The organism is Chryseobacterium geocarposphaerae, assembly GCF_002797535.1.
In the GTDB taxonomy this organism is placed as follows: Bacteria; Bacteroidota; Bacteroidia; order Flavobacteriales; family Weeksellaceae; genus Chryseobacterium; species Chryseobacterium geocarposphaerae.
On the sequence record NZ_PGFD01000002.1, the window covers coordinates 1 to 57671 of the forward strand.

At 35.3% G+C, this 57671-nt stretch carries 55 protein-coding genes, 2 tRNA genes and 2 pseudogenes (1 of these 59 running past the window's edge); 8 read left to right on the forward strand and 51 right to left on the reverse strand.

Going from position 1 to position 57671, the window contains the following annotated elements; all coding sequences use genetic code 11:
• Positions 1 to 586 precede the first annotated feature (586 nt).
• From CLV73_RS11480 to CLV73_RS11515, 8 genes are all read right to left on the reverse strand, one after another.
• The gene (locus tag CLV73_RS11480) at positions 587 to 913 is read right to left on the reverse strand and encodes a VanZ family protein (protein ID WP_100377846.1); all 327 of its coding nucleotides are present in this window, start codon (positions 911 to 913) and stop codon (positions 587 to 589) included.
• Between the two features lie 25 nt (positions 914 to 938).
• A complete protein-coding gene (gcvH, locus tag CLV73_RS11485) occupies positions 939 to 1316 on the reverse strand; it encodes a glycine cleavage system protein GcvH (RefSeq protein ID WP_100377051.1) in 378 nt (125 codons plus the stop codon).
• Between the two features lie 122 nt (positions 1317 to 1438).
• Positions 1439 to 2314, reverse strand: coding sequence for a CPBP family intramembrane glutamic endopeptidase (locus CLV73_RS11490; RefSeq protein WP_100377052.1), 876 nt, complete (start codon positions 2312 to 2314; stop codon positions 1439 to 1441).
• 169 nt (positions 2315 to 2483) lie between these two features.
• Positions 2484 to 9527 (reverse strand): T9SS outer membrane translocon Sov/SprA, encoded by a 7044-nt coding sequence (gene sov / locus CLV73_RS11495; RefSeq protein WP_100377053.1) that lies wholly within the window; start codon positions 9525 to 9527, stop codon positions 2484 to 2486.
• Positions 9528 to 9533: 6 nt separating this feature from the next.
• Complete coding sequence (gene ruvA / locus CLV73_RS11500) at positions 9534 to 10118, reverse strand: Holliday junction branch migration protein RuvA (RefSeq protein ID WP_100377054.1); 585 nt, start codon at positions 10116 to 10118, stop codon at positions 9534 to 9536.
• A gap of 175 nt (positions 10119 to 10293) precedes the next feature.
• A complete protein-coding gene (locus tag CLV73_RS11505) occupies positions 10294 to 12588 on the reverse strand; it encodes an NADP-dependent malic enzyme (protein WP_100377055.1) in 2295 nt (764 codons plus the stop codon).
• A gap of 17 nt (positions 12589 to 12605) precedes the next feature.
• On the reverse strand, positions 12606 to 13457 hold the full coding sequence (locus CLV73_RS11510) for an ATPase (RefSeq protein WP_100377056.1): 852 nt from the start codon (positions 13455 to 13457) through the stop codon (positions 12606 to 12608).
• Between the two features lie 84 nt (positions 13458 to 13541).
• On the reverse strand, positions 13542 to 13805 hold the full coding sequence (locus CLV73_RS11515) for a hypothetical protein (protein WP_100377057.1): 264 nt from the start codon (positions 13803 to 13805) through the stop codon (positions 13542 to 13544).
• A 231-nt stretch (positions 13806 to 14036) separates the two neighbouring features.
• On the opposite strand from CLV73_RS11515, the gene CLV73_RS11525 reads away from it, so the two are divergent.
• The 4 genes from CLV73_RS11525 to CLV73_RS11540 all read left to right on the forward strand — a co-directional run bounded on the left by CLV73_RS11525 (position 14037) and on the right by CLV73_RS11540 (position 17766).
• Positions 14037 to 14495: a GtrA family protein gene (locus CLV73_RS11525; protein ID WP_100377059.1), complete on the forward strand. Its 459-nt coding sequence runs from the start codon at positions 14037 to 14039 to the stop codon at positions 14493 to 14495.
• A gap of 3 nt (positions 14496 to 14498) precedes the next feature.
• A complete protein-coding gene (locus CLV73_RS11530) occupies positions 14499 to 15224 on the forward strand; it encodes a lysophospholipid acyltransferase family protein (protein WP_100377060.1) in 726 nt (241 codons plus the stop codon).
• 48 nt (positions 15225 to 15272) lie between these two features.
• Complete coding sequence (locus tag CLV73_RS11535) at positions 15273 to 16718, forward strand: MFS transporter (RefSeq protein WP_100377061.1); 1446 nt, start codon at positions 15273 to 15275, stop codon at positions 16716 to 16718.
• 91 nt (positions 16719 to 16809) lie between these two features.
• On the forward strand, positions 16810 to 17766 hold the full coding sequence (locus tag CLV73_RS11540) for a DUF3810 domain-containing protein (RefSeq protein WP_317044617.1): 957 nt from the start codon (positions 16810 to 16812) through the stop codon (positions 17764 to 17766).
• A 438-nt stretch (positions 17767 to 18204) separates the two neighbouring features.
• Here the strand turns inward: CLV73_RS11540 and CLV73_RS11545 are convergent.
• From CLV73_RS11545 to greA, 8 genes are all read right to left on the reverse strand, one after another.
• A tRNA-Met gene (locus CLV73_RS11545) sits at positions 18205 to 18277 on the reverse strand.
• A gap of 35 nt (positions 18278 to 18312) precedes the next feature.
• Positions 18313 to 18386, reverse strand: a tRNA-Met gene (locus CLV73_RS11550).
• 44 nt (positions 18387 to 18430) lie between these two features.
• Positions 18431 to 19714 carry a TlpA family protein disulfide reductase gene (locus CLV73_RS11555; protein WP_100377062.1) on the reverse strand — a complete coding sequence of 428 codons (1284 nt, stop codon included), beginning with the start codon at positions 19712 to 19714 and terminating at the stop codon, positions 18431 to 18433.
• A 63-nt stretch (positions 19715 to 19777) separates the two neighbouring features.
• Entirely contained in the window at positions 19778 to 20014 is a 237-nt protein-coding gene (locus CLV73_RS11560; RefSeq protein ID WP_228424353.1) for a signal peptidase, read from the reverse strand.
• Between the two features lie 28 nt (positions 20015 to 20042).
• Entirely contained in the window at positions 20043 to 22046 is a 2004-nt protein-coding gene (locus CLV73_RS11565; protein WP_100377063.1) for a T9SS type A sorting domain-containing protein, read from the reverse strand.
• 79 nt (positions 22047 to 22125) lie between these two features.
• Entirely contained in the window at positions 22126 to 23313 is a 1188-nt protein-coding gene (clpX, locus tag CLV73_RS11570) for an ATP-dependent Clp protease ATP-binding subunit ClpX (RefSeq protein ID WP_100377064.1), read from the reverse strand.
• 66 nt (positions 23314 to 23379) lie between these two features.
• A complete protein-coding gene (locus CLV73_RS11575) occupies positions 23380 to 23769 on the reverse strand; it encodes an HIT family protein (protein ID WP_100377065.1) in 390 nt (129 codons plus the stop codon).
• A 20-nt stretch (positions 23770 to 23789) separates the two neighbouring features.
• A complete protein-coding gene (greA, locus tag CLV73_RS11580) occupies positions 23790 to 24260 on the reverse strand; it encodes a transcription elongation factor GreA (RefSeq protein ID WP_100377066.1) in 471 nt (156 codons plus the stop codon).
• 109 nt (positions 24261 to 24369) lie between these two features.
• Between greA and CLV73_RS11585 the strand changes: the two genes are divergently transcribed.
• The 3 genes from CLV73_RS11585 to CLV73_RS11595 are packed head-to-tail and all read left to right on the forward strand — an operon-like array spanning position 24370 to position 25991.
• Entirely contained in the window at positions 24370 to 24825 is a 456-nt protein-coding gene (locus tag CLV73_RS11585) for a hypothetical protein (RefSeq protein WP_100377067.1), read from the forward strand.
• 1 nt (position 24826) lies between these two features.
• Entirely contained in the window at positions 24827 to 25276 is a 450-nt protein-coding gene (gene dtd / locus CLV73_RS11590; protein ID WP_100377068.1) for a D-aminoacyl-tRNA deacylase, read from the forward strand.
• Between the two features lie 31 nt (positions 25277 to 25307).
• The gene (locus CLV73_RS11595; protein ID WP_100377069.1) at positions 25308 to 25991 is read left to right on the forward strand and encodes an FKBP-type peptidyl-prolyl cis-trans isomerase; all 684 of its coding nucleotides are present in this window, start codon (positions 25308 to 25310) and stop codon (positions 25989 to 25991) included.
• 56 nt (positions 25992 to 26047) lie between these two features.
• Here the strand turns inward: CLV73_RS11595 and CLV73_RS11600 are convergent, their stop codons facing one another.
• The 7 genes from CLV73_RS11600 to CLV73_RS11630 form a co-directional block, all read right to left on the reverse strand.
• Positions 26048 to 26560: a hypothetical protein gene (locus CLV73_RS11600; protein ID WP_100377070.1), complete on the reverse strand. Its 513-nt coding sequence runs from the start codon at positions 26558 to 26560 to the stop codon at positions 26048 to 26050.
• A gap of 42 nt (positions 26561 to 26602) precedes the next feature.
• Positions 26603 to 27127 carry a hypothetical protein gene (locus tag CLV73_RS11605; protein WP_100377071.1) on the reverse strand — a complete coding sequence of 175 codons (525 nt, stop codon included), beginning with the start codon at positions 27125 to 27127 and terminating at the stop codon, positions 26603 to 26605.
• A 3-nt stretch (positions 27128 to 27130) separates the two neighbouring features.
• On the reverse strand, positions 27131 to 28504 hold the full coding sequence (locus tag CLV73_RS11610) for a DUF4153 domain-containing protein (RefSeq protein ID WP_228424355.1): 1374 nt from the start codon (positions 28502 to 28504) through the stop codon (positions 27131 to 27133).
• Positions 28505 to 28515: 11 nt separating this feature from the next.
• On the reverse strand, positions 28516 to 29001 hold the full coding sequence (locus CLV73_RS11615; RefSeq protein ID WP_100377072.1) for a Coq4 family protein: 486 nt from the start codon (positions 28999 to 29001) through the stop codon (positions 28516 to 28518).
• A gap of 15 nt (positions 29002 to 29016) precedes the next feature.
• Complete coding sequence (locus tag CLV73_RS11620; protein ID WP_100377073.1) at positions 29017 to 29394, reverse strand: hypothetical protein; 378 nt, start codon at positions 29392 to 29394, stop codon at positions 29017 to 29019.
• An 11-nt stretch (positions 29395 to 29405) separates the two neighbouring features.
• On the reverse strand, positions 29406 to 29705 hold the full coding sequence (locus tag CLV73_RS11625; protein WP_100377074.1) for a hypothetical protein: 300 nt from the start codon (positions 29703 to 29705) through the stop codon (positions 29406 to 29408).
• Positions 29706 to 29891: 186 nt separating this feature from the next.
• Complete coding sequence (locus CLV73_RS11630; protein ID WP_317044618.1) at positions 29892 to 30554, reverse strand: metallophosphoesterase; 663 nt, start codon at positions 30552 to 30554, stop codon at positions 29892 to 29894.
• A 250-nt stretch (positions 30555 to 30804) separates the two neighbouring features.
• Here CLV73_RS11630 and CLV73_RS18925 point away from each other — a divergent pair, with 250 nt between their 5' ends.
• On the forward strand, positions 30805 to 31008 hold the full coding sequence (locus CLV73_RS18925) for a hypothetical protein (protein ID WP_157798785.1): 204 nt from the start codon (positions 30805 to 30807) through the stop codon (positions 31006 to 31008).
• A 64-nt stretch (positions 31009 to 31072) separates the two neighbouring features.
• Here the strand turns inward: CLV73_RS18925 and CLV73_RS11640 are convergent, their stop codons facing one another.
• The 28 genes and pseudogenes from CLV73_RS11640 to CLV73_RS11780 form a co-directional block, all read right to left on the reverse strand.
• Positions 31073 to 31363, reverse strand: a complete 291-nt coding sequence (locus CLV73_RS11640; protein WP_100377076.1) for a winged helix-turn-helix domain-containing protein — start codon at positions 31361 to 31363, stop codon at positions 31073 to 31075.
• Positions 31360 to 31983, reverse strand: a complete 624-nt coding sequence (locus tag CLV73_RS11645; protein ID WP_100377077.1) for a hypothetical protein — start codon at positions 31981 to 31983, stop codon at positions 31360 to 31362. Before CLV73_RS11645 ends, CLV73_RS11640 begins: the two co-directional genes overlap by 4 nt.
• A 32-nt stretch (positions 31984 to 32015) precedes the next feature.
• Positions 32016 to 32633 (reverse strand): hypothetical protein, encoded by a 618-nt coding sequence (locus CLV73_RS11650; RefSeq protein ID WP_100377078.1) that lies wholly within the window; start codon positions 32631 to 32633, stop codon positions 32016 to 32018.
• A gap of 274 nt (positions 32634 to 32907) precedes the next feature.
• Positions 32908 to 34443 carry a RagB/SusD family nutrient uptake outer membrane protein gene (locus tag CLV73_RS11655; RefSeq protein ID WP_100377079.1) on the reverse strand — a complete coding sequence of 512 codons (1536 nt, stop codon included), beginning with the start codon at positions 34441 to 34443 and terminating at the stop codon, positions 32908 to 32910.
• Positions 34444 to 34453: 10 nt separating this feature from the next.
• A complete protein-coding gene (locus CLV73_RS11660) occupies positions 34454 to 37405 on the reverse strand; it encodes a SusC/RagA family TonB-linked outer membrane protein (protein WP_100377850.1) in 2952 nt (983 codons plus the stop codon).
• Between the two features lie 236 nt (positions 37406 to 37641).
• The gene (locus CLV73_RS11665) at positions 37642 to 38406 is read right to left on the reverse strand and encodes an enoyl-CoA hydratase/isomerase family protein (protein ID WP_100377080.1); all 765 of its coding nucleotides are present in this window, start codon (positions 38404 to 38406) and stop codon (positions 37642 to 37644) included.
• A 100-nt stretch (positions 38407 to 38506) separates the two neighbouring features.
• Positions 38507 to 39271: a methyltransferase domain-containing protein gene (locus tag CLV73_RS11670; RefSeq protein WP_100377081.1), complete on the reverse strand. Its 765-nt coding sequence runs from the start codon at positions 39269 to 39271 to the stop codon at positions 38507 to 38509.
• Between the two features lie 21 nt (positions 39272 to 39292).
• Positions 39293 to 39985, reverse strand: a complete 693-nt coding sequence (locus CLV73_RS11675; RefSeq protein WP_100377082.1) for an SMUG2 DNA glycosylase family protein — start codon at positions 39983 to 39985, stop codon at positions 39293 to 39295.
• 13 nt (positions 39986 to 39998) lie between these two features.
• On the reverse strand, positions 39999 to 40535 hold the full coding sequence (locus CLV73_RS11680) for an SMI1/KNR4 family protein (RefSeq protein ID WP_100377083.1): 537 nt from the start codon (positions 40533 to 40535) through the stop codon (positions 39999 to 40001).
• Between the two features lie 172 nt (positions 40536 to 40707).
• Positions 40708 to 41436 (reverse strand): annotated as a pseudogene (locus CLV73_RS11685) (DUF4241 domain-containing protein).
• 137 nt (positions 41437 to 41573) lie between these two features.
• Positions 41574 to 44069 (reverse strand): phenylacetic acid degradation bifunctional protein PaaZ, encoded by a 2496-nt coding sequence (paaZ, locus tag CLV73_RS11690; RefSeq protein ID WP_100377084.1) that lies wholly within the window; start codon positions 44067 to 44069, stop codon positions 41574 to 41576.
• 112 nt (positions 44070 to 44181) lie between these two features.
• Positions 44182 to 45012, reverse strand: a complete 831-nt coding sequence (locus CLV73_RS11695; protein ID WP_100377085.1) for an alpha/beta hydrolase — start codon at positions 45010 to 45012, stop codon at positions 44182 to 44184.
• Positions 45013 to 45029: 17 nt separating this feature from the next.
• Entirely contained in the window at positions 45030 to 45623 is a 594-nt protein-coding gene (locus CLV73_RS11700) for an acyltransferase (RefSeq protein WP_100377851.1), read from the reverse strand.
• A gap of 95 nt (positions 45624 to 45718) precedes the next feature.
• Positions 45719 to 46924 carry a 3-oxoadipyl-CoA thiolase gene (gene pcaF, locus CLV73_RS11705; RefSeq protein ID WP_100377086.1) on the reverse strand — a complete coding sequence of 402 codons (1206 nt, stop codon included), beginning with the start codon at positions 46922 to 46924 and terminating at the stop codon, positions 45719 to 45721.
• Positions 46925 to 46994: 70 nt separating this feature from the next.
• Entirely contained in the window at positions 46995 to 47702 is a 708-nt protein-coding gene (locus CLV73_RS11710) for a DUF6624 domain-containing protein (protein WP_100377087.1), read from the reverse strand.
• Positions 47703 to 47730: 28 nt separating this feature from the next.
• The gene (locus CLV73_RS11715) at positions 47731 to 48144 is read right to left on the reverse strand and encodes a PaaI family thioesterase (RefSeq protein WP_100377088.1); all 414 of its coding nucleotides are present in this window, start codon (positions 48142 to 48144) and stop codon (positions 47731 to 47733) included.
• Between the two features lie 280 nt (positions 48145 to 48424).
• On the reverse strand, positions 48425 to 48736 hold the full coding sequence (locus CLV73_RS11725) for a hypothetical protein (RefSeq protein WP_100377090.1): 312 nt from the start codon (positions 48734 to 48736) through the stop codon (positions 48425 to 48427).
• 84 nt (positions 48737 to 48820) lie between these two features.
• Complete coding sequence (locus tag CLV73_RS11730; protein WP_100377091.1) at positions 48821 to 49990, reverse strand: 3-hydroxyacyl-CoA dehydrogenase NAD-binding domain-containing protein; 1170 nt, start codon at positions 49988 to 49990, stop codon at positions 48821 to 48823.
• Between the two features lie 40 nt (positions 49991 to 50030).
• A pseudogene (locus CLV73_RS19250) lies at positions 50031 to 50383 on the reverse strand (four helix bundle protein).
• 27 nt (positions 50384 to 50410) lie between these two features.
• On the reverse strand, positions 50411 to 51211 hold the full coding sequence (locus CLV73_RS11740) for an enoyl-CoA hydratase/isomerase family protein (protein WP_100377092.1): 801 nt from the start codon (positions 51209 to 51211) through the stop codon (positions 50411 to 50413).
• Between the two features lie 60 nt (positions 51212 to 51271).
• Entirely contained in the window at positions 51272 to 51736 is a 465-nt protein-coding gene (gene paaD / locus CLV73_RS11745; RefSeq protein WP_100377093.1) for a 1,2-phenylacetyl-CoA epoxidase subunit PaaD, read from the reverse strand.
• 3 nt (positions 51737 to 51739) lie between these two features.
• Positions 51740 to 52438 carry an alpha/beta hydrolase gene (locus tag CLV73_RS11750; RefSeq protein WP_228424357.1) on the reverse strand — a complete coding sequence of 233 codons (699 nt, stop codon included), beginning with the start codon at positions 52436 to 52438 and terminating at the stop codon, positions 51740 to 51742.
• A 111-nt stretch (positions 52439 to 52549) separates the two neighbouring features.
• Positions 52550 to 53299 carry a 1,2-phenylacetyl-CoA epoxidase subunit PaaC gene (gene paaC, locus CLV73_RS11755; RefSeq protein ID WP_100377095.1) on the reverse strand — a complete coding sequence of 250 codons (750 nt, stop codon included), beginning with the start codon at positions 53297 to 53299 and terminating at the stop codon, positions 52550 to 52552.
• A gap of 69 nt (positions 53300 to 53368) precedes the next feature.
• Complete coding sequence (gene paaB / locus CLV73_RS11760; protein WP_002981782.1) at positions 53369 to 53650, reverse strand: 1,2-phenylacetyl-CoA epoxidase subunit PaaB; 282 nt, start codon at positions 53648 to 53650, stop codon at positions 53369 to 53371.
• Positions 53651 to 53839: 189 nt separating this feature from the next.
• The gene (gene paaA / locus CLV73_RS11765) at positions 53840 to 54778 is read right to left on the reverse strand and encodes a 1,2-phenylacetyl-CoA epoxidase subunit PaaA (RefSeq protein ID WP_100377096.1); all 939 of its coding nucleotides are present in this window, start codon (positions 54776 to 54778) and stop codon (positions 53840 to 53842) included.
• A gap of 113 nt (positions 54779 to 54891) precedes the next feature.
• Entirely contained in the window at positions 54892 to 55977 is a 1086-nt protein-coding gene (locus CLV73_RS11770) for a 2Fe-2S iron-sulfur cluster-binding protein (RefSeq protein WP_100377097.1), read from the reverse strand.
• On the reverse strand, positions 55978 to 57294 hold the full coding sequence (locus CLV73_RS11775) for a phenylacetate--CoA ligase family protein (protein ID WP_100377098.1): 1317 nt from the start codon (positions 57292 to 57294) through the stop codon (positions 55978 to 55980).
• A 351-nt stretch (positions 57295 to 57645) separates the two neighbouring features.
• On the reverse strand, positions 57646 to 57671 hold the 3' portion of the coding sequence (locus tag CLV73_RS11780) for a TetR/AcrR family transcriptional regulator (RefSeq protein ID WP_100377099.1). Its footprint extends 553 nt past the window's final position; the window shows 26 of its 579 coding nt (coding positions 554-579); its start codon lies off the right edge, out of view; its stop codon occupies positions 57646 to 57648.

Sequence of the window (57671 nt, forward strand, 5' to 3'; positions counted from 1 at the left end):
CAAAATTTTTTAACTCCCACAACTTTTATTTCTAAAAGTTTCTGATTGTTTTTCCCGTATCTCCTAAAGTGATTTTATTAATCTTTATGCTTATCCAAAAGCTCTTCTGCGCTTACCTACTCACCTCTCGTTTTCAGTGGGGCAAAGATAGAAATTCTTTACCTTACAATCCTAATTTATTTAACATAAAATTTAAATGAAATTCTAATTGTGGGAAACTTTTAATTTTAAGTTATTGATATAAATATATTTAACTTTAAAATCCAGACTTATCCACAATAACAAAACCAATCAGGTCTTATTGAAATGTCTCTCTGGCTGATTTTAATGGTGGACATTCTACCTGTTTGAATACTATATATCGTGAAATTATCGTCGAGAGATCCTTGCTTTTAATTGAAATGACAGCTATTGCTTATAATAATAGCCCCGATCGCAGCATTTGTTTGAGCTCATTTTCTTTTAAAAAGAAAATAGCGAGTGCGGAGAGCGGGATCAAGCTTCTAAAAATAAAGATTGATTAAGGAATTAAGATCTATAAAACGAAAATAAAGAACTGTATAGCAGAAGCTGCATTTATTCCTAATCAGAAAAATCGTTTGATAAGTGCTTTATAGGTATAGTAACCTATCAAGCATCCAATGGTATCCGCAACAATATCGAGGGTTTCCATAGATCTTCCGAGCCCCATTTCTTCCTGAAAGATTTCTGTAAGGAATGCGTAAATAAGAATAATCTGAAAAAAGTAAGAAAATCTAATTCTAGGAAAGGCTGCCATGAAGCAGAAACCAAGCATTGCGAATATACTTAAGTGAAGAGCTTTGTCTATGCCATTGAACATGAACCAATATTCATGATTTTCTTCTCCGGGTTTAAGGAGCATATAAGTAAGAAATGCCCAATAAATGGGCAAAATCTTACTAAATATTTTTGAAATCCTATCCAATGATAGCCTGATATTCTTCTGCAGAAAGTAATTCTGAATGATCTGCACCTTCAGCAACTTCTAATTTAATAATCCATCCATTTCCGTAAGGATCTGAATTTAATAATTCCGGCTGGTCTTCTAGGTCTGAGTTAAATTCAATAACTTTTCCAGAAATAGGCAAGAATAAGTCTGAAACTGTTTTTACAGCTTCTACACTTCCGAAAACGTCTCCGCCATTAAGCTCATCATCTACAGTATCTACATCTACGTATACGATATCTCCCAGCTCCCCTTGTGCGAAGTCTGTAATACCGATTGTAGCAACGTTACCTTCAATCTTAATCCATTCGTGATCTTTAGTGTACTTTAATTCTGATGGTGTGTTCATTTTTATTTTTTTATGCCAACAAATTTATTCAAAATAGATAAATGCTCAAAGGAAATAGAGAAATATTTATTGGGAAGATTAAAGTTGCTGGTTTACAGGAAAAAGCTTTAAGCTTATATCAATTATTCTTCGGCAATCTTACTTTTATTCAGCAATTCATGGAATGTCTGGCAATCTAATTTTTTTGTACTGTTTTGTTTTCTTTTTATTGTGATATTGAATTTACCGAAATACATCTTTTTTAATTCAGTGTTTGGACATACCAACTTATTAATAATAAAAACACTTGTATTAGATGCTTTGATCCCTTTGCTTTGAGAAAATTCCGTACTGCTTTTGTTCTCAAAAAGGGAAACATATTGATATGTCATTACAAAATCATTGGTTTCTACTTTTTCCAACGTTCTACCTGAGTTTTCATAGGCTATAATTGTTGTACAAATAAGAGTTCCATTAACAATGAAATGCGCCAGTATGGAAGACCAAAGTCCAACATTCAGAACCAACCAGATTAATACCAATGCCAATCCTGCGGTTCCAATAATACTCGGATATGAAGAAACGTTTAGTAAATCGGAAAACTTGTAGTGCATTAAGCTAAATAGTAAAGCATTTATGAAGAAAGAATATTTCTGAAAATTATTTTTGGCTTTTAATTCAAACAAAATAATGAACAGTATTAATAGAGGAATCAGAAAGTAGCTTTGCTGCATAATCACCAAAAATGCAGTTCCAAAGTAACTTATATATTTCAAATATTTTTTCCCGGTAAAAACACCCCGAAAGAAAAGTTCTTCAAAGAGAGGGGCAATTACAACACCACCAATAATCATGTCCGTCACATTATTGATATCATTAAACCTCGTTTCTCTGGAAGATGGATCTGTTATTTTAAAATGATCCAGAATAATTGCAAGAAGTGTAAAGCAAATAAATACAGGAATTCCAGTTTTTAATAAATAATTTTCTTTGTACGTTTTCTTTTTTACGATTTCCATGGTTTTTAGTAAAATAAAAAGTATACTTTGAAGCACACTTTTTATTGATTTTAATTAATAATATTCGATTTCAAAGGTAATGAAAGCTTCTTTTATTTTCCAAAATTTCAAATAAAAACTCCCTTACTACTGAATAGAAAGGGAGTAATTATAATTTTGAATTTATTTTTTAGAAACCACCGGAATCACCAAACGTAAAGGTTGCTGAAATCCCCGCCCGAATTGTAGATAACGGGAATGCCGTGGATATTTTATATTTTGAAGTTAATTGCTCATAGAACAATCTTAAATTCAGGTTTTCGGAAACATTATAATCTGCAGAAAGTTTAATATTCATTACTTTTTGTCCTCCTGTAACCTGAGAATCATTTAGCAGAATATTCATAATACTTGTCTGGCCGTCTCTTAATGAAATATCTCCTCTAATATTAAGATCACTTCCTTTAGATCTGCTTCCTCTTGAATTGTCCATCCCCAATCTGAAGTTTCGAATAATATAGCCCAATCTTACTACATATTCTGTGTTGGCTTCTTCAGTAAGGGTATGGTTTACCAATCCTAAAAGTAACATTCTGTTCTTATTATACTGCAATCCAAACTGCATATTGTTTCTCATGGTAACATCTATCCCGATAAGCGGAGAGAAAGATTCCAAGTAGGTTGCCTGAGAGAAAGTATAAGGATTGATATAATCCCCATTTACATCTTTATTATTACCTGAAGTAGGAATATTATAATAATCGATACTTGACTGAATACCTGTTGCTGTATACGTTGCACTATAAGCATGCGAAATATCAAATTTAGAAAACTGCCCATTAATAATAGGAATATTTTTCAATCCTGAATAGGTAATTCTCCAGTTAGGTATTGGCAGTCCTGCTTTTTTAGCATTCCCGATTGCTTTCGGAGATTTCCCTTCCACAGCAGCTCTAAAGGCAGGAATTAAAACATAGGCATTTGCTATACTATGACCTTCTGTAAAGCCGTCTGCATTTAATGGGCCTCCCATTTGCTGAGAAATAGCAACCGCGTTTGCTCTAATCGCCTGATAAATTGCCGCCCCATCTTTGAATGACGTATTCAATGCTACAACAGTATTGGAATAGGTTACAAAATCGTTTGCAAAAGCGAAATCATGATTGGCATAGGCTAAATTCTGAGGATCATTATACCCCGACTGTGAAAAGTTTCTGTTGAAAGTATGCAGAACATTAAAATCTATTCTAAAATCATTTAAAGGAACAAATTGGAGATCGGCCCTTAATTCTTTTGTTGTCATCTGAATATAAGGATCCGTCATCAATGATGACTTACTTACCCAGCCGTTTTCTACTGCTATTCTTCTGATATCCGACTGCGATCCTAACAGGAATCCTGCAGTAGGTCCTCCCAATGTCTGTCCATATCCATACCAGTTCGGAGCAGAAAGAAGCCCAGGAATCACGGTTCCATTAGTTTCTGTATAATCAAAGTTCAGCTGTTTGAATGAAGTCATGAAGTTGGCTATACTCTGCAAAGGCGTTAGTTTGTTTTTAAACTTATAGCTTTTATATTTATATCTTTTTTTATCCCATGCTAATGTATATACATTATTCAAAGAGTCGATTTCTCTTTTTCTTTTTTGCATTTTGGCAGAAATATTCTGGAAATATTTAAACTGGCTAAAGAATTTTGGAATGTCAGCACTTGCCTTAGCTGTGATCACATTTGTATTCTGACCAATAGATCCTAAACTTCCTTCCGGACTTGAAAGTAAAGCCGTTGATCTTGCATTCCAGTTATAAGTAAATCCGTATCCCAGTTCTGCTTCAACAAAATCCAAATAAGGGAAATACTTGAATGGCAATTGATAGCTTAACTGTACTCTATGATTATACAATACAGGTCTTCCGGCTCTGAATACATTTCCGAAAATTGAACTGTTGTCCATCGTATTTACATCAATATTATCGTTCAATGTTCTGGTAAGCGAGTTCACCTGGAGTTTCAAGGATTTTGTAAGCCCGAACTCTAACCCATACTGCCATCCAAAATAGAAGTTTCTGTTTTTAATCACATCAAAGTTACTTCCGAAGTTTCCTGAAAGAATAGATTCGATATCTCTAAATTCAAGCTCATTATAATTTCTGTCGATCTCTGTTCTGAAAGATAGCTTTGTAGGAATCGGATTAAAATTAAACTCTTTTGCCCATCTCAGGTATTTTGTTGATTTTGCGGTATCGCTGATAAGTTTATTAAAAGGTTTGATTACCCAAGGTTTGAACGTATAATTATAATCTATATACCCTCTGAAGTACTGTCTGTAATTCTTCTTGGTATAAATATCCCTGTAATAATCATCATTGTAAACCGCAGTCATGGAAACGTTTTCTATATCGTAGAATTTAGGTTTCTTATTCTGGTTTACTCTTTCTTTATGCATATTCACAACACCAATGCTTCTTTGTTGCGTGTACGTTCTGGCTACTTTTTTAAGCTCTGCCTTATTCGCGGCTTTATTAAACTCAACATCGGTATCCAGCGGGTTGTATTTCGGATCTTCGATCGTCTGGGAATATGAATAGTTCAATGGGATTTTCATTCCGCTTTTCTCCGGCAACAATTTATCTACATTAATTGCAGTATTAATACTGAAAGCAGATTGTGAAGACTGGCTTCTTTCCGCCGGTTTTGAATCTATGTTTCCGAAACCTACGGAGCTGTAAGAAGCGCTTGTGTTTACCGTAGCAAAATCTCCGAGATTGAAGTTCAAGCTCGCATTTCCGGCATATCCTCCATCATTTTCAATTTCAGAAAGACGGATTTCATTTACCCAGAATACCCTTCCTTTGCTATTAATCTCTCCTCGCGGCAAGTTTCTTACCCCTATCATGATCGTTGTAATATTTCCAAGAGAAGGCCTACCCTTTATGTAGATATCTTTATTATCATGACTAAATTGTGCATCTCTGGTTCTTACGGTTATATTATTAGGAGACTGCTTATCTCTTCTGATTTTTGCATCTACAAAATCCTGAATTGCAAAATCCACATCATTTTCTACCGGCCAGATCTCTAAAGGAGCTGTTGCCGTATTTGCCGTATATTTTACTGAAGCTTCATATTCATAATAGTTATCTGTAGCATCGCTTCCGAAACGGATAAAGAATTTTAAATTGTTATCAACTTTTGACAAAGTAGGATCATCAAGGTTTTCGGCATGAAGGAAAAGTTTTAGCTTTTTATATCGTCTCATATCCAAGCTTGTATTCTTGAATACCCCTCTTGCTTCCTCCCGCATGTTTTTTACCTTCATATATAATGAAGCTTCGTTCTGTCTCTGAGCCCCCGCATTTCCGCTTAAAACCTGTCTGTCAATTCCCGGAGGCAAAACGTATGGAGGCTGGTTTAATCCGTTTTCTTCAATATTAACGCTACCTACCTCGAAATTATCGTTCATTGTAGAACTTCCTGCTGTACCTTCTGTAGGAGAATCTACCGTTTCACTGGCAATTTTATTCGGATATCTTCTCCAGTCGGAACGAACTAGATCCATCGTACCAAATCTTAAGGTAGATGTATTATCGAACCCTGTTAACAATAATCTTGCGAATCTCACATTATTAAGAACAGATGCAGAATGATCTCCTTCTGTAGCCACATATTGTGAAACCGGAATTCTGAATAAATACCATTTCACATCGGATGACTGCCCATTCTGAAAATTGGCTTTTACAGTTTTTACGTCTACGATATTGTTTTGTCCTAAAGCAAGACTTGCCTGATCTAAGTTGACTTCATACTGGTTGTAATTTTCACTTTGATCTAAATTATAATCTTTATTAATGTCTTCCGCATCCGGAGTTTGTGAAGAAACTTCCAGAGAATTGCTTTTAGAGTTTCCTTCCGGACCTCTGAAATATTTATAACGTTCTACGATTGAAGCTGCCTGAGTTCCTGTAAATTTATCTGACATGTAGAATAAGAAATCATCTACAGCTGGGTCAGCTAAATTAGTCACCGGATTTATAAATGTATTTCCAAATCGAGCCGCTTCCTGATCAGATGTTAAACCATCATATCCTGCATCCTGCACCGTTCTGTCTGTACCTTCACTGGAAAATGCATATAAAACAGGAGGCTGTTTTGGTTGTATCCCCCAATTTGAACTGGTCGTAGTAGATGTTGAAGCTGGTGTCGGAAGTCCGTTCTCATACTGCATAAATCCGTCTTTCAGAATATCTTCGGACACATTTCCTAAATGTAATAATAATTTAGGTGTATTCCCTGGATTACTCAATGGTTTTCCATCCGCATAAGGATCCATCAACCAAAATTCAACATATTCGATATTAGAATTGACGAAGTTGGAAACACTGATTGGCCTCATGATTCCTCCCCATCTCTGCTGTGTAGTTTCCGAGCCCGGATTGACATTGTAAGGTCCTTTTTCCTGAGGATAATATGAAATATCAAAGGTATTGGTAAAGGTTTGCTCACCCGCTACAAAATCTCTGTTGTTATAAATTTCAGAAAGCTGCACCCTTCTCGAAGCGTGGTTGGAAACAGACTGAGCTGTTATTCCGGCAGGTGCTTTACCTCCTACTCCCCAGAATCTAGGATCGATGCTATACCAGGACAGTAATCCCCTTCCATATCCGCCTGTAATATCATCATTTGGCGGAGCTATATTGAACGGAATCTGTGTATTTTTTTCAGGTTTTGATGCCAAGCTCCAAGCCGCAGGTTCCTTTAATGAAATTTTGGAAGTGGTTTGTTCAAAATCATCAATATAAGACTGGTTGTCTGTTCCTTTGTTAAGTCCCGGCAACAAATAGGCAGCTTCCATTTTGAAGTTCAGGTTAGAAGGAGCTTCTGTATTTACCAAAGGTATCTTATCGGTTAATCTTGTCAGGAATGGCAATTGATTGTTATACATCAAATTCACTCCCGCCATTGTATTGTTTACAGCTTCTTGTCCGTAATTTACCTTTTGGGTAAGTGGTGACTCGGAATAGTTAACAACAGTACCTCCTAAAATAAAGTTTTCACTGAATCTCCTCTCTAAATTCAATCCTAAAAATCGTTTTCTCTGCGTATTGAATGTTAACTGATTTTCTAGAGAAATATTGATAGCCTGACCGGATTGTTTTACCTGTTCGTTGATGATGGTAACTGTTCCCAGCATGTAATCAACGGTATAGTCTACTCCTTCCGCTAACTGCACTCCATTGGCCGAAACTTTTACAGATCCTTGAGGAACGTTTACCGCGCCCAGAGAAATCCCCTGTCCGGTAGTTCCTTTATAACGGCCTTCCATTGTATACCTTTGAGACAGGTTACTGTAAGTCGCTGCCTGCTTTTGTTTGTCGTACAAGTCACTAAATACATACTGAGGATTATTACTTCCTAAAAGGTTCTGTATATTACTTCCAAACGGCTGCACTTTGGTAAAGATAACTTTTCCGGTTTCCGGTCTTATGGTAATTCCGTTGACGAAGTCAAAAATACCATCTCCCGTTGTTCCTCCACTGTTTGACTGAAGGTCACCATTGGTATTCAAACGGTCCCAGTTCATTAATTTCAACAAGTTCGTATCCTGAACATTGGTGTTAGGAAGATAATTTACTTTACCTCCGGTTTGTGCATCTCTGTAATAAACATTCAAGATAAATCCATCTTGACTTACCTGTGCAGCATCCAAAGCATAAATATTCTTCATCATCAGATCCCACATCGGAGATTCTACATTTACCGTAGTATTTGATTTCAGAAGCTTAGCTACCAAAACAGGGCTTTCTTCCGAAAACTCCCCTACTTTATACACCTGATTTGTTCCGTTCAGGGTATATGAATATGAAACAGCCAGCAACTGCTGGTCGTTTAGCTTTTGGTTCAATGAGATATATCCTAGTTGTGGTTGGAAGGTATATTCGTTGGCGTTTAGCCTTCTTGCTTTTTTATTAAAAATAAACTGTTCTCCGTTACTATACGGCTGTGTACTTCCCGGAAATGTTCCGCCTTGTAAGATATCCCCATAATTCGTTCCGGGATCTCTGGTTCCCATCGCCGTAGAGATAGCATTATACAGTCCATTCTGAGAGTTATCCGGTGTTCCTGATGCACCTTCCCCCAGATCTCGGATTCCGACTATACTTTTTTGATAGGCAAGATTACTATTCCCTTGATCCAGCACCCAAACCTCCAATCTTGTAATGTTGATTCTGGAATTGATCTGAGGATAATTAAGCAATGCATTATCATAACCATCTAAGAAGTAATGTCCTAAAAAGTAATGCTGGTTCTCTTCATAATCTATTGCATTGATTTTAAAGGTATTCATTACTCCTCCACCTTGTACGACAATATTCCTTGCCTCACCTTGTTGTTGCGATAATACTACCGTTCCGTACGTCTTTCCTAACTGAAATTCTGTTTTCACCCCGAACAATGATTCGGACCCACGAATAAGACTGGTAGACAGCGGCATGTTCACGTTACCGAACTCTACTCTCTTTATAATTTTATCTTCACCGCCTGCTCCTGGAGAATTTACATCTCCAAGTCCTTTAGATTGCAAATCTTTCCAGTTTCCTTTTGCCTGCCATACCAAATTCATCTTGTTTTCAAATGCAAAACCACTTTGGGTATCGTAATTGGCCTTCAACTGCAGGTTTTCACCCACTTTTCCTAAAAGTCCTAACTGGATTCTCTGGTTGATATCAAAAGTAAAGCTGGTTCTGTTTTGTGGTAGAATCAGTGGATTATCAATCTTCTGGTATAACCCTCCAAAATCAAAAGAAGCAAATCCTGATGGAATGATTTCTATCTTATTGCTTCCGAAAATGGTTTCAAAAAGCCTGTTTCTGATGGTTAATGCAGGGATTAATCCTTTTTTTAACGCATCACTTTTATCTTTTCTGAAAAGCAGACTGTACCGGTCAGATTTCTCTTTGTAATAAGCTTTTGATTGTGTTGCGAGCATAAATTCCTTATACTCTTCCGGAGACATCGCTGTAGGAACTCCGGTTACAATATTTCCAATCTTGGGATATACGAGATACATCCCTGTTTTTATATCATAAAATGCTTCGTATTGGGTAGGATCAGGTAATTCGTAATCCTTTTTTATAGAAATTCCTGTCGCAGGGTTTTCTTGTCCGAACGCATTTATGGAAATACACAGAAAAGACAGGAACAAGAATATATTGAAATATTTATGAGTCGTCACCAAATGTTAAATGTTTTTTAAAATTTGTTTTACCAATTCTTCTACCGAAATACTTGGATTTTGTTTAATTATTTTATCTGCAATTTTCTCACTCATTCGTTTAGGAATTCCCAAAACTTCTAATGCAGATAACGATTCTTCCTTAATTTTATTATTTACAAATGTAGAAATATTTTCTTCTGAAGTGTTGAATTTTTGGACTTTATCTTTCAAATCAACAATAATTCTTTCAGCTGTTTTAGCCCCTATTCCTTTAGCCTTTTGAATCAGGGCACTATTGCCGGAAAGGACTGCAGAAGCGATTTCGTTAAGGCTGAAAGTAGAGAGTAAGATCAAGGCAGAAACGGCACCAACACCGTTAACGCTTATTAACAAATTAAACATTTCTTTTTCGGAACGAGTGTTAAAACCGAAAAGTAAATGAGCGTCTTCCCGGATAATCTGCTGTATAAATAAAAAAGTTTCTTGATTCAGAAGAAGTTTTTGCGAGGTTAGCAAGCTGATTCCCACATAATAACCTACACCCTGCACATTAATTACTGCATACGTAGGGGTAAGCTCCTGAACAGTTCCTTGTAAAGAAAATATCATGATTAATTTTTAAAACTCCCAAATATAGCAAATTAAACTAAGTAATGTTTTCATTTCACGGACGAATGATTTTTAACTTAATTTTCTATCAAAAACCCAATGGAATCTTCAAATAAAAAAAGACTCCAAAAATCTGGAGCCTTTTATTCATTTTTGCTATAAAGCAATATCAATATTATTTTTTATCCTTTTTTTCTCTTCTTTGAGCATCAAGAACTGCAACAGTAGCCAGGTTTACAATTTCGTCTACGCTCGAACGCATTTGCAAAACGTGAACAGGCTGTTTCAGACCCATCAGGATTGGCCCAATCACTTGTGCCACTTTCATTCCTCTGATAATTTTGTAAGATAAATTTGCAGATTCAAGATTCGGGAAGATAAAAGTATTGGCAGGAGTTGTTTCCAGTTTCGAGAAAGGATAGTCGCTCAAATGATCTGAATTCATGGCAAAATCCGGCTGAATTTCTCCGTCTACAATCATTTTAGGATATTTCTCATGAAGGATGCTTACTGCTTTTGCTACTTTTTTAGACGTATCGGAAATTGCTGCAAAGTTTTCAAATCCAAGCATGGCAATTCTCGGTTCGATAGCGAAAGATTTCACCGTAAATTCAGCCATTTTAGCAATATTTACAAGATCTTCTGCTGTAGGATTTTGATTAATCGAGGTATCTGCAAAGAAAATCGGCTTTTTCTCAGATAAGATCATCATCATTGCCGCTACTTTATCTACTCCTTTCTCCTTTTCAATAATCTCTAAAACCGGTCTTAATACTGAAGTATAATTTTTAGAGAAACCGATAATCAATCCGTCTGTATCTCCATGCTTCAGCATTAAGGGACCAAAATAATCTCTCTGGCGAACGAATCTTTTGGCTTTATACTCGTTCATTCCTTTTCTTTGACGAAGCTTCCAAAGTGTTTCTCTGTATTTCTTTCTGTTTTCTTTCTGATCATCATCACTTGGATCTATAATCGGAACATCAAGACTGATTCCGTAACGCTCCATCTGTTCCTGAATATACTTTTTGTTTCCTAAAAGGCTTGGAAACGCAATTCCTTCTTCATAAAGAATCTGAGCAGCTTTTAATACATTATATTCTTCAGCATTTCCTAAAGTAATTCTCTTCGGATTGGCTTTAGCACGGCTCTGCATCATTCTTACCAATTTCTCATCTCTTCCCATTCTGTCGAGAAGGTGATGTTCATATTCTTCGAAATCGCTAATTGTTTTTCTTGCCACACCGCTATCAATTGCAGCTTTAGCTACCGCACTCGATACTTTTGTAATCAATCTGTTATCAAATGGCTTCGGAATAAAATATTCTCTTCCAAATTGTAAATTCTGAACATTATAAGCCAAAATTACAGCTTCAGGAACCGGTTCTTTCGCCAGATTAGCAATCGCATGAACAGCTGCTAACTTCATTTCTTCATTAATTCCTTTTGCCTGAACATCTAATGCGCCACGGAAAATATATGGGAAACCAAGAACGTTATTAACCTGATTAGGATAATCACTTCTACCTGTCGCCATGATCACATCTTTACGGGTTTCAAGCGCCAGATCGTAAGCAATTTCCGGATCTGGGTTTGCCAAAGCGAAAACAATAGGATTTTCGTTCATGCTCAACAGCATTTCAGGAGTCATTACATTTCCTTTTGACAGCCCTACAAAAACATCGGAACCTTTTACGGCATCTTCCAATGTTTCAATATCTGTATTAGCGATAAAATCTAATTTTTCAGGAGTAAGATTTTCTCTTTTATGATTAATAACTCCTTTACTGTCGCACATCAATACATTTTCTTTCTTCAATCCCAAAGAAATGTACAGGTTGGTACAAGCAATTGCTGCCGCTCCTGCTCCGTTTACCACCATTTTTACTTCTTCGATTTTTTTGTTGGCGATTTGCAAAGAATTGATTAATGCTGCCGCAGAAATAATTGCTGTTCCGTGCTGGTCATCGTGCATTAAAGGAATATCCAGTTCTTCTTTCAGCCTTTGTTCAATATAAAAAGCTTCAGGAGCTTTAATATCTTCAAGGTTGATTCCTCCAAAAGTTGGCGCAATCCCTTTTACAATATCAATAAATTTATCCGGATCTTTTTCATCGATTTCAATATCAAATACATTAATATCTGCAAAAATCTTGAATAAAAGACCTTTTCCTTCCATTACAGGCTTCGAAGCTTCTGCTCCAATATCACCTAATCCCAAAACAGCAGTACCATTAGAAATAACAGCTACCAGATTTCCTTTTCCTGTATAATCATAAACTGTTTCCGGCTTTTCATGAATTTCCATACAAGGAACTGCAACCCCCGGTGAATATGCCAATGACAAATCTCTCTGAGATGAGTGCGGTTTTGAAGGAATAACTTCGATTTTTCCTTTAGGTTCTGTTTTATGATAGTCTAACGCGGCCTGGTTAAAGTTCTTCTCGTCGCGGTTATTTTTACTTGACATAGAATTTTATTTTTTATTTAAAGTATATATTTAATGTGGTAATCTACCAAACTCTCGATAGGCTTCTGAACGATGCGTCCCACATTTAAATGAAGCTCTGCAGCAACAGAGCGTAGAATATTTTCATAATAATAAGCTATAGAACCAATAAAATTGATTTCAGCTTCTTTGGATTCCTCATAGGGAATAACCTGATAATCGAAAAAATTCATCATTTCATCGAAAACCATTTTCTGAAAGTAAGAATGGTCCTTTCTTTCTACAACAAATTTATTGAAATTTGCTAAATAAGCATTGGGTCTTGGTGTATGATACATATTTTTCAATGTTTCATCCACAGTAAGCTTATACGTTTTTTCAAACTCGCAAGACAGATCATCAGGAAGTTTTTGCATAAAGAATCTTCGCACCAGTTGTTTCCCGATGGCACTTCCGCTTCCTTCGTCACCAACAAGATACCCCAGTGAAGGAAGCTTTATTTTTAAATTTTCTCCGTCAAAATAACAAGAATTGGAACCTGTTCCCAAAATACAAACAATGGTTGGCTTACCGTTATACGCAGCATACGCCGCAGCAGTAAGATCTTCTTTTACAATAATCTCTGCATTGGTGAAAACTCTCCCCACTTCTTCTTCAATCGTTATGCAGTTTTGTCTCACGCCACAGCCAGAACCATAAAAAAAGATCCTGGTAATAGAGTTTTTAACCGATGTTAAGCTTGTATTTTTCTCAATTTCGGGGACTATAAGCTCTTTGCTGATAAAATTGGGGTTAAAACCAATGGTTTCGGTCTTTAAGAAAACATTTTTGAAGTCATCCAGAATTACCCAATCAGATTTAGTTGAACCACTATCAACAATAGCAACCATATATTACATTTTAGTTTAAGGATGCTAAATTATGAATTTATCTTTAAACCGTCTTATAAACACATGATAAGCTTTTTAAAATTACTAATGTTTTATATCAGTTTTTTTCTCGTTGAATTGTATAAGCCAATCTTCTATTTCATCTTCTAAATAGGAAGTCTGCAAAATCATTGCATTGATAAAATCATCCGGAACAGGTTCTCCGTTGGAGTTCTCAAGATTCCATAGCTCATCAGACATATTTTCGTACTCTGTGTACACTCTTTTGAATCTAGTGCTTTGTCTTTCGAGAGCTTCGATATTTTTCTGTTGAAGCTGGAATTTTCTGTATTTGTTTTGACTTTTCATACAAATATTATTATAGTTTTTGAAAAAGAAATGATAAAAAATACGTTCAAACCCGTATTACAAGATAGAAAAACCGCCCAACACAAGCTGTTGAAAATGAATTTATTATCAGGTTACTTTTATGTCGCTTTGAATAATAAATTTAAAAAGATTTTTGATTCAAAAAAAATATTTAACAACTTTTTTCACTGTTTAACATATAGTTATAAATTTGCAGTTCATATCAATTGAATGAAAGAGTTACTACTACGTCAAAAACAAATTTTATTCTTCATCATAGCCGGAGGACTCAGTGCTGTTGTTGAGATTGGAAGTTTTAAAATTTTCAGTATTCAACTTCCCAGAATGCTTCCCCAGGAAACTAACTTTCATGGCATCCATTATCCTTTAAGTAATATATTATCTACAAGCTGTGGTATTATTACCAATTATTTCCTGAGCATCTGGTTTGTTTTTGAAAGAGGTAAACATTCAAAAAAGAAGGAATTCGCCTATTTTATGATTGTGTCTTTTATTTCAACCTTACTAAGTCTTAGTTTTTTCCAGTTTTTTTACAGCTTCATTTTCAAAGACAATATCAGTTTAGTTTTTTATACACTAAGTCCCGAAGTAATTAGTAAAATAGCTGCAATCTTATTAGTTTCGGTACTCAATTATTCAATAAAGAAAAAAGTAATTTTTAACGGATAACCTGTGGGAAAGATTTTAAATTATCTCTGGAGATTTTGGCTTTTGCTTCTGGCGTTTTTTTTAACGATAATTTTCGGAATACCCGTTTATATTTTATCTTTCAGTAAAAAGCATTATAAATATGCCTATACATGGATCCGATTCTGGAGCTACGGAATGTTCTACGGAATGGGATTAAGGCATGAAATCACAAAGCTTTCTGATCTGCAGCTTGAAAAAGGAAAGCAGTATGTTATTATTTCCAATCATACTTCTATTATGGACATAATGCTTACCTGCATTTTGTTCCCCCATCATCCAATCTGCTTTGTTGGAAAAAAAGAGCTGGTAAAAATTCCTATTTTCGGAACAATCTATAAAAGAATCTGTGTAATGGTCGACCGAAGCAGTGCAAGAAGCCGTGCAGATGTCTATAGAAGGTGTGCTGAAAAAATGGAGGAAGGCTGCAGCATCGTTATCTTTCCTGAAGGAGGAGTTCCTGATGATACCTCTATTATTTTAGACGAGTTTAAAGACGGAGCATTCACCTTGTCATCCAAACACAATTCGCCTATTGTTATTCATACCTTCATTGGTTTAAAAGAAATTTTCCCTTTTGATAACTCCAAAGGCTATCCCGGAAAAGTAAAGGTTTTTTACAATGGTATTTTAGCCCCTTCGGATTCTCCGAAAAATTTAAAATTGTCAGCTTTTGAGACAATAAAAAAAACTTTAGTTAAATACTCTTAATCAAAGAAATAATCTATATTTGTTATTGCGAATTTTTTATTAACAAATATGTCAAACTATTCTAAACAAACTAACTGGGGACAGTTTATTCCGTTAGTTACTGTATTTTTTTTCTGGGGTTTTGTTGCAGCCAGTAATGATATCCTAATCCCGGTTTTCAAAAAGGCATTTAATTTATCCCAAACCGAAAGTATGCTCGTTCAAATTTGTTTCTACGTTGCATATACGGTAGGTTCATTAATTTATATGTTTATTTCGAAAGGGCTGAAACAAGACTTGATCAATAGGATCGGTTATAAAAACGGTTTGATTACCGGATTATTAATTTCAGCTGTGGGAACCTTATTATTTTATCCGGCTGCCAATATGGGATCTTTCCCTTTAATGATCTCAGGATTATTTATTGTAGGTTTAGGATTTTCGTTACAACAAATTGTAGCCAACCCTCTTGCTATTGAAGTAGGACCTGTAGAAACAGGATCTCAAAGATTAACAATGGCAGGTGGGATCAATAATTTCGGAACAACCATCGGTCCTCTAATTGTTTCTTTTGCTATTTTCGGATCTGCTACTGCTGCTAATACTGAAGTAAGTGTAGAAAGTGTAAAAATTCCTTATCTTATTTTAGGAGTGGCATTTGTTTTAGTGGCTATCATGTTGAAATTTTCTTCACTACCAACTATAACACCGACTAATGTTGAGAACACAGATGATTCTACCCCTGGAGAACACAGAAAATCTGCACTTCAGTATCCCCAGCTTATTATGGGGATGATCGCGATCTTTGTTTATGTAGGAGTGGAGGTATCTACGGCTAGTAATTTGCCGGCATATATGGAAAAAGATCTAAATTTTGCAACAAAAGACGTAGCACCTTATATTTCTCTTTACTGGGCTTCTATGATGATCGGACGTTGGACAGGAGCTGTTGACGCTTTCGATTTCAGCGCGGGATTTAAAAAGATTTTAAGATTCTTAGCTCCTTATTTAGCTTTCGGAGTATTCTTATTAGTGAATGCCATTGCCAAGCATGATCTTACACCTTTCTATGTTTATGGTTTAATTATTATTGTAATGATTATTTGTGACGTAATGAGTAAAGGAAATCCTGCAAGAATGCTGCTTATTTTTTCATCTGCAGGAATTGCAGCTTTATTGATAGGGATGCTTACAAAAGGAATGGTTTCTGTTTATGCATTTACGAGCGTAGGTTTATTCTGTTCTACATTGTGGCCTTGTATTTTTGCGCTTGCTATCAATGGTCTTGGAAAACATACCAACCAGGGTTCAGGTTTATTGATCATGATGATTATGGGAGGCGGAATTGTTAGTCTTATTCAGGGATATATTGCAGACCTAACAACAATACATATGAGTTATATAGTAGGTGTTATTTGTTTTGCTTATTTAGCTTTCTACGCAATCCGTGTAAGTGGTATTTTAAAATCTCAAGGTATAGATCTTGATAAACTCACAAAAGGAAGTGGTCATTAATATCAGTAAAATATATACGAAGAAAAGATTTTGGGCGGGTTTATTACTTGCCCAATTTCTTTTGTTTTTAGCTTTTTCGAAATCAGTTTGGATGATTTCATTTTTTGAAAGACTTTTTGAAATACAAAAAAAAACGCATCAACATCTTTTTTCATGGCTGCCTTTTTCTTTGGGTGATATACTGTATATACTTTTAGGAATTTTTATTCTATATTCCATCATTAAGCTCTTTAAAAAGAAAGACAGGAATACAACCATCATTAGATTTCTTTTGATCATTAATATCCTTTATTTCTGTTACCAGCTATTTTGGGGAATGTTATATTTTCAAACCCCAATTCTCCACAAGCTTTCAAGTCAGAAAGAACCCGATATCAGTAAAGCAAAAGTATTGGCTCTTCAATATCTCGAAAAATGTAAAGCAAGCAGAAAGATGGTACGTGAAGATAAAAACGGAGTCTTCATTATTTCCGATCTCAATGCTGTTCAAACTGAAATCCTTTTGAGACAAAAGACAATCCCTCAATATATTTCCTCTAAAAAGGCTTCTCTTGTTAATTCATTTAAGCCAAGTCTTTTTAAAAATGTCATGAGCTTTACCGGCATATTGGGATACTATAATCCTTTCACAGCAGAGGCTCAATACAACTCAGAACTTCCTGCCACATTAATTCCTTTTACTTCCGCCCACGAAAGCTCCCATCAATTAGGCTTTGCCAGGGAACAGGAAGCTAATTTTATCGGTTATTTGATAGGGATTAGCTCAACAAATTCCGACCTGCGTTACAGTACCGAATACTTCACTTTAAAAAGCCTTTTAAGGTTCATAATCGAAGAAGACCCTGATTTTGTAAAATCAATACAAAAAAACTATTCTGAAGGAATGAAAAGAGACCGGGCATTTGAAAAGGCATTCATGCTGAAACATCAAAGCTGGCTGGATGATTTCTTTGGATTTACCAATAATTTGTTTCTTAAAAGTAACCAGCAGGAGGGTTCTATCACCTATTCTTATTTTATCGACCTACTATTGAATTACGAGAAATAGTTAGTAGTATATACAAAAAAGAATCGTATCAGGCGATACGATTCTAAAAACACAAATGATGAAAAAAAATTTATTACCTTGACTTGTTCCCTCATTCAAGGCGTTGTAAAAATACAACAATATTTATAAATAAAAAACTTATTTTTCCTTTTTATTAATTTTTATGAAAATTTTAAGATTTTTTGAATTTATTTTAAGGCTTTTTTAGAATTCGAAATAATTCACCAAAAAGATACTTATTTATTTTAACAAAATAGCAAGATTTGCTTATTAAAAAATATCAAAAGATTTAGAAAGAAGAATTCATTATTTTATACCAAAAGATATTTTATGGTTAAAACTATACTTCTGAAATATAATCAAACTAAAATGATTATAAAAGAAATACATGTCTTATTATGAATAAAAAAACGCAATTATTTCTAATTGCGTTTTTAGTAGCGGGAACCGGACTCGAACCGATGACCTTCGGGTTATGAGCCCGACGAGCTACCTACTGCTCCATCCCGCGGTGTATTTTTGAGTACCTACCGAAAGTACTTTTTGTAGCGAAGACGGGAATTGAACCCGTGACCTCAGGGTTATGAATCCTGCGCTCTAACCAACTGAGCTACCTCGCCTTTTTCGTGGTGCAAATATATAAATTATTTCTTTCCCTCCAAAATTATTTTGCATTAAAATATTCTAAAACATTTCCCACGTGCTCTGGCTTACTGATAATCTTATTGTTAGCATCTAAAATAAAATACGTTGGTGTAGCATGAATGTTGTAAGTTTCCGAGTAAGAGCTGTTCCATCCTTTCAATTCTGAATCGTTGATCCATGGGAATGCCGCTATTTTACTCGTATATGAGCTTTTATCAGTATCTAAAGACAGTCCAATAACCTGCACCTTTTTAGCCTGTAATTCTTTATATTTTGCAAGCAGTTGCGGAAGCTCACTTTCACAATGTGAACATGTGGATGACCAGAAAATAATAATCTTTTTATCTGCCTTTACATCATGGATTGACTTTGCGTCTGTATTGACCGGAGACTGAAATTTATAATTAGGAAAAACAGCTCCTAATTCTACATTTGCATTTGATTTTATGGTAGAAGCCAACCTGTCTGTAATGGTACACTTGAGGTTTTTTGCAAGACTTAAATACTTATTTTTAAACTCAGACATATCATATACATCAAAGATGTCAATCAGCTCTGATAAAACGGTTTGTCCACGAGGTGTTTCCACCTTTAATCTGTCTAATAATTTATCTACGGATGCTGTAACATTCGTATTCCCTCCGTTATTTAAATAAGCTACCAATAATGGTCTCAACAGAGAGGAAGTTTCCAGCATATCATTCGATTTATCTATAAAATTAATAATATCATCCTGGGAAACTTTTTTAGTATTTTGAGCAGATAAATATTTGTTATAATTTGTATTATAATAGCTTACAAAAGGAAATTTTGACACATTCTCAATATCATTTCCCGAAAGTCTTCCTATCTCGGTTTTTAACGCTTTTCCAAAATCAGTATTATCTTTATAATATTCTTTGATTTGGGATAAAGCAGGCAGTATAACTTCTTTCTTTTGGGATAATTCCTGAATACTACTCATTAAAGCATTAGCATCATCAAGATAAATGATATCCTTCACTTTGGCGCCATCTGCTTCAAGTTTAATGTTCACATCTTTATTCTCAGAAATAAAAGTGACTGTATTATTGGTATTAGGAAAATAAGCCTTCATCATCCCAGAATAGGCTTTTGGATACTTAAATGTCCATACATTATTTTTTTTCTGCTCTTTTGTAACAATAATGTCCTTAGATCCGTTAAGTGTGTATAAAATAGCATCCTGTTCTTTGAATCCTTCCGGTGCTTGAATAGTCACTGAAAACTGAGCATGGATGGATAATGCGGTAATCATCCCAGACAATAAAAGTATCTTTTTCATGACGTAAAAATAAAAAAACTCCCTGACTAATCAGAGAGTTTACTATTATTTTAATAAAATTTTTTATATTTTTTGGCTTTTATATTTTTTAGCAAAGTAAACAATTGTCAGAATTGCAACTATCGCTAACACATAAACATACATATCGATTGGAGATGCCTGGGCTCCCGGTGTTCCAGTGTCACCTCCAGTTCCTCCAGGTCTGGCTGTAGGGGGAGTGGGAACTTCATTTTCAGCGAACAATAATCCACTAAATAACAAATATGTAAAACTTAGTAAACGTAATATACTTTTTTTCATTTTGCAAATTTAAGAAGGTTAATTATAGTTATCTTTCAATTTTAGTTTGTACTGTTTCTCCTTTATCTGAAACAATTTTAACTACATAAACAGTTTTTAACTTTTTCTGTAATCTAATTGTAAAATCAGATGCAGCATCAACATTTTTTTCAGAAACCACTAATTTCCCACTCATATCAAATACCTGAATTGTAGCTTTTTTCCATTTAGGATCAAATTTCACAATATAATCATCAATTGCAGGGCTATATGCAACAACAGTTCTTGAAGGAGCATTTGCTACTTCGGAAGAGCCTAGTACAGAAGAAGGCAGACCGTAATATAAGTCATATTCCTGCTCTGCATTACCTGTTGCAGCTATAGTCTGACCTTGACTAATTGGTTGTAAAACTCCATTCGGTCCTTTAAAATAGAAACCAATACCAGTAGATAGATCATGCACGCCATTAGGAAGTGCACTTCCATTTTCTTTTATAAAAAATTGAAATGAAGATATATTAGAAGTATATCTTACCATCTTAATATTTTTCCCTACGAAACTATCATTGGCTTCGTTAATGTATAGCCAGTAACTGTTCTGATAGTTTGGATCGTATCCTCCATTTACAGCATCTTCTTCATAAGTACCTAAATCGTAGGTGTTGCTATTACCAACTTGAGATGTTGCATTAACAGAGTGTCCGTTAATAGAGGAAGGAGAAACTACATAATAAGTTCTCGCCAGCTCTTTTCCATTAGAATCCAACCCTACTACCGCTAACTGTTTAACACTTCCTGTAGTATTGTTTGTTCCATTTTTATTTGCAGTAGGTGAATAAGTTGTTCCTGCTGCTCTGGAATGATAGTTAAATCTTCTCAGGTTTGCAAAATTTAAAGTTGGGGCCGGACTAGCCGTATTATCGTTCAATTTAATGACGAAAGAACCAAAAGGTCTTACATTTAAATATTCCGTATCACCCACCCAAATATTACCCGATCTGGTAACAAATTTAAAACTGATTGCACTACCTCCGGAACCTGCTACGTAGGTTGTTCCTCCGGCTGTAGGCTCAAATCTTATTCCGTATAAATTACTTATAAAATCGGGATCTCCCGGAGTTATAAGGTTGTTCAAGTCTAAGTTAGTCAGATATGGATTACCGAAGAAATAAAGATTTTTTCCGAAATCTGAACCATCCCAAACATTATTTCTTGAATAGGCAAAATAATCGCCCAGATAAGTATTATACTTTTCATTATAACCATTAACAGCACTACCTCCTGCTCCATAGTTTACCGTAGAGCCGGCTCCTGATAAGGTTACCTGGGAGTTATCTAGGTCAGATACCGGCTTCCCGATTACTGTTCTAGTAGTAGCCAGACCATTATTAGCCCATGCTGAACCGGTGCCTCCTCCACCTAAGATATAATATGAATAAGCCGGACGGGCAGTGGTTCCTAGTGTTGTTGAAGGTAAATTATCAAATACTGTTAAAGCATTATTCCAAACAAGCGCCTCATTTTGGCTCCATCTTGTTGTATTAAATGTTTTTCCTAATTCTGACAGCGTAGAGAAATCTTTTCCCCAAAAAGGAAGCCCGATTTGCTGATATGCACCATGATTAACAGATGTAAACTCCTGATTTACAACACCAGTGATGTTGTTTTGTGGAATACCAGAAATATAAAGCTGGCCATAAGTATAGTTCAGAGTTGAGAGTGGAACAGTTTGATCTCCTAAAGGGGCAGTATTACGTAATGCAAAGTTACCTGCCTGATTAAGTTTATTAACAAAAGAGCCCCCAGTATTTCCTGTAATAATTTCAGTACCTGATGCATCTAAATTTCTGAAAACATCAGTTGCTGCTCCTTGAATCATAAAATTCCCGTGGTTTTCAACGGTTCCAGTACCTTTTGTTTGTACTCCACCTCCACTATAGACCAAGGTACCTTGACTTACGTAAACATTAGCTGAATTATCGACATGTAGTAGCTGCGCCTGAACAGAACACATCGTAGCCAAAAGTGCTATAGTTAATAAATTTTTTTTCATTGTATATTATTTTTATGTGTTAATATAATAAAATACTCTATGCAAATATATAATTTTTTTTAACAAAAAACTATAAAAATCATTTAGTTACCAAAATATTATCAGCAGTTAATATGATTTCCTTTTGCTCGCCTATTTCAAACATATAGTCTTCAAGCACTTTTTCTGTAGTTCCTCTTAAACCTCTTGCTCCCAATCCTTTTTCCATTGTTTCTTCCACAATTTTTTCTATAGCTTCATCGGTAAAAGTAAGTTTAATGCCATCCATTTTAAATAGTTCAACAAACTGGTTTACAATAGAATTCTTAGGTTCTTTCATAATTCTCACCATTGTTTCTTTGGTAAGTTTTTCCAGGTAAGTAATGATAGGAAATCTTCCCAAAAGCTCGGGAATCAAACCAAAAGATCTTAAATCTATTGCATTGATATTCCTTAATACATATTCATTTTCGTCTACTTTATTTATTTTTTCTGAGCTGAAGCCAATCGCCTGCTTATTCATTCTTCGCTCAATAATTTCTTTAATTCCGTCGAAAGCTCCTCCTGCAATGAATAAAATATTCTGAGTATTTACCTGGATGTATTTCTGATCAGGATGTTTTCTTCCTCCCTGTGGCGGAACATTTACAATACTTCCTTCCAATAATTTTAGTAAACCCTGCTGCACCCCTTCTCCGGAAACGTCTCTTGTGATACTCGGGTTATCCGATTTTCTGGCAATTTTATCTATCTCATCAATAAATACAATTCCCTTTTCTGCTTTTTCCACATCATAATCCGCCACCATTAAAAGTCTTGAGAGAATACTTTCTACATCTTCTCCTACATATCCAGCTTCAGTAAGGATGGTTGCATCTACAATACAAAACGGAACATTCAGCTCTCGGGCAATGGTTTTTGCCAATAATGTTTTCCCGGTTCCCGTCTCCCCTATCATAATGATATTGGACTTCTCAAGCTCAACCTCTCTATTTTCATCTTTAGCATGAAGCAACCTTTTATAATGGTTATACACTGCTATGGAAAGTTGTTTTTTAGCCTGATCCTGTCCGATTACATACTGATCTAAAAAACTTTTAATTTCTTTAGGCTTTTTTAATTCATCGATATTTTCTGCAGGCGAGTATCCTGTCTTTGAAGCACTGTTTTTTACAATTGAATGTGCCTGTTCGATACAGTTTTCACAAATAAAACCATTCTGCCCGGAAATCAGCATCTGTACTTCATTTCTTTTTCTTCCGCAGAATGAACATTGATTTGAGTTCATTTTATATAAATATATATTATTAAAGAAAATCGTAAAAAATTACTTTTTTACGATCTCATTTATAGGTTAAGAATTAATAATCGAATGTTGAATTTCTGTATATTCTTCTACAGATAATTTCAGTCTTTCATTTCTGAAGTTCATATCTTCCATTTTATTTAATGGAATCAAATGAATATGAGCATGAGGAACCTCCAGTCCTACCACCGCAACTCCCACTCTTATACAAGGAACTGCATTTTTAACTTTCTTAGCTACTTCCTGAGCAAATCCCCAAAGATTTTTATATTCTTCGCTATCCAGATCAAAAATCAGATCGACCTCTTTTTTAGGAACTACCAACGTATGTCCTTTTACCAAAGGCATTGCATCTAAAAATGCAACAAAGTTTTCATCTTCAGCAACTTTATAAGCCGGTATTTCGCCGTTAATTATTTTAGTGAATATTGTGCTCATAATTTCTAAGATTTTGTTTTCTACAGAGTGATTTCCAATACTTCGAAAGACAGTTTGTTTCCGTTTGGCAAAGTAATTTCAGCAGTTTCTCCTACTACTTTTCCTAATAAACCTTTAGCAATAGGTGTATTTACAGAAATTTTACCAGACTTCAGGTCACTTTCGTTATCCGGAACCAAAGTAAACACCTGCTCCTGTTTTGTACCGTTATTTTTAAGCTTCACCGTTGTCAAAATTGAAACTTTAGAAGTATCTAATTGGCTTTCATCTATAATTTTTGAACTAGAAATAACGTCTTTTAATTTAGAAATCCTCATTTCAAGCATCCCCTGCGCTTCTTTAGCGGCATCATATTCAGCATTTTCAGACAAATCCCCTTTGTCCCTAGCTTCTGCAATCTGCTGGGTAATTTTAGGTCTTTCAACAGTTTCCAACTGTTCTAGCTCAGCTTTCATTTTGTCTAATCCCTCCTTTGTAACATAGCTTGCCATAATTTTCGAAATTTAGTTTTAGTATAAAAAAATAATCCGACATTTGCCGGACAATGTTTTCGTGTAATAATCGTTTAATTTTTACAAATATATAAAAATTTAAATTGAAATGAAAAAAAGTTTTTCAATCCCATTTATTTTAACAACTCTGATTTTCAGTATTTTAACCTTAAACTCCTGCGGAAGAACACAGGATACGGTAAACTGTTTTCCAAGCAGCCCGATTAATGTCACATTAAACCTGAATCTTCCGGCATACTATGATCTTAATAACACCGGCGGATGGATTTATATTAACGAACAACAGTCTGGAACGAGAGGATTAATCGCCGTAAGAAACGGTTCTTCTTTTAAAATATATGACCGAAATGCACCTCATCTTTGTCCGGATACCAATACTACTCTTGAGGTAAAAGATGACATTTATATTTTATGTCCAAAGGATAACACTAAATGGTTATTATTAACAGGTTCACCCACGGACGGAGCTGCTACAGGATTACCTCCGAAAACATATACTTATAATTATGATGCTTCATCCAATATTTTAAATATTTATTATTAATATGAAAGTGGTTATACAAAGGGTATCCGAATCCAGTGTAAAAGTAGACGGTACTATTGTAGGTGAAATTGGAAAGGGATTGATGCTTTTGGTAGGAATTGATGAAAATGATGAAAAAACAGATGCAGACTGGCTCGTCCAGAAGATTTTAAATCTTAGAATTTTCGGCGATGAAGAAGACAAGCTCAATCTTTCCGTTCAGGATATTAAAGGTGAAATTCTTTGTATAAGTCAGTTCACCCTGATTTCTGATTACAAAAAAGGAAACCGCCCTTCTTTCATTAAAGCGGCGAAGCCTGATAAAGCGATTCCTCTTTTTGATTATTTCAAAGAGCAGATTTCAAACTCTGGACTCAAAACGGAAAGCGGAATTTTCGGAGCAGACATGAAAGTTTCATTAATCAACGATGGTCCTGTAACGATTGTAATGGATTCCATCACGAAAGCTTAATTTTACAACAGAATATAATTTATCTCAAACAATGAAAAAAACATTAGCTACTTTGGCAATTGTTGCCGGATTTACTACTTCTTTCGCTCAAAAGTCTTATACGGATGAGCAGAAAGCCTCTTATTATATTGGTCTTGATATTGCCCAAAACATGAAAAGACAAGGATTTGCTGTAGATCCTGATCTTATGGCTCAGGCTTTAAAAGATGAGTTTTCAGGTAAAGCAAGCTTATTCCCAAAAGAGGAGATGGGAACTTTTTTACAAGGGTTTATGCAGAAGCAAAATGAAAAGAAGCAGGCAGAAGCAAAAGTAAAAGCTGAAGAAAACAAGAAGAAAGGAGCTGAACTTTTGGCTAAAAATAAACTGAACAAAAAAATAACAACCACTGCAAGCGGCCTACAATACGAAGTTCTGCAACCTGGTGACGGAAAAGCTAAGCCAACCGCTTCAAGTACTGCCAATGTAAAATACACAGGGAAACTGATGGACGGAACTGTTTTTGACAGCACAGATAATCACGGCGGAAATCCGATGGATTTGAATCTTTCCGGTGTAATCAAAGGCTGGACAGAAGGAATCCAGTTAATGACGAAAGGAGCAAAATACAGATTTTATATTCCTTCAGATCTAGCATATGGAGATAATGGAGCTGGAGGAGTTATTCCTCCGGGAGCAACCCTTATTTTCGATATCGAACTGGTAGATTTTAAATAGATCTTTTATAATAAAAAAAGCGGCCTTTCAATTTATTTGAAAGGCCGCTTTTTTTATTAATTTGCAGGTACACTGCTGAAATTAAGTGCTATTTTTATATTCATGTCAGAACTTGTCTGATTTTTCAGTTCATAAACCGTTCTTACTGTAAGACCTGTACTTTTTACCACCTCATCCAAATATCCTGTATCATTTAAGTCTAAATTAATGCTTGAAGAACTCGTAGAGATATCAGATCTTGAAGCAACTAATCTTTCCCCGGTTCCGCTCGAAGAAACATAAACTTTAACTGATTTAAAGTCACTAAGATTACCTCCGGAAGGACTCACCACTGAAACTTTTGCATCAGATATCCTTACATCTTTTATTTTAGCATTATTATTTCCTCCAAACCAGGTCTGAACATTGGAAGCTGTCGCAGTAGAAGACACCTCTTTATTGGCAGGCACTCCGGTAGAAATCAATACATTGGCAGTGTAAGGAAATGTATTCTGAACAAGAGACTGTACCGTTCCGCAGCTTACCAAAGCCACAGAAGCTATTATAGCTGTTGAAAATATATTTTTCATAATATTTATTTTACAGTTTCATTTACATAAATTATACCAAATCTACTCTACCTTCACAGAAAATGTACCGGTAATTTGACCATCTGCCATATTGTTTTTTCCTATAATCAACCAAACCTCTCCTTTTTCGGGAATATCATATGTGATTTCTCTTCCAAAAGGTCCATCCATCTTTCCATCCGGAAGCTTAATTTGATTAAACCTTATATTGAAATCGTTTTGCTTGGTAAGAATCTTTGCGTTTAACTGGGGTTTTGAATAGCCTGAAATTTTAAGGATCAGTTTATCATGATCTTTGGTAAATTCTTCCTGTATCAGTATCGGAAAATGATTTCCTTCAACAGTTTTTATGATGACTCTGCCATTTTTTTCTTCAGCAGTAACCGGACTGTTTACCTCAGCAATTGTGTCCGCGCTTTTGGCATCTTCTTTCTTTATAACTGAATCTGCCCTGTTTTCAGATTTTTCTTTTACACTTACTGAATCAGGCATTTTTATTTCTGTACTTTTCACTTCTTTTTTACAAGAGAATAAAATAATCGGAATGATGAATAGCAGCTTTTTCATATGTTATTTTTTAATGGATTCGTAATATAAAATCTTGGAAAGGAATGTAGCTTTGTTACTTTCCGTTCTCTCATCATTAATTTTTGTTTTCATTTCCTTCGGAAAGGCCTGTTCCAACATTTCATCATTATAATTCAGGGAATGCAGGAATTCAAAATTTCCTTTATGATTCCTTATATTATATTGTGTTGCCATTCCGCCCCAGTTGAAATAACTGCAAACCAAAATCATTCCATAGAAATACCACAGCATCTGGTTGAACAGAAAAGCATTGGTTTTTTGCTTCTGAATTTTTATAAAAGTTACTACCAATCCAATAATACTCAATATTAAAAATGCGTAAACTCCCAGTCTTTTATAAGTTAATCCCAGCTGCTGAACATATTCTGTATTTTTAGCCATCGCAGAAAATATTAAAACCGCATTCAGAACGACCCATATTTTAGCAAGCATCTTTAGTATTCCTGCATTTTTATCAAAATTAAAAGCTCCTTTGAAATAGAACATAATTACTGCAATTGCCATAATAATGCTAAAAATAACCGAAACTACTCTTTCATGTGTTTCATCTGAAAGCTGAGAAGGGGTCTTTGGAGCTTCATAAAACTGCTCATAGTTATAAGTGAAAATAAAGAACACGAGCATTATATTTAATACTAAGAAAGTTATTATCCCGCTTGTTCTTTCCAGATCAAAGGTCATAAAGCTAAAAGAAGGCTTCTGAGGCTTTTCCTGAACCGAAAATGTATTATTTAAATAATGATTTTGCTTATAGATAAATCTGTCTACTGAAAAATTCCAGAAATTGAACGCAATAAAGAACCCCAGAACGGCGAGTCCGAAAAAATCAAGAAAGTTGAAATCAAATTCAATATTGTCAAACAAAGTGGCAAAATGATCACTTCCATAGGTATAAATGCAGAAGAATACAATTATAAAAATGGCAGGAATAAGAATAATGGCTATCGTTTTCTGAAGCATACCTGAAGTATTGAATTTCGGAAGCCATTTTTCAAAGCTGAAAAAACGACAGAAAAAAGTAAAGAAATTCGTCACAAAAACCGGAACAATAAAAAGGGTTTTCAGTTTTCTTGTTTTTGATTTAAATCCTAAAAATAAAAGTGATGCCACAACTGCTAATAGTGACGGAAAATCCCGATACCAGGCAAAGGCGATACTGGACAAAATAGAAGTGACAAATAAAATATAAAACGTTTGGGTTTTATTTTTTTCCGGAGTTGCGAACAAAGCAAGCACTGCATAGACTATTCCTAGAATCCCAAGATTAACTCCAGGTGTTTCGCCATAAAAAAGCACTACAAAGAGTACGGTTGTAAAAAGGATAAGATGATACGTTTTCATAAGGTGAGTTTTCATAAAATTTTAGATTAATAAAAAACCGGACTTTCTTTCTGCCGGAGAAAATCACTGAGGTTCTCAAAATTTTGCCACAGCAATTCTTCAAAATTCAGATGATGAAATTCCTTCATATTTTGCCCTTTTCTGTATGCCCTGATATACATTTTAAAATATTCCGGAAGGATAACCGTTCCCAAAACAATGGCAGCCAAAAGATGTGCATTGAGTTTTCCGTTTCCCAACAGAAGGTACTGCATAGCAATTTCCTCTTCAAACTGAGTTCCTATTCCTGTGATCAAATGGTGAACGTCGTGATTCTCCATTTTCGGAATCATTGAAAAGCCATGTTTCTGATAAAATTCGCCCAACTTTCTTCCTAAAGAATCTTTATGGAACTCCAGCAATTGTTTTTCATTAAACTGCCATTTTCTTTTTTTCTTTTTAAAGTATGTTCTATAGAGCTTTTGTGTTCTATTGTAAACGAAGAGTAAAAATTTGACACGTAGTTTTTTCATTATAACCGATTAATTTTAATAATATTCAACGAAATATCGCACTACAATAAGAATTGGGATTATAAAAGGAATAAATAGAGAAAATATAAATCCACTGTTGAAGAGATTAGTTCTAAATTCTTCACTATTATTTTTATTGAAAAAAACATCAACAAAATAACCTAGAAAGTAAAAGACATTGGCAAGAAGAATGAAGAAAAAATATCCTACAAATTGGAAGGACATTGTAAACAAGGTCACTTCAAAAGTGTCATCATAAGGAAAAATAAGAAGTTCACCTAAAAGCCAATATAAATTAAATGATACAAAACCTGAAATTAATAGCCCAACATTATATTTAATTCTTCTATTAAACCACCACTTTCCAAGATTATATTTTTCTGATTTTACCATAATTGTTTATTTTAAAACTTCAGAATTGAAATTCCGATAAAAAAATAAAGAATTGCTATAGGAATATTTATACAAATAATTGCTGATGCCTTACAGCAAACATTAAATTGAGATTTATTAAATAAGCCATAAATTAATAAGCATACTATTACTAATAAATTAACTGGCGTTGCAAATTGTAATAGTGTAAATCCATACGAAGCAAAATCTTCATTTTTAGTAATTAAATATCCTAGTAAACATATATTTCCAAGCGCGAAAAAAAGTCCAAAAACTGATTTTCCGAAATAAACTACAGATTCATTTTTCATATAAAAATTTTATGTTTGAGTTAAAGTAAAAACTGTTATTTCCGGACGAACCATAAACCTTACCTGAAAAGAATGTCCCAATGCACGGTTGATGTACAACATTCTTCCGTCTTCAAGATCAATTTCACCAGAAATATATTTTCTGTTTTCTACGAGAAGAACTGGCGTTATTACTCCGGGAATCCGTCACTGTCCTCCATGAGTGTGGCCGCTTAGGATCCAGCCTTGATATCCATTCCACACATCCTTGTCACAGACATCAGGATTATGGCAAAGCACAAGATTCGCTTTTGAAGCATCATAATCTTTCATTACACTCATTGGATCAAAATTGGGAGACCACAGATCGTCGAAACCAATAAAATTTAATCCGTGAGATTCTTTCTGTGCGTTTTTCAGCATGACAATTCCTTGGCTTTCCAAAATCTGACAGGTAATTTCTGAAGAACCCAAATCTTTCCAATTCTTACCATAGTCATGATTTCCTAAAATTCCAAAAGTTCCCAACTTACCCATCACGGCATTGCCCATAACTTTTTTTAGCTTTTCATGATCTTCGGCATTCCCATGATTTACATAATCCCCGGTGTAAACCACAAAATCAGGAGTAAACTGTTTCGCTTTTTGAAACGCTTCTATCAGGAAATGATAATCAAACCGTTCACCAACATGCAGGTCTGAAATCTGCATCAAAACTTTCCCCTCCAGTTCTTTTGGCAAATTCTTTATCGGAAGCTTTCTCTGTACAAATTCCACCCAAAATGGCTCTATTTGCCAGGAATATAATACCGGAAATGCTGCAATAATAGACAGTTGAAAAATTCTTTTTAAAAAATCTTTTCTATGCATACATCTTTTTATTAATTTCCAATAAAAGGTATCGGCAAAATTCCAACAACCATTTCGAGCCCAATCAAAACTAAAAACAGAAAAAGGAAACAACAAATCAAAATAGCTCCTACAACTGCTAGCTGATTAAGTTTTTTCAAAAAAATATTTTTATTCATACTCTTTTTAACTTCCTGCAAATGGGCTTCCGAAAATTCCTACTGCCAGTTCTATCCAAATTAAAAGAAGAACCAATAAAACAATTCCGCAAATGATTAATTTGGAAGAAAAAGATTTTTTGGAATTAACCACTAAACTGATAACGAAAGTGGTCCCAAAAAGCAGGATTCCGGCAATCACAAAATCCGGTAAAGACCAATTAAATCCTTCTACAAAAAGATTGCAGAAAAACGCCACTGCCAACAACAATGCAGGAACAGCGAAAATCAGAATGTTTGTTTTAGTGTTTTCATAATGTAATATTTAAATTATTCTAAAGTACTTTGAATTACAAAGTTTATAATTAAAAAAATTTGAGCTTATTTGCCTAATAGTTTTTCAAGTGCATTTAAATGTTCGGTAAATGCCAATCTTCCAGTCTGCGTCACTCTGTAAGAGGTCTTAGGCTTTTTACCCACAAATTCTTTTTTTACTTCTATATAGTTCGATTTTTCCAAGGCCGTACTATGGCTAGCTAGATTACCATCCGTGACATCCAAAAGGTTTTTCATTTCTGAAAAATCAACCCAGTCGTTTACCATAAGAACAGACATAATGCCTAATCTCACACGACTTTCAAATTCTTTGTTGAGCTGATTTATTTTAATCATTTTAATTTAATTAATCTTTTACTAAAGCTGAAAAAAAGTATTATATCATTTACTATCCACAGATGTCCAATAGAAAATAATAAAGAAAGGATTCCTATCAAATAAAACCAATATCCTCTGGCTTCACTTTTTCTTTCTGAATAAAAATCATATACATTTTTTAAACTTAATTTTTGATTTCCACTCGAAGAAGTCAGACCTTTTTCACTTTCAAACTTACTTAATTCTCTAGTTTCAGTATTAAATAAAAAATATTCATCGGAAGACATTTTACCGAGAATCAAATCATTTCTTTGTTCTATTTCCGAAATATCTGATAAAAATATTTCTCCAGTATTTTTATCCGAAATAGATCCATAATCAAGAATATCAATAAATAATAATTTATAGCTATTATTTAGCGGAACATACCATGTATCTCCAATTCCAATATCAATTCCTTTTGTCTGGGAAATAATTGTCGAGCCAATAAAGGCGCAAATATACAAAGTATAAAACCCAATAAATGGTGCACAAAAAGCAAAAAATAATTTGCGTGTTCTTTTTTGTTTATCTAGAATAAAACTTACTATAATGACAGCAATAATTCCAATGATAAAACTTAGAATAAAAATTGCCATGAGATGAAATAATATCACAAAACCTATCCCCATTACTTATACTTCTTATGCATAATCAACCCATACACTACATGAAGCACCCCAAAGCCAATCGTCCATGTTACCAATCCCCACCCAAGAAAGAAAAGAGAAAAGAGTCCCAGTACAATCTCACAATATCCTAAATATTTAACATCGGTTAATGTATATCGCTCCGCGCTCACTAATGCCAATCCATAGAAAATAAGAGTTGCAGGAGCAATAAATACAAAAAGATGGTGATACAAAAGTCCCAGGCAGAAAACTCCCCCCGAAACTAAAGGGACCGCAAAGGTAATCAAAAGTCTTTTAGTAGTCGCATCCCATATTTTCAACCCTTTTCTGCGGCTTTTATTCGCAGTAAAAATATATCCGCTTAAAAGAGCTAAGGCAAGAATAACAATCCCGGTAATAATTAACTCATTGACCAAACCTGCCTTAAAAACATTTCGCTGCCCGGCAAAATAATCAATTCCTTCACGCTGAAAAGCAAAGTACACATATATAGCACCTAAAATAGCTGCCAATCCGGCAAATACTCCAGACAATCCGCTCAAAGAAATAAATCTTGAAGAACGTTCCATCATGGAACGGATATGAGATAAGTCTTCCTGATAGTTTTTTGATTCCATATAAAGAACTTTGAAATACAAAGTTAAAATTAAATTTCAAATTTCAAAATATTTTTTTAAAATTTTCATATGTTTTTATTAAGGCCTAAAGAAGAAGTTATACAAAGTACATTATCCGTGGAAATGACTGGAATCCCTTACTCTTGATTGGAGCAGATTACAATTATATGCCTTGATAAAGAACTTTCAAACGTTTCCTGAACAGGGTTTAAAGAATATAAAAAACCTTGCCTATTCAGGCAAGGTTTAAAAAATATTAAAATTTGAATAAGAATTATAATGGGTTTTGTACAATAAGTGGATTAGCATTGATCTCTGCTCTAGGAATTAAATATTCCCATCTGTTATCTGTATTGGCAACAGTCAGTACATTATTAACAACAACTGAAGAATGGTTGGCTCCCGTTCTGTCTAATCCCTGATTTAATCTCTTAAGATCCAAGAATCTGAATCCTTCTCCCCAAAGCTCTATTCTTCTGCTGTTCAGAATTTCCGTGATATAAGCAGCACCTGTAGTTGTCGCACCTGTATAAGAAGGATTTCTATTAGTAGCAAGTGCATTGAACACCACTTTTGATCCAGCTTCATCTCCCAGTCTTGCTTTAGCTTCAGCTTCGATAAGATACATTTCTGCAGCTCTCATATATGGAACATCCACTCTACTGTCCGAAGTGCTTACAGATAAGAATTTCTGACTTGTATATGGAAACTTTGAATATGTTGATGGTAAAGCAAGTGCAGTATGCTGACCAGTAGGATCAACCACTTTTGTTCTTACGTCCGTAGCCGGGAACATAGCAAAAAGTTTGCTGTTCATTGCCTTAGGCGCCTGTCTGATATTGGTTGAATTATAATTTCTAGACATGTATGCTCCAAAATTTCCAAAATAATCAGTTTGGTCTGCAATAATGGTAGCCCCCCACATCCATTCACCATTACCTTCCAGGTTATTGAATCCTGCAGTATATGTTGCATTATTCATTAATGGAAAGCCGGCAAAACCACCTGTTACCGCTTCTCTTGCTGACTTAGCAGAAGATGCAGCCAAAGCATAATTTCCTTGAGTTAAAGCAACCCTAGCTCTTAAACCTAAAACAACTCTGTCATTAAAGTGTGATTTTGTTAGTCTTGAGGTACTCAGTCTTGATAATGCTTCAGTAATATCATTATTGATCTGAGTATAAACTTCTTCTACCGTATTTCTTGCCAACGGAACTTCATTCGCTACCAATCTGATAGGAACCCCAAGCTGACTGTTCGTTGTGTTAGGAACATATCTTTTTCCATAGAGTTGAACCAGCATATAGTAACTGAATGCTCTGAATGCATACGCTTCACCAATAGCCTGTTTTACAGTAGCAACGTCTGTCGCGTTTGCAGTGGGTACTGTTGGGCCATTTGCAATAACGAGATTAGCATTTCTGATCAAGGCATAGTAAAACTGGAAAGGATAAAAATCATTGGATCCGTTTTCATTTACCTGATCCTGCCATCTCACCGTTGAAACATACCAACCGTTACCGGTGGAAGGGAAAACCAAATCTTCTCCTAAGGCATCCATCATAATCATGATTCCTCCCTGCCCGTTTTGTCCCTGGCTGTTGTTTTGCCTGTAATACATATCTCTATGCATACCATTAATAATAGCCATAAGGTTGGAAGCACTTGAATAAGCAGATTCCTCAGAAACTGCCGTTGTTGGATCTGTTTCCAGGTAATCACTGCTACAAGATGAACTTAAAGAAAGTACCAATAATGTTGTGGATAATATTGCAATTCTTTTATATTGTCTTTTTATAATATTTTTCATAATCTTAATTTTAGAATGATAAGCTAAATCCTATTGTAACAATTCTCGCCGGAGTGTATCTGTTTGAAGTTGTTCCATTGAAAGTTTGTGCAGGTTCCAACCCTTTTCTTGCCGTTTTACTCCAGATATTTTCTCCAGATAATAATAATCTAAAAGATGTTAAACCATATTGTGAAATACTTTCCGGGCTGAAGCTATATGCCAAAGTAGCCTGTCTGAAAGTAATGAAGTCTGATTTTACCAACCATCTGCTGGATGCAGCATTTGAACTCGTATATGTTGAAGAGTTTAATGCAGGTACATCCGTGATTTGTCCAGGTGTTGTCCATCTGTTCAAAATATCAGTACTTAGAGCTCCTCCCTGAGAATAACTTGACATCAAAGATTGGTAATTGGAATCATATGTCATTCCGCCTAACTGATAAGTAAACATAGTGGATAATGACCATTGCTTATAAGAAATCGATGTTCCGAAGCTACCAAACAGATCAGGAATAGCCGATCCTGAGTAGTCATATTTAGCTTTATTAAAGTTAGTTGTCACCTGTGTTCCGTTCACTGTTCTGATATCAGAAGCCGTAGTACCAGCATAAGCATCAGCAACTAAAAATAATGGTGAACCATCAGCAGGATCAACCCCATACCATTGTCTCAACCAATAATCATACACTGAATGTCCCACAGAAACTTTTTTAGTTCCATTAATGATCTCAGTAATTCCTTGTGATAATTCTGTGACCTGATTTTTAAGAGTAGATGCATTTGCATTGATACTCCATGTAAAGTTTTCATTTTTAATAACATCTGCACTAAGCGCAAATTCGAAACCTCTGTTGTACATGGTTCCAACATTTTTACTGATGTTGTTTCCAGGAACACCACTAGATACAGGAACAGGAACAGGGAAGATAAGGTCATCTGTAATTCTGTTATAATAATCCACTGACCCCGTAATTCTGTTGTTTAAGAAACCGAAATCCAACCCAACGTCAGTTTGCTTATTAGATTCCCAAGTGATAGAAGGATCTGCTAAGAAACCAAATAAAATTCCCGGCTCCTGCGCGTTGTTGTATCCTAAGCTATAGGTACTCTTATACATATAGTAACTATTTGTTCCGTCATTTCCAACTTCTCCATAAGAACCTCTTAGCTTAAGATCGCTTATCAATCTTGAATCCTTTAAAAAGTCTTCACCTTTAATTCTCCATCCTGCTCCTACTGACCAGAATGAATTCCATCTTACATCTTTAGCAAATCTTGAAGAAGCATCCCATCTGATGGAACCGGATAATAAATATTTAGATTTATAATCATAGTTTAATCTTGAGAAAACACTCTCTTTTTTATAATTATCCGTTTGTGAAGTTACCGTAGTAGGTGTTACGAAATTGATCAGTTCATCATTATCATCTACTGTTTGCCCTTGTTTGTAAGCATTAAAGTACTCATAAATATATTTGTAATTTTCGTGCCCTAATAAGAATTCAAAATTATGAACGTCAAATTTACGCTTATAGTTTAGCAACTGGTTCCAGGTAAGTGTCTGTTCTGTAAATGTTGTTTTTTCAGCTGCACCAGCAGGAGCTGCATCTCCAATAAGCTTATTGACATATCTGCTCCTTCTGTTGTTTCTTATATCATATCCGACGTTAGTAGATAATGTTAAATACGGATCAACTTTAAATTCTGCATAAGATCTGGAAATAATATAATAATTTTTAGAAATATCCTTATTTAAAAGAGTTTCCTGAATTATGTTTCTTCCAGCCGCTGCATCAGCACCTCTTGCCCCTCCTGCATCATATACTATATTTCCAGCCGCATCATATAATGTTGCAAATGTATTAGGATCATGCGCATATGGGCTGTATATCGGGCCCATTGTTCTCGTCCAGTTATATGGATTAATGTAAGCAGTATTGTTATCTGCGCCATCAATAGAGTTGTTACCATTGGATGAAACACCACTAATACTTGTCCCTAACTTAAGCCAGCTTTTGATTTGAGAATCCACTTTCAATCTCGCAGTGAATCGCTCGAAATCAGATTTTATCAGATAACCGGTCTCATTAGTATAACTTACTGAAGAAAAATAAGTGGTTTTATTAGTTCCTCCACTATAGTTTAGCTCATAGTTTTGTCTGAAACCCGTTTTCATTAATGGACCTTGCCAGTCAAGATCTGTATACTTCAATTGAGCATTCGGATTTAAAACACCATCAACCACCAATAAATTGTCAGCAACATTAAAAACATTGGTCTTCAATACACCTGAGATCAAATTTGTTGTTGCATAAGTATTTGCCGCAGCAAGACCTGCCCCTGGGTTAGTGGTAAATCTACCGTTTCTTATAGCTTCCCAGATCAACGGATAATATTGATATACATCTACTCTGTCATATTCCGGAATAGATCTCCCGACATATCCTGTACTCATATTAAAATTCAGAACATCTGTTCCTTTTCTACCGGATTTAGTTGTAATTAGAACAACCCCATTCGCAGCGGCCGAACCGTATAATGATGTAGAGGCCGCATCCTTAAGAATGTTAAAAGAGGCAATATCATTGGGATTAATCGCAGATAAAGATCCGGTATAAATAACACCATCTACCACATATAGAGGAGATGTTGAAATTCCATACGAACCGATCCCTCTTACCTGAATACTGGGAGCACTTCCTGGCTGCCCGGTTCCCGTAGAAACTTTTACTCCCGGACTCGCTCCGTCTATTGCCTGTCCGATATTGGAAATCGGGCGATCTGCAAATTGCTTGGCTTTAATTTCTGTATTAGAACCTACTAATGTTTCTTTTTTCTGAGAACCGTAAGCAACAATTACAACTTCATCAATTTGCTTTTCAGTAGTTGTAGTATCCTTTTTAGTCCTCTGTGCTTCAACTATCTGACCGCCCGCAAAGAACAGAACAGCAGTAGTTATTAATGACAATCTTAACTTCATATTAACAAAATTTAATAATACAGAAGCAAATATGTTAATAAACATTAACATATGCAAATATTAGTTAAAACTTTAACATATTAATATTAATGCAATGGATTACATAATATATTTATATTAAAATGCAATATTTATTAATAGTTCAATATTAACGAACTAAAACAAATAAAAAATAAATGAAAAAATAAAAACCATTGAAAAATTTCAATGGTTTCATTCAATATATTATGAATAGTTTATTTCGCCCTCAATCTTTCTTTGATGGCTTCGATATTTCTCTTCGCAGAATCTTCCAGAATAAGGCTTGCACTCATATGGATTCTTGCAGGCATCAATTCATTGAAATGGTCTGTACCTTCCCAAGAAACTTTCTTAATTAAAGCTAAAGCCTCTTCGCTTCTTGAAGAAAGGGTATTTAAAAATTTATCAAGCTTGGCATCCATTTCCTCTATTGTTTCAGACACAGAATGGTAAATATTATGCTGTTCTGCCCATTGTGCTGATCTAAAATCTGCATCAATAGCCATAGCAGAGAATTGTGATTTTCCTATTTTTCTCTCAACATAGGGGCCAATCACAAAAGGACCAATACCTAGATTAATTTCTGTTAAAGCCAATGCAGAATCTTTCGTTGCAAAACAATAATCTGCACCACAAGCCAGACCTACTCCTCCTCCTGTTGTTTTTCCCTGAACTCTTACAACGACAATTTTACCACAATTTCTCATCGCATTCAAAACTTTGGCAAAACCGCCAAAAAATTTGGTAGAAGCTTCCAGTTCCTCAATAGCCAATAATTCATCAAAACTCGCTCCTGCACAAAAAGCTTTTTCCCCTTCACTTTTTACAAGGATAGCTTTCACTTCTGCTTTAGCTCCTTCATCCAGAATAGTTTGGGCTAATTTTTCAAGAATGGCTCCCGGAAGGGAATTGCTTTTTGCCGTTCCGAATGTAATTTCGGCAATATTATTTTTAATTTCTGATGTTACAAAATCACTCATTTTTAGTATCTATTGATTTTTACAAAAATACTAAATAAAGGACTTTTAAGAAAACTAAAGCAGTAATTTTAGTATCCAAAACAGGTCTTGTTCAGAATTCTTATTTTCTGCCGTACAGCAATATTCTTTTGAATGCATAGATGGCCGGAAATTTTGCAAATTTTTCTGTTATACGTTTTTTATATTCTTCAATGAATTGCTGTTTGGCATTTCCCTCCAGCCTTTCTAAATAAGGAATCAATGCTGAACCGGAGATAAACTGAAAGAGCTTTTCTGCATTTTCAGCAATTATCGGATAAACTTTAATAGAAATTTGCAAGTCTTTTAACCCATATTGAAACATCATTTTTGAATATTCATCCAGGCTTAAAACGGGGGAAATCCTGTTCCAATTTTGAAGGAGGCTTTTGTATGGTTCTTCCGAAGCTAGCTGAAACAAAATCTGATTAAGTATATTTTCTGCCTGAAGTGGCATTTGTATTGCAAACTGGCCATTTTCACTTAATAAGGAAAGTAATTTTGGAAATAGTTTCTCATGTTTATCTGACCATTGCAGGGCAGCGTTACTGAAGATCAAATCCCAAGTATCGGTAGAATTGTATAATTCTTCAACTGTTTCCCTTTTAAAATTTAATCGCTTATTTTTATACGCCTCTGATTGAGCCAACATTTCTGCTGAGGAATCAATGCCTAAAAATTCTGCATCAGGGAATCTTTCTGAAAGGATGTGAGTCTGTTCTCCGGTTCCGCAACCGATATCGATCGCTTTTTTCAAACCATCAGGAGAAATAAACCGTATCAGATCAAAGAAAGGAAGATAGCGTACATCCTTAAACTGATTATAAACTTCGGGATTCCAGGGCATATTAAAAACTATTTAGATCAATTAACTATTATTCAGGGCTAAAATATATTTATCAATATAAAGTTGCTTTTCTTTTGACTTATATTGCTGAATATATCGCGGGTGCTCCAAAACGGTCATTTTTTTGAAAAGATGAGCTTCCTGATTTAATTTTGAAATAAAATCTGCATTTTTCTTTCCTAAAACAAAAACTTCTGTTGTATCAAGGTCTAAGCTGATATGTTTCTTTAAAGACTCAATCATAAAATCTTTTACGTCATTAAAGAGTACCTTATCATCATAGTAATTGGCATTCAGCCAGCCATTCCGTGATTTTCTTACAATAGCCAGAGGAAAAGGAGAGTTGATATAGATATTTTTATAAAACCGGTCAGCTCCTCCATACTGAGCAATCATGTCATACATAAAAACGGAAGAAACTTCATGGGTATATGCAGATTCCATGGTAATCCCACAAACATTTTCCAGACGCTTGGTATCCGTAAAAGGAACTCCGGTTACTCCTGCTCCGTGGCGGCTAGGATTGATTCCTATAATAAATTTTCTTCTATTGAAGTCGTTATAATATTTGTGATAAAACTTTTGCATCACGACCAAGGTTTCAGGGTTGTCCAAATATGGATTTAAAACCTGAAAATCTTCAGGTAATAATCCTGAATAGTGCAGATTTTTGTTAAACTCAATGATCTTATCTGCAAAAGTTTTATTTTTCATATAAGTCGTAGTTTTATCCTACTTCCAATTCTTCTTCCTGTCGTAATCCTCTGATAAAAGTTTCAAAATCTTTTGCCAGAAAGGTTTTCTTAAAATTATTTTCCTGATCTACATGCACCACTTCCGGTTCTCCGTTTTTACCACATGCAGAATAATCAAGTAAAATCATATCGTGTCCGGCTGAAGGACAGTCACAGATATAAATACCATCGGCAGGATATCCCCATTCATCAATCATAAACTGACTTCCCAATTCTCCGCACAACGAATATTTCTTTCCTTTTCCAATCGCCATAATCCCGGTAATGGCTACATGATCTTCTGCCCAAGAGACACTTTCTGTAGTGGCAAAACATGATTTATTCACCAATCCGCCATTTTGCAATCTCATCAATTCGATATAAGATTTCGGAAGCTGATATCCTAATTTATTTTCAACTTCAGCAATTATTTCATCACCAGGAAAATCTTCTATATAATCTTTTGATGAATAACTGCATTCACTCCAAAAATTTGCAAAGTCAAAATCTTTGAAAAACGTTAATTCCATAGTATTTTATTTATTAAAAGTAGCTACATCAAATATCTATATTATTTTTGAATTAAAAACTTATTTTTTTAACATTATATTTAGAATATTTCTAAAAAAAACTTTATCTGTTCAGATAGATTTTCTTAAGAATAGATAACGAACTGTCTTTGAGAAAAATAAAATCCTCAGATTAGTTATCGCTTTCTTCGTCGTCACTTAAAGCCAGCTCAATATCAATAAACTGAATGTAAAGGCCACAAAGTTTTTTATTTTCATCATAGGCGAAATAAACAGGATAAGTACCGTCTCCAAAACCACTCGCAAACATAGGGATTTTATACTGGGTATCAGGAATCGTCCAGTTGATCCAATCGCCTCCTTCTCTTTGATAATTAGGGTTTTCCTGATAACTTTGAGCAAACAAACCCGCAAAATAATCATTATAAATATTATCAACATGTAATCCTGCTAAAAACCGATCAAACTCCGGAAGAGCTTCTGCATCAGCAATACATCCCAAACCTGCATCCACGTGAAATCCAAAAAAATCGTCTTCTTTTACACCTTCAAGATTTTCGTTTCCAATTAAAGCTTCTTGGTAACGAACAGGTTTTTGATTTGTAAATTTCACTTTTACAGCAGCATATCTGTTACCCCAATCTTAAGATTTTACTACAGCAATGGTCACCGGAAAATTTCCTTTCGGCACTTCAGTGAAATAAGGTTTTTCATTTGCATTCAGAAAAACAAGCGGATCCCGTACGACTACCTTTCCGGACGGAAGAGAAACATTTCCAATTTCCATAACTTCCATTTTTTCACCCATGATTTCGTCAGAAGTAAAGTAAGATTCTAAATCTGTAGGACAAGTAAGAATATCCTTTACTTCTTCATATTTCTGCATCCAGTTTTCTTCCATAATCTTATTTTGAATTGATTGTAAGTTAAAATAAAGAATAAAAGTATATTATATCAAATACCAAAATGGTTTTAACAAAAGATTATAAAAAAACAGTGCAACAAAATTGTTACACTGTTAAATTGGTATATTAAATTTTAAATCAATCCAAACTGCTCAAAATGGTGGGTAAAATGCTTTCTGTGCATCAGTTCCCACATTTCTTTGTTCAGTTTTCCAAACACAAAATTCGTATGCTCTGCGTGTGGATTTTCTTTGTAATAAATAGAGAATCGTTTCAGATTATCCATGAAAGAAATTTTTGCTGCTTCAAGATTTTTATGTCTTAATTCTAATAATTTTTCATCTTCAGCTAGATATGGTGCAGGAAAGTCTTTTGGCATTTTTCTGTGATTGTACAAAGAATCCTGCCATTTTTCCAAATGCTCTTCAGGAGTAAAGCATTTTTCGGCTTCAGGCTCACCCAAACTTACCAAAACGCCATGCTCCAAATGCTCAATCATTTGCTGAGGAGACATTTTACCCCAGCTTGGCTGAGTGGATTCCGTTAAACCATTCAATGTTTTCTGAATGTTTTTTAAGTTTAAATCAATGAAAGGAGACTGCTTTGCCACTAATGTCAAAATTGTAGCTACACAAACGATCTCATCTCTTTGATTCACCACTTCAACCAACCATTTCACCACACCGGAAGGAATATTTCTTCCCTTAACTCCACGGTTGATCTTTTCTTTCGCCGTTAAATAAACCGTAATGGTATCTCCTGCATAAACAGGTTTGAAGAACGAACAGTTTTCCAATCCGTAATTGGCGATAACAGGTCCTTTTTTCCCTGAAACGAACAATCCTGCTGCGGCAGAAAGGATAAAATATCCATGAGCAACCGTTTTATCGAAGATCGTTCCCGTTAAACTTGTTGCATCGGTGTGCGCATAGAAATGATCCCATGAAACATTGGAGAAGTTTACGATATCCGCATCGGTAACCGTTCTTCCTGCTGTTTCCAAAGAATCTCCAACCTCAACTTCTTCAAAATATTTCTGGAAAGGATGCTTATCCGAATATTTTTTCTCAGCGCCTTGCTGATAAATTTTAGTAACCGCCGTTAAAATATCCGGAGAACCTTGGATGGCTGTTTTCTGAAGGAAGAAATGAAGGCCGTTTAATCCGCCCATTTCCTCTCCTCCTCCTGCTCTACCGGGACCACCGTGCATCAATGTCGGAAGCGGAGAACCGTGGCCTGTACTTTCTTTAGCACTGTCTCTGTTTAACACGAAAATTCTTCCATGCTGTGAAGCCATTTTCCATGAAGTTTCTGCTACGAAATTGTTATCGTGAGAAACAATCGAACCTACCAGACTTCCTTTCCCTCTTTTCGCCAACGCTGCAGCTTCTTCCGCATCTTTGTAAGGCATCAACGTAGAAACCGGACCGAAAGCTTCGACATCATGAGAGATATTTTTTTCGAAAGGTTTATCATTTAAGAACAATTTCGGACTCATAAAGGCCCCTTTTTCGTAGTCAGCGTCTACCAATTCATGTTTTCCATCGTAAATCAGTTCCGTTTCAGCCTTTAATAAATTGACTTTTCTTACCACCTCATCATACTGCTGTTTTCCAACTAAAGATCCCATTCTGGTTTCCCTACTCAATGGATTTCCGATTTTTGTCTGATCTAAAGCTTTTGATAAAGCATTCTGAACGTCTCCGATCAGATTTTCAGGAACGATAATTCTTCGGATTGCCGTACATTTTTGACCTGCCTTCGTGGTCATTTCGTTACGAACTTCTTTGATGAATAAATCAAATTCCGGAGTTCCCGGTTTTGCATCCAGCCCAAGAATCGAACAGTTCAAGGAATCGGCTTCCATATTGAAACGAACAGCATTTCCAGCAATTGATGGTAAAGACTTTAGTTTTCTACCCGTCGTCGCGGAACCTGTAAACAACACAGAATCTCCATCCTGAACATAATCCAGAATATTTCCCGGTTCGCCACACACCAACTGAACGGCACCTTCCGGAAGAATTCCGCTTTCAATCATATCTTGAAAAACCGCATTTGTTAAATATGAACCAAACGGAGACGGCTTAACAATTGATGGAACACCTGCCAACAACGATGTGGACAATTTTTCCAACATTCCCCAAACCGGAAAATTGTAGGCGTTAATTTGAATAGAAACCCCTTCACTTGGCGTTAAAATGTGAGTTCCCAGGAAAGTTCCGTTAGCAGAAATTTTCTGGGTATCACCATCCACCCAAAACGGAGTGTTGGGAAGCATTCTTTTTGCCAATCCTGAATACGTGAAGAAAGTACCGAAACCTCCTTCGATATCCACCCAGGAATCAACGTGAGTAGCCCCTGTTTTATAAGATAATTCGTAATATTTTTTCTTTCTTTCTAAAAGGTAAAGCGCGACTTTCTTCAACATTTCTCCACGATCATAGAACGTCATGGATGAAAGGTTTTTGTAGCCTACCTTTCTTCCGTAATCCAAAGCCTGTTCGAAATTCAGACCTTCTGTATCGGAAATGGCAACCTGTTCACCGTTGACAGCATTGTACAAAGGAATTCCGTTCCCGGTACCTTCTACCCATTGTCCGTAGATATAGTTTTTTAACTTTTCCATATAGTTTTTAATTTATAATGTATTCAATTTAACAATTCATGAAAGGATGCTTCGACAGGCTCAGCATGACTGCACTAATTATTTAAATGATACATTTTATATTGTTATAATTTTAATTTTTTGGTTCCTGGTATGGAAACAATCTCACCAAACCTTCATACAAACTTCTGTGAAGAATGGTGGCATGATTGTCTGTTTCCATCATTTTATATTCTAAAGTCCAGTTTTTCTTATTGGCTTTTTTAAGAACATCATATAAATCTTCAGCGTCTTTTACCATTACCGGATGTTCGCCTTTTCCGACAGAAACGTAAATAAACTTTTTAGTATCCGGAATTTTGGCTAATAACTGAGGAGCCTGTTTTAAAAGGCTTTCATCATCCCACCACAAGCTCGGACTGATGATAAAATAATTATTGAACATTTCAGGCTTTTTCAGCAGAATTTCAGTTGCCAACAAACCACCCAATGATTGTCCGAATAAATAATTATCCGTTGTATTAAACTGTTTTTCGATATAAGGCTTCAATTCTTTTTCTAAAAACCCGATGAATTTATCCGAATGCCCGGTTGTCGGATAATCTTTCTGTAAGTCTTTTAAATCAGTATGAAAAGTAAAGTCTCTTTTTCTGTCGATATTCGCAATTCCGACTATAATGGTTTCCGGCATGGAATACATCTGATTGAAGAATTGAACTAAACCCGTAACATGGATAAAATCCTCATTCATGCTTCCATCCAGAAGATAAATAACCGGATACGAATTCTTTTTATCAAAATTTTGCGGAAGATAGATGTTTACCATTCTGTCTTCATTTAGAATTTTAGATTTTACGGTTCTGATCTCTCCAATAGTCAAAGGCTTTACATTTCCGGTCTGGGCGAAAACCACAGATTGAAATATGAACAGAATGGTAGAAAAAATAAGCAGCTTTTTAATCATCTTAATGTGTGGTAAAATTATTTCACATCATCCCAAATGCTGTAATCAACAACTTTCGTAGGAATCTGCTGAACATATTCCGTAAAGGGTTCACACGGAAGAATAGCATCTTTTCCTTCTCTTGCCAATTCCTGATAGAGTTTTGTTCCTTCTGTTTTCCATTTGATCATTTCATCAGAAACATCTCGGATAATTTTTGCCGGACTTCCCACGATTAATTTTCTTGGTTCACATCTGAAATTTGCCGGAACAAAAGCTAATGCACCAACAATACTTTCATCACCGATATAGGCTTTATCCATCACTACAGCGTTCATTCCAATTAAACAGTTTTTCCCGATGTGCCCGGAATGAATGATTGCTCCATGACCAATATGTGCAGATTCTTCCAAAATGGTTTCAATTCCCGGAAAAACATGAAGGGTACAGTTTTCCTGAACATTTGCACCGTCTTTCACAATAATTTTACCCCAGTCGCCACGAATTACCGCATTCGGACCGATATAAACTTCTTCACCAATTTCCACATTCCCGATAATTACCGCTTGCGGATGAACGTAAGCAGAAGGTTTGATGATGGGACGAATTCCGTGGTATGAGTAGATATTCATAATTTTAATTTGAAAATTTGAGAATGAACTAATTTGATAATTGATAGCGTCCTGAAACATTTGCAAACTCTCAAATTAACCCATTTTCAAATTGATTAAACTCTTTCAATCACCATTGCATACCCTTGTCCGACACCGATACAAAGCGTACATAATGCATATTTTTTATTTTGTTTTTGAAGTTCCATTGCGGCAGAACCAACGATTCTTGCACCAGAAACTCCAAGTGGATGACCGATTGCGATAGCTCCTCCGTTTGGATTTATTCTTGAATCATCGTCTTTTAATCCCAATGTTCTTGTTACTGCCAAAGCCTGAGCTGCAAATGCTTCATTCAACTCGATGATGTCCATATCATCTAATGCAAGATTCAGTCTTTTTAATAGTTTCTGAGTCGCTTCAACAGGTCCGATTCCCATAATTCTTGGTTCAACACCTGCAACAGATGATCCTAAGATCTTAGCTTTAGGTTTTAAACCATATTTTTTCACCGCTTCTTCACTTGCAAGAATTAAAGCTGCAGCACCATCGTTCATTCCAGAAGCGTTTCCTGCGGTTACTGTTCCTTCTTTTCTGAAAGCCGGACGAAGCTTTCCTAATCCTTCCATTGAAGAAGTAGGTTTGATAAATTCGTCAGTATCAAAAATTTTTGGTTCGCCCTTTCTTTGTGGAATTTCAACTTTTACAATCTCTTCCGCTAATCTTCCGCTCTCCTGAGCTTTCGTTGCTTTTTGTTGTGACCAAAGGGCAAATTTATCCTGATCTTCACGGCTGATGTTATGAATATCCGCTAAGTTTTCAGCAGTATCTCCCATTCCGTCAACACCATATAATTCTTTCATTTTTGGATTAACAAATCTCCATCCAAAAGTCGTATCAAACATCTGACTGTCTCTACCGAAAGCAGCACTTGGTTTTGACATGACATATGGTGAACGCGTCATGTGCTCTACTCCACCTGCGATGTAAATTTCGCCTTCTCCTGCAGCAATCGAACGGAAAGCATTGGCAACAGCAGACATGCCCGAAGCACACAATCTGTTTACCGTCTCTCCACCTATTTTGTAAGGAAGCCCTGCCAATAAAAGCCCCATTCTTGCCACATTTCTGTTATCTTCACCTGCTTGGTTCGCGCATCCGAAAATAACATCCTCAATTTCATTAACAGGAACTTCCGGATTTCTTGCTACCACTTCTTTAATAACAATAGCAGCCAAATCATCCGCTCTTACTTCGGATAATCCTCCCTGTAATTTTGAAATGGGAGTTCTGACATAGTCTATAACGTATACGTTGTTCATAATTTTAATCTGAAAAAATTGAGAATGAATCACTTCATTACCCCAATTATTATAATCTTATTTTTTAGTTTTAATGATGATGTTCCGTTTTTTTACTTCTTAACTCCATGACTTGTTCTAAAGTATAGCGTTCATATTTGAAGTCTTTTCCAAACATTCTTTGAGCATTCTCTTCAACAGTAGAATCGAATCCTGCTTCCTTTCTTCTTTTATTAACGTTTTCAGGATCTTTGATTGGCCAGATAAAATTGATAAACGTTTGCTTATGATTTTTATCCAATGTCATTTCACCTGCTCCCTGCGTTCCATAGATCTGTTCCTTATTGTTATACATAAGATAACGGTCTTCCATCATCGCTACCCATGTGAACGGAATTTCCTTCTTTTTTCCTGCTTCCTTGATCAGTGGAAGATATTTATCAATTTTTTTTGAATGCTGAATTACATACCAAGCAGCCTGATTGGTGGGCTCTCCTACAAGGCTTTTTCCGGGATAGCCATACTGCGCAATAATTTTTTCAATTTTCTGCATATTCAAACTGTCATGCTCTGCAACCAATTTCCAGTTTTTCTTTTTGAATTCTTCTTCATCAACATTAAGATCTTTCAGAAGCTGAGCTTTTTTCTCCGGAGTTGTTTCCGTATCAAATAACATCCTGTATCCCTGATCCACTCTCATGATTTCATCGAGCTCCTTCTTCAATGTTTCATTTATTTTCTGCTGAGCATTCATCAGAAAGGCAGAAATCCCGAAAAGCAGTAAAAATATTTTTCTCATTTCGTTAATTTGATGTTTGGTTGGTTTTTTATAAATCGATCACTTTTTTTCCGATTTTATATACGGTTCCGACAAATTTTGCAATCAGTTCTTCATTTTGATTAGTAATTTTAATGTCGTAAACAGCCGTTTTTCTGGTATCATTTACCAAAATGCTTTCTGCTCTGAAAACATCACCTTCTTTCCCGGCTTTGGTAAAATTGATGATACAGTTTAATGCAACAGCAGCATCTCCGGAATTGTTAGACGAAAATGCCAATGCAGAATCAGCAAAAGCAAACGTAACGCCTCCATGAACCGTTTTTAGCCCATTGATCATTTCTTTCTTGATGGGCATTTCTATTAAACAATAATTTTCTTTTACTTCAATCAGTTTAATATTCATCCACTGGGAAAACTCATCCTGATCAAACATATATTCTGCAACCTGTCTCGGGTTCATTTATTTTTATTTAAATTTTTAAATCTTATCACATCCTTCCAAGTATAATCTCTGCCGTCTAAAATAAAGAAAGCTAAAAACATAAAGATGAAATAAAATACAAAACCATATATATTTATACTTTTTTCATCGTCCCATCCGAAATAATAAAACAGAAACTTAACGAGAGAAAAAACAACAAGAAAAATGGTTGCGTTTATGAGAGATCTCAAAAAGTTCTTCTTTGTAAAAATTCTTTTAAGCATAGTTTTTAATACTTTATTTATTACTAAAAGAGTGTTTAAATCTGCGTTATTTCTTCATATAATTCATCAACCAATTTGTCGTAGATACCCATGGTTTTACCAAGAATGATCTGCTCATACGTAAGGTTTTCAGAATGTAACGGATTTTCCGTTTGATAAGGAGCACTTAAATCGATTCCGTCTTCATTCGCAATTCTTCTAATCAGCTCTTTATATTTTTCATTGAATTTTCCTAACAATTCCAGCTTTTCCTGATAATCATCGATCGAAGAAAGCTCCTGAATGATGTATTCTTTTTCAATGATGAGTCTTGTTTCCAATTCGGCTCTGAATTCGTCTATATCCATAGTTTTAATTTGAAAATTAAGTCAATTTGAGATTTTGAAAATTAAAATTGCATAACTAATTTTCAAATGAGCACATTTCATTGTCTAATTTAATTTACGAAGCAACGGACTTTGTCTGTATCTTTCTTCTTGATATTCTTCGTAAAGATTCTGCAGGGTTTCGGAGATTTTTGCATATCCGATTTCTTTTCCCCAAGCCAATAATCCTTTTGGATAGTTTACGCCTTTCTGCATTGCCAATTCCAGATCTTCATCGGTGGCAACACCTAATCTTTTGGCTTCTACTGCTTCATTAATCAACATGGAAATAATTCTCAAGAAAATCTGTTGATAAAGAGCATCGTCTTTTTGACTCCTTTCAGTCGTCGAATCTCCTTTGTCGATTTCTGCAACAGGATTTTGAGCATTTTCTGAATAATCGTAGAAACCTTTTCCTGTTTTTCTGCCGTGAAGTTTGGCTTCAGACATTCTTTGCTGAAGAAGAGATGGTTTGTATTTTGGATCGTAGAAATATTCGTTGTACACTGTTTTTGTTACGGAAAAATTCACGTCAACACCGATTAAATCCATTAATTCAAAAGGTCCCATTTTGAAGTTACCAATGGTTTTCATAGCTTCATCAACTTGTTCTACCGTTGCAATATTCTCTTCAACTATTCTTAATGCTTCACCGTAGTAAGGACGGGCGATTCGGTTGACGATAAATCCGGGAATATCTTTAGCAATCACAGGAGTTTTGCCCCAATCTTTCATGAGATTGTAGATTTTTTCCGCTAATGATTTTTCTGTTAATAAAGAAGGTATAACCTCAACTAAAGGCATCAATGGAGCTGGATTGAAAAAGTGAATTCCGATAAAACGCTCCGGTTTTTGTAACTCCGCACCGAGAGAGGTGATGGAAATGGATGATGTATTGGAACCAATGACACAGTTTTCCGAAACGTGTTTCTCTAATTCTGTGAAAACTTTGGTTTTGATTTCTTTGTTTTCGATGATAGCTTCAATGACCAATTCACAATCTTTGAAGTCTTTTAATTCTGTAGCAATGGAAATATTAGCTAAAATTTCAGTCATTTTTTCTGATGAAATTTTCTGCTTATCAACCAATTTGGTTAATGTTTTTTCCAAACCTACGGTTGCCGTTTCTACTTGTTTCGGATTGGCATCGTACACCCAAACCTTGCATCCGTTTGTCGCGGCTACTTGTGCAATGCCGATTCCCATCGTTCCGGCACCGATAATTCCTACTTTCATATTTTAAATTTGAAAATTTGAAAATGAGTTAATTTGAAAATTATTTGAGCTTCGAACTTGAAATAATTTTAGACAGAATTAATAGAATTTCTCTTAAATCATAAATTAATTTTTCGTTTGGAGATTTCAAATGTGGAGAATTTAAACATAATAAAAGCCAGTATTCTGTTTCATCAGCTTCTTTGGCTGCAATTTTCAATTTATGAATAAATCTGCCTTGCTTTCCGCATTTTGAGCTTCTCTAACATTTGCTCCGATCGAAGTCCCTGATTTAAAAATTTGATTTGTCAAAGGAAACTTTTTAGCTTCATACAAATCTTCTGAAAATTTAATAATGTTTAATGCAAAATCAAAAGTCTTATTTACAATAATATTTTCTTTGTCATTCCTCATTTTCAAATTAACCCATTTTCAAATTAATTATCTTCCTTTATAATTAGGTTTTCTTTTTTCTAAAAAGGCACTTACTCCTTCTTTAAAATCCTCTGTTTCTGCGGCTTCCTGCTGTAAATCCCCTTCTAATTCCAATTGTTCTTTCAGGGTATTGTTGTAAGAAGCTGCAAATGCTTTTTTGGTTAATTTAATAGCTGCAGTTGGCATATTTGACATTTTCTCAAGAATTTCCATAGATTTCGGAACGAATTCTTCCTCATTGAAAACTTCAGCAACTAAACCGTAAGATTTTGCTTCTTCCGCAGACAGTTTTTTTCCTGTGAATGCTAAGTAATTGGCCAATTGTCTTCCTAATAGTTTGGGTAAGTAGTATGTTCCTCCCGTATCAGGAATTAATCCAATATTTGAAAATGCCTGAGCAAAATATGATTTGTCAACCGCTAAAACGAAATCGGAAATCAAAGCTAGCATTGCTCCGGCTCCTACTGCAGGGCCATTTACCAATGCAACGACAGGTTTTCTGCAACGGGTAATTTCCGTCACCAGGGGATTGTAATAGTCTGTGACAATCTTTCTGATAATATCATTGTCATGATGTTCATTCCCTTGTACAAAAGCATCATCCAGATTCTGACCTGAGCAAAAGGCTCTTCCTCTTCCTGAAATGGCAACACATCTTACCGTAGGATCTTCGCTACATTCTTTAACGAAATCTTTGAGATCTGATAAAGATGGTTTTGTAAGTGCATTCATAGTTTCCAGCTGATTGAGGTAAGCTATTTTAAGCTTTCCGTCAAAATGCGATTCAATGTCAATTTGTGTATACATATTATATTGGCTATTAACAGGTTAATATTAAAAATGATTGTTTTATAAAATTAATCATTTTTAATGACATTTAAAATAATCAAAAGGCTCTAAACAATCTAGACATTGGTATGATGCCTTACATAGCGTAGATCCGAATCTACTGATCTGTTTGGTGTGCTCCGAACCGCAACGAGGACATTTTTTCGGTTTCCCGATATGATGTTCATCCGCTCCTTTTTCGGGAGGGGTGATTCCGTAAGCACGAAGTTTTTCTCTTGCTTCATCGGTGATCCAGTCTGTTGTCCAAATCGGAAACATTTTGGTAACTACTTTCGCATCCCAACCATGTTCTTTCATCATTTTGATGATGTCTTCCTCGATGGTAAACATCGCAGGACAGGCAGAATAGGTAGGTGTAATGATAACTTCACAAGTTTTTTCGCCTGTGACATTTGCCTCTCTTACGATCCCCAATTCCACAATGTCAATTACCGGAATTTCCGGATCGGGAATTGTTTTTAATAAATCTAAAAGCTGATTCATATTTTAATTATTATCAAAATCAAGTATTGTTTTCATTGAGTTCTGATAATCCAAATTATCTGTTATTCCGTTATGATTCTGATCTTTTAAAATAATCAAACGATCTTCTTTTTTGAAATTATTTTTCAGTTTTAAAGATGCTTTATAGTTAATAATCTCATCTTTATCTCCGTGAAAAATAATAACAGGTGATTTAACGGTTCTTAAATATTTATTGGTTTCAAAATTATATTTTAAAAGAAACTTCGGAAGAAATGAAAATTTTTGATCCATCTCATCTTCCATACTGAAGTACGGCGCCTGTAAAATCAGCAGTTTCGCATTTTTTTGTGATGCCAACTTTGAAGCCAGCCCGGTTCCAACTGAATATCCTAAAATAATAATTTTGTTTTCAGGGTATCTTTTTGCAACTTCATCATACGCAAGTTCAACATCTGAAAATAATTGATCCTTGCTATTGATTTTGTCCTCACTTTTTCCATAACCTCTGTAATCCAATATGAAAACATCATAATTCATATTGTTGTAAACTTCAGCAACTTCGCCCCACCCATGTATTGAACCTCCGTTTCCGTGAAGGTAAAAAATAACCCCGTTTGGATTTTGAGTTTTAAATAAGACTGAGTTTAATTTCTTCTGATCTTTTGTATGAATTGTGATTTCTTCAAAGTCATTTTTAAAATTAAATGAATAGTTTTCCACTAACTTCTCAGGCTGAAAAATTATTTTTTCCTGATAAAAAAACACAATAACACAAAGCATTACATATGCCAAGAGAAAAAAAGCAATTATCCGCAGAAGTATTTTCATCTCTTACCAAGTACAACCCGGATACGCTCTTTGCATATACTGTAATTCACAAAGAATATATCCAAAATATTCAGTGTGGTAACCCGTTCTTGACTTTGGCTGCATAAAAGGATTCGTAGGATATTCCAATTGGAAATCTGCAAAATCTTTCTGTGTAATCGCAACAAATTCTTCGTAAAGAGCATCTGTATCCGGAGCAATATTTAAGGCTACCAAATCATCTTCTCCTTCTGTTTTTGCAAATAAACCTTTGGTATATTCCCAGATATTTTCAATTGCTTTTACCAAATGAGACTTACTTTCTTCTGTTCCCTGAGCGAAAATTTTCATCCAGGAAGCAGCGTGAGTGTAATGATACCTTACTTCTTTTAAAGATTTCTGAGCAATGGCAGAAAGTTCTTCATTCGTAGAATTTGATAATGCTTCGTACATCAATTTCTGATACACTGCGAAAACATAAACCTTTAAAATTGTTTGGGCATAATCTTCGTTCGGTAGCTCTGTCCAGTGTGCGTTTAGATATTCATGTTCGTATCTTAAAAATGCAATATCGTCTTCACTTTTTCCATTGTCGATCACTCTTGAAGCGTAAACATAAAAGTTATTGGCCTGACCAAGCTCATCCAACGCGATGTTCGTTAATGCAATATCTTCCTCGAGATAAGGACCTTCACCGCACCACGCAGACAAACGCTGTCCCATGATGAAACTGTCGTCTGCTAATTTTAATAAATAATTATATAATGGGTTCATTATTTTAGCTTTTGGCTTTTGGCGTATAGCTTTTGGCAAATTGCAAGCAGCTAACAGCCAATCGCTGTTTTACATATTTTTTACATCGTTTGGAATTTCGTAGAATGTCGGGTGACGATACAATTTATCATCGGCAGGATCAAAGAAAGCTTCCTTATCCACCCCTTCCGAAGTCACGATATATTTACTTGGAACTACCCAAACAGAAGTTCCTTCCTTTCTTCTTGTATAAACGTCTCTTGCGTTCTGCAAAGCCATTTCTGCTGTTGGTGCCTGTACAATTCCAACGTGTTTGTGAGATAATCCCGGTTTAGTCTGAATAAACACTTCCCACATATCTAAATTTGCCATAGTCAAATTTTATTTTTAATTCTAAATATTTAGATTTTGAATTATTTTAAACTTTAATGCTTGAACCATTAAGGACAATTAAGCTGTTAAGAATATTAAGTTTAACTTCGCTTTAAGCTTAAAAATCAAAATGATTTATCTTAATTAAACTAAACTTCTAAATAAATCTTAATGGTTTAAATTAAATAATTAGTTAACTTTTTCGTTCTGCTTCTCAGCAAAAGCTGCCGCTGCCTCTTTCACCCAAGCATTTTCTCTTTGTGCTTTTCTCTTGGTTTCGATACGCTTTTTGTTGGCAGGACCGTTTCCTTTTAGGATTTCCATGAATTCATCCCACGGAAGTTCTCCGAAATCATAATGTTGTCTTTCTTCATTCCATTTCAGATCTTTATCCGGAATGGTTAATCCCAAGAATTCGGCCTGCGGAACCGTAACATCGATAAATCTCTGACGAAGACTGTCGTTACTTTCTCTTTTTACTCTGTAATTCATAGAGATTTTAGAGTTTGGTGAACTGTCGTCATTCGGGCCGAACATCATTAAAGCCGGCCACCAGAAACGGTTTAGTGAAGCCTGAGCCATTTCTTTCTGCTGTTTTGTACCACGGCAAAGCGCCATCAAAATTTCGTATCCTTGTCTTTGATGGAAAGATTCTTCTTTACAGATTTTCACCATCGCTCTTGAATAAGGACCATAAGAATTCCCCATCAACATTACCTGATTCATGATGGCTGCACCATCAACCAACCAACCGATGGCACCAATATCTGCCCAACTCAATGTCGGATAATTGAAGATACTTGAATATTTTGCTTTTCCTTCCAACATATCCTCATAAGTCGCATCTCTATCAGCCCTGATACTTCCGTCTCCTAAAGTTTCAGTTGCAGAATAAAGGTATAAACCGTGTCCTGCTTCATCCTGAACTTTAGCCAAAAGAGCCATTTTTCTTCTCAATGAAGGCGCTCTGGAAATCCAGTTGGCTTCCGGCAACATTCCCACAATTTCAGAATGGGCATGCTGTGAAATCTGACGAACCAATAGTTTTCTGTAATCATCCGGCATTACATCTTTTGGTTCTACTTTATTTTCGTCGTGTACATATTGTACAAATTTTTCTAAGTCCATAATTTTTAATTTGAAAATTAATTAATTTGAAAATTTGAGGATTAGGCAATTTGAAAATTAAAACACTATAATGGCATTTTCAAATTAGCACATTGACTCATTTTCAAATTGATTTAAACATCATAATTAAGCATCACCACATTTGTTGTCGGGTGACATTGACAGGTAAGAACATAGCCTCTGGCTACTTCTTCTTCGGTAAGCGCGTAATTTTTTTCCATGAAAACTTCACCTTCCAAAACTTCGGCTTTACACGTACAGCATACCCCTCCTTTACATGCAAAAGGCACAGGAAGATTGTCTTTCAATGCTTTATCTAAGATACTCTCTTTTTTTGAATTCAAATGGAACGAATATTCATCATCATCGATGATTACCGTTACCATACTTTCGATGTTGGCAATGGCTTTGAATTCATCGCTCATTTCCTCCGTATTTTCTTCATCCGGAGCGGTGAAATATTCAAATAAAACCTGGATTGCCGGTACTTTTTTATCTTTCTTTAAATAATCTGCAATTCCTTTAATCATTTCTGAAGGTCCGCAAATGAAATAAGTGGCTTCTTTCACATCGATATCCGCATATCTTTCAAATAAAAGTTCCAGTTTTTCAGGAGAAATTCTTCCTTCGAAAATAGGATCTTCGTGTTGCTCACGGCTTACTAAATAAACAACTTTCAGTCTTCCGTTGAAATGTTCAACCAATTTATCGATCTCAGCCTTTTTCATCACGTGATTCATGCTTCTGTTGCTATAGAACAAATAAGCATTTGAATTCGGCTCCTGGTAAAGACTTTCCTTAATATTGGATAGCACCGGAGAAATTCCGCTTCCTGCAGCCAAACCAACGTAAGTTTTCACATTTGTCGGGTGATAAGAGGTGTTGAAACCACCCATTGGAGGCATCACTTCCAGCATTTCATCCATGTGTAGATGCTCATTGAAATAACCGGAAACTTTTCCGCCTTCCAACAATTTCACCAAAACTTCCAGCGTGTTGCTTTTTTCGCTTGGCGCATTGCAGATAGAATAAGAACGTCTTTCTTCATTTCCGTCGATCATCATTCGGAAATTAAGATACTGCCCCTGCTTGAACCTGAATTTATCTTTCAGCTCTTCAGGAATTTCAACAGCTACATTCACTGCATCGTTGGTATCTTTCTGAACTTTTACCGTTTTAAGTTTATAAAATGAATTCATTTATTTTTTAAGTATTCTGTTAATTTTTCCGCCTTCACATTTCGGAAGACTGTCCTGAGCATGGATTTTCACTTTTGTGGTAATTCCTACCCGTTTTTTTATTTCGCTTTCTATGTTTTTTCCAAAGTTTCCGACAAAAATAGCATAATCATCGGTATTTTGATTTAAATTTTTTGAAGCTACCAATTCATCATCAATTTCAACATCAATATCTAAAGCAACACACATTTGTTCTTTTTCAATCGGTGTTAAATAATAATTCGGAACCACTCCTTCAACATGAGAAAATGCTTCTTCAATCTGACTTGGATAAACATTTACCCCTCTTACAATCAGCATATCGTCGGCTCTTCCAAGAATTGGCTTCATTTTAACCATTGTTCTTTTTCCGCTTTCGTCATAATAAAGACTGGTAATATCGTTCGTCCAATACCGTAAAAGCGGCATTGCTTTTTTCGTTAAAGTCGTAATCACCAAAACACCTTCTTCACCAAACGGAACGGGTTCTTTCGTAACCGGATCCAGAATTTCAGGATAAAAATGATCTTCCCAAATATAAGCCCCACCTTTTTCCTCAAAATCCTCCATCGAAACTCCGGGACCAATAATTTCGCTTAAACCATAAATATTAGTAGCATGAACGCCCAATCTTTCTTCAATATGATGTCTGATCAATTCCGTCCACGGTTCTGAACCTAAAACGGCATATTTTAAACTAATCTCATCCGCAGAAACTCCACGTTTTGCAAATTCGTCAGCGATTGTTAATGCATATGAAGGTGAGCAACAAATAACTTCAGGTTTAAAATCTATAATTAAATCTACCTGTCTTGCTGTCATTCCTCCCGAAATCGGGAGAACGCTCATTCCCAATTTTTCTGCTCCGTAATGAAGTCCAAGTCCGCCCGTAAAAATTCCATATCCATAAGCATTGTGCAACTGCATTCCAGGTTTCGCTCCCGCCGCATTCAAAGATCTCGCCACGACTTCGCTGAATAAATCAACATCTTCTTTTGTATATCCCACCACCGTCGGTTTTCCCGTTGTTCCGCTTGAACAGTGAATTCTCTGCAGCTCATTTTTCGGAACGGTAAATAATCCGAACGGATAATTGTCTCTCAAATCCTGTTTGTAAGTAATCGGGAGTTTTGAAATATCTTCAATCGACCTGACATCTTGTGGAGATATTCCTGTTTCCTTAAATTTTCTTTTATAAAATTCCGACTTCTCCCCAAGATAGTCTACCAATTTCGCCAATCGCTCAGATTGAAGCTGTCTCAATTGATCGAGCTTTAGATATTCAACATCAAAATCCATAACTAACTAACATTTGTTAGGTGTAAATTTAAAAAGATTTTGGAAATTGGCAAAATTTTTATGACTTTCGTCAGATTTTGGATGATTCTAAATGATTAGGTAATGTTGAGGCTGTCATTCTGAATGAAACAAAGTGGAATGAAGAATCTATTTTAACTAATTATTGATAGATTACTTCTTCGCCGAAATGACAGTCCGAGACATAATAACTAACTGCAAAGTTTGTCATTCAGAACGGAACAAAGTGGAGTGTGGAATCTCTAATACTAAGTTTAGATTCTTCCTTCGTCAGAATGACAAAGACTCAGATAAATTTCGAGAAACTTCCATTATAAAAAGGCTTAGTCGATTTTACTTTTTATGATCTCCCAACAATC

Bases quoted from the DNA above. Each gene is read 5' to 3' on its own strand.
- CLV73_RS11740 (WP_100377092.1), bottom strand. From the start codon at position 51,211: ATGTATACACAAATTGACATTGAATCGCATTTTGACGGAAAGCTTAAA.
- ruvA (WP_100377054.1), bottom strand. From the start codon at position 10,118: ATGATATTTTCTTTACAAGGAACTGTTCAGGAGCTTACCCCTACGTAT.
- CLV73_RS11555 (WP_100377062.1), bottom strand. From the start codon at position 19,714: ATGAAAAAGATACTTTTATTGTCTGGGATGATTACCGCATTATCCATC.
- CLV73_RS11655 (WP_100377079.1), bottom strand. From the start codon at position 34,443: ATGAAAAATATTATAAAAAGACAATATAAAAGAATTGCAATATTATCC.
- CLV73_RS11665 (WP_100377080.1), bottom strand. From the start codon at position 38,406: ATGAGTGATTTTGTAACATCAGAAATTAAAAATAATATTGCCGAAATT.
- CLV73_RS11510 (WP_100377056.1), bottom strand. From the start codon at position 13,457: ATGGTTGCTATTGTTGATAGTGGTTCAACTAAATCTGATTGGGTAATT.
- CLV73_RS11525 (WP_100377059.1), top strand. From the start codon at position 14,037: ATGAAAGAGTTACTACTACGTCAAAAACAAATTTTATTCTTCATCATA.
- CLV73_RS11645 (WP_100377077.1), bottom strand. From the start codon at position 31,983: ATGGCAATTTTTATTCTAAGTTTTATCATTGGAATTATTGCTGTCATT.
- paaA (WP_100377096.1), bottom strand. From the start codon at position 54,778: ATGGACTTAGAAAAATTTGTACAATATGTACACGACGAAAATAAAGTA.
- CLV73_RS11625 (WP_100377074.1), bottom strand. From the start codon at position 29,705: ATGAAAAATGAATCTGTAGTTTATTTCGGAAAATCAGTTTTTGGACTT.
- CLV73_RS11575 (WP_100377065.1), bottom strand. From the start codon at position 23,769: ATGAGCACAATATTCACTAAAATAATTAACGGCGAAATACCGGCTTAT.
- CLV73_RS11515 (WP_100377057.1), bottom strand. From the start codon at position 13,805: ATGAAAAGTCAAAACAAATACAGAAAATTCCAGCTTCAACAGAAAAAT.
- CLV73_RS11730 (WP_100377091.1), bottom strand. From the start codon at position 49,990: ATGAAAGTAGGAATTATCGGTGCCGGAACGATGGGAATCGGCATTGCA.
- paaD (WP_100377093.1), bottom strand. From the start codon at position 51,736: ATGAATCAGCTTTTAGATTTATTAAAAACAATTCCCGATCCGGAAATT.
- CLV73_RS11680 (WP_100377083.1), bottom strand. From the start codon at position 40,535: ATGGAATTAACGTTTTTCAAAGATTTTGACTTTGCAAATTTTTGGAGT.
- CLV73_RS11600 (WP_100377070.1), bottom strand. From the start codon at position 26,560: ATGAAAAATATATTTTCAACAGCTATAATAGCTTCTGTGGCTTTGGTA.
- CLV73_RS11695 (WP_100377085.1), bottom strand. From the start codon at position 45,012: ATGATTAAAAAGCTGCTTATTTTTTCTACCATTCTGTTCATATTTCAA.
- CLV73_RS11775 (WP_100377098.1), bottom strand. From the start codon at position 57,294: ATGGATTTTGATGTTGAATATCTAAAGCTCGATCAATTGAGACAGCTT.
- CLV73_RS11565 (WP_100377063.1), bottom strand. From the start codon at position 22,046: ATGAAAAAAAATTTATTAACTATAGCACTTTTGGCTACGATGTGTTCT.
- CLV73_RS11670 (WP_100377081.1), bottom strand. From the start codon at position 39,271: ATGCCCTGGAATCCCGAAGTTTATAATCAGTTTAAGGATGTACGCTAT.
- paaZ (WP_100377084.1), bottom strand. From the start codon at position 44,069: ATGGAAAAGTTAAAAAACTATATCTACGGACAATGGGTAGAAGGTACC.
- greA (WP_100377066.1), bottom strand. From the start codon at position 24,260: ATGGCAAGCTATGTTACAAAGGAGGGATTAGACAAAATGAAAGCTGAG.
- paaB (WP_002981782.1), bottom strand. From the start codon at position 53,650: ATGGCAAATTTAGATATGTGGGAAGTGTTTATTCAGACTAAACCGGGA.
- CLV73_RS11640 (WP_100377076.1), bottom strand. From the start codon at position 31,363: ATGATTAAAATAAATCAGCTCAACAAAGAATTTGAAAGTCGTGTGAGA.
- CLV73_RS18925 (WP_157798785.1), top strand. From the start codon at position 30,805: ATGATTAATTTGGAAGAAAAAGATTTTTTGGAATTAACCACTAAACTG.
- CLV73_RS11540 (WP_317044617.1), top strand. From the start codon at position 16,810: ATGATTTCATTTTTTGAAAGACTTTTTGAAATACAAAAAAAAACGCAT.
- CLV73_RS11490 (WP_100377052.1), bottom strand. From the start codon at position 2,314: ATGGAAATCGTAAAAAAGAAAACGTACAAAGAAAATTATTTATTAAAA.
- CLV73_RS11650 (WP_100377078.1), bottom strand. From the start codon at position 32,633: ATGGAATCAAAAAACTATCAGGAAGACTTATCTCATATCCGTTCCATG.
- CLV73_RS11675 (WP_100377082.1), bottom strand. From the start codon at position 39,985: ATGAAAAATAAAACTTTTGCAGATAAGATCATTGAGTTTAACAAAAAT.
- CLV73_RS11615 (WP_100377072.1), bottom strand. From the start codon at position 29,001: ATGAAAAAACTACGTGTCAAATTTTTACTCTTCGTTTACAATAGAACA.
- dtd (WP_100377068.1), top strand. From the start codon at position 24,827: ATGAAAGTGGTTATACAAAGGGTATCCGAATCCAGTGTAAAAGTAGAC.
- CLV73_RS11585 (WP_100377067.1), top strand. From the start codon at position 24,370: ATGAAAAAAAGTTTTTCAATCCCATTTATTTTAACAACTCTGATTTTC.
- CLV73_RS11605 (WP_100377071.1), bottom strand. From the start codon at position 27,127: ATGAAAAAGCTGCTATTCATCATTCCGATTATTTTATTCTCTTGTAAA.
- CLV73_RS11560 (WP_228424353.1), bottom strand. From the start codon at position 20,014: ATGAAAAAAAGTATATTACGTTTACTAAGTTTTACATATTTGTTATTT.
- pcaF (WP_100377086.1), bottom strand. From the start codon at position 46,924: ATGAACAACGTATACGTTATAGACTATGTCAGAACTCCCATTTCAAAA.
- CLV73_RS11595 (WP_100377069.1), top strand. From the start codon at position 25,308: ATGAAAAAAACATTAGCTACTTTGGCAATTGTTGCCGGATTTACTACT.
- CLV73_RS11630 (WP_317044618.1), bottom strand. From the start codon at position 30,554: ATGCATAGAAAAGATTTTTTAAAAAGAATTTTTCAACTGTCTATTATT.
- CLV73_RS11715 (WP_100377088.1), bottom strand. From the start codon at position 48,144: ATGAACCCGAGACAGGTTGCAGAATATATGTTTGATCAGGATGAGTTT.
- CLV73_RS11710 (WP_100377087.1), bottom strand. From the start codon at position 47,702: ATGAGAAAAATATTTTTACTGCTTTTCGGGATTTCTGCCTTTCTGATG.
- paaC (WP_100377095.1), bottom strand. From the start codon at position 53,299: ATGAACCCATTATATAATTATTTATTAAAATTAGCAGACGACAGTTTC.
- CLV73_RS11700 (WP_100377851.1), bottom strand. From the start codon at position 45,623: ATGAATATCTACTCATACCACGGAATTCGTCCCATCATCAAACCTTCT.
- clpX (WP_100377064.1), bottom strand. From the start codon at position 23,313: ATGAACTCAAATCAATGTTCATTCTGCGGAAGAAAAAGAAATGAAGTA.
- CLV73_RS11770 (WP_100377097.1), bottom strand. From the start codon at position 55,977: ATGAATTCATTTTATAAACTTAAAACGGTAAAAGTTCAGAAAGATACC.
- CLV73_RS11725 (WP_100377090.1), bottom strand. From the start codon at position 48,736: ATGGATATAGACGAATTCAGAGCCGAATTGGAAACAAGACTCATCATT.
- CLV73_RS11610 (WP_228424355.1), bottom strand. From the start codon at position 28,504: ATGAAAACTCACCTTATGAAAACGTATCATCTTATCCTTTTTACAACC.
- CLV73_RS11660 (WP_100377850.1), bottom strand. From the start codon at position 37,405: ATGAAGTTAAGATTGTCATTAATAACTACTGCTGTTCTGTTCTTTGCG.
- gcvH (WP_100377051.1), bottom strand. From the start codon at position 1,316: ATGAACACACCATCAGAATTAAAGTACACTAAAGATCACGAATGGATT.
- CLV73_RS11620 (WP_100377073.1), bottom strand. From the start codon at position 29,394: ATGGTAAAATCAGAAAAATATAATCTTGGAAAGTGGTGGTTTAATAGA.
- CLV73_RS11505 (WP_100377055.1), bottom strand. From the start codon at position 12,588: ATGTCAAGTAAAAATAACCGCGACGAGAAGAACTTTAACCAGGCCGCG.
- CLV73_RS11535 (WP_100377061.1), top strand. From the start codon at position 15,273: ATGTCAAACTATTCTAAACAAACTAACTGGGGACAGTTTATTCCGTTA.